The sequence below is a fragment of the Streptomyces sp. a15 genome (assembly GCF_059026085.1).
This window is the reverse complement of the sequence record NZ_JBWLKM010000054.1, coordinates 1-57,671: the sequence shown is the minus strand read 5'-3', so window position 1 is coordinate 57,671 and position 57,671 is coordinate 1. Positions and strand designations below refer to the sequence as shown.

The 57,671-nt window shown below is 70.4% G+C and carries 45 protein-coding genes and 3 pseudogenes (1 of these 48 running past the window's edge); 24 read left to right on the top strand and 24 right to left on the bottom strand.

The features are described from left to right. Positions 1-289, top strand: partial view of an NADP-dependent oxidoreductase gene (locus tag AC5P09_RS36295; protein WP_493877963.1) — the 3' portion only. The gene continues 632 nt to the left of window position 1, outside the view; only the last 289 of its 921 coding nucleotides appear in the window; its start codon lies off the left edge, out of view; the stop codon is at positions 287-289. A gap of 144 nt (positions 290-433) precedes the next feature. Here the strand turns inward: AC5P09_RS36295 and AC5P09_RS36290 are convergent, their stop codons facing one another. The 4 genes from AC5P09_RS36290 to AC5P09_RS36275 form a co-directional block, all read right to left on the bottom strand. Beyond that, positions 434-865 (bottom strand): tetratricopeptide repeat protein, encoded by a 432-nt coding sequence (locus AC5P09_RS36290; RefSeq protein WP_493877962.1) that lies wholly within the window; start codon positions 863-865, stop codon positions 434-436. A gap of 47 nt (positions 866-912) precedes the next feature. Then, positions 913-1,536 (bottom strand): FMN reductase, encoded by a 624-nt coding sequence (locus AC5P09_RS36285; protein ID WP_493877961.1) that lies wholly within the window; start codon positions 1,534-1,536, stop codon positions 913-915. A gap of 22 nt (positions 1,537-1,558) precedes the next feature. Beyond that, entirely contained in the window at positions 1,559-2,665 is a 1,107-nt protein-coding gene (locus tag AC5P09_RS36280) for an LLM class flavin-dependent oxidoreductase (protein ID WP_493877960.1), read from the bottom strand. 78 nt (positions 2,666-2,743) lie between these two features. Then, the gene (locus AC5P09_RS36275; protein ID WP_493877959.1) at positions 2,744-3,208 is read right to left on the bottom strand and encodes a MarR family winged helix-turn-helix transcriptional regulator; all 465 of its coding nucleotides are present in this window, start codon (positions 3,206-3,208) and stop codon (positions 2,744-2,746) included. A gap of 371 nt (positions 3,209-3,579) precedes the next feature. Between AC5P09_RS36275 and AC5P09_RS36270 the strand changes: the two genes are divergently transcribed. Continuing rightward, positions 3,580-3,903 carry a hypothetical protein gene (locus AC5P09_RS36270; protein WP_493877958.1) on the top strand — a complete coding sequence of 108 codons (324 nt, stop codon included), beginning with the start codon at positions 3,580-3,582 and terminating at the stop codon, positions 3,901-3,903. A 74-nt stretch (positions 3,904-3,977) separates the two neighbouring features. Here the strand turns inward: AC5P09_RS36270 and AC5P09_RS36265 are convergent, their stop codons facing one another. Both AC5P09_RS36265 and AC5P09_RS36260 read right to left on the bottom strand, forming a co-directional pair. Then, positions 3,978-4,733, bottom strand: coding sequence for a class I SAM-dependent methyltransferase (locus tag AC5P09_RS36265; RefSeq protein ID WP_067023809.1), 756 nt, complete (start codon positions 4,731-4,733; stop codon positions 3,978-3,980). A 158-nt stretch (positions 4,734-4,891) separates the two neighbouring features. Continuing rightward, positions 4,892-5,963: pseudogene (locus AC5P09_RS36260) on the bottom strand (IS630 family transposase). Between the two features lie 147 nt (positions 5,964-6,110). Here AC5P09_RS36260 and AC5P09_RS36255 point away from each other — a divergent pair. From AC5P09_RS36255 to AC5P09_RS36245, 3 genes are all read left to right on the top strand, one after another. After that, positions 6,111-6,665, top strand: a complete 555-nt coding sequence (locus AC5P09_RS36255) for a hypothetical protein (RefSeq protein ID WP_493877957.1) — start codon at positions 6,111-6,113, stop codon at positions 6,663-6,665. A 125-nt stretch (positions 6,666-6,790) separates the two neighbouring features. After that, positions 6,791-7,957 (top strand): tyrosine-type recombinase/integrase, encoded by a 1,167-nt coding sequence (locus AC5P09_RS36250; protein WP_493877956.1) that lies wholly within the window; start codon positions 6,791-6,793, stop codon positions 7,955-7,957. Then, positions 7,957-10,314 (top strand): tyrosine-type recombinase/integrase, encoded by a 2,358-nt coding sequence (locus AC5P09_RS36245; RefSeq protein ID WP_493877955.1) that lies wholly within the window; start codon positions 7,957-7,959, stop codon positions 10,312-10,314. The genes AC5P09_RS36250 and AC5P09_RS36245 overlap by 1 nt, the downstream gene beginning before the upstream one ends. Positions 10,315-10,377: 63 nt before the next feature. Here the strand turns inward: AC5P09_RS36245 and AC5P09_RS36240 are convergent, their stop codons facing one another. Then, entirely contained in the window at positions 10,378-10,923 is a 546-nt protein-coding gene (locus tag AC5P09_RS36240; protein ID WP_493877954.1) for a GrpB family protein, read from the bottom strand. Between the two features lie 69 nt (positions 10,924-10,992). Between AC5P09_RS36240 and AC5P09_RS36235 the strand changes: the two genes are divergently transcribed. The 4 genes from AC5P09_RS36235 (at position 10,993) to AC5P09_RS36220 (ending at position 14,051) form a co-directional block, all read left to right on the top strand. Next, positions 10,993-12,186 carry a Mu transposase domain-containing protein gene (locus AC5P09_RS36235; RefSeq protein ID WP_493877953.1) on the top strand — a complete coding sequence of 398 codons (1,194 nt, stop codon included), beginning with the start codon at positions 10,993-10,995 and terminating at the stop codon, positions 12,184-12,186. After that, positions 12,183-12,956: an IS21-like element helper ATPase IstB gene (gene istB, locus AC5P09_RS36230; RefSeq protein ID WP_493877952.1), complete on the top strand. Its 774-nt coding sequence runs from the start codon at positions 12,183-12,185 to the stop codon at positions 12,954-12,956. Before AC5P09_RS36235 ends, istB begins: the two co-directional genes overlap by 4 nt. A gap of 127 nt (positions 12,957-13,083) precedes the next feature. Then, complete coding sequence (locus AC5P09_RS36225; protein WP_493877951.1) at positions 13,084-13,359, top strand: hypothetical protein; 276 nt, start codon at positions 13,084-13,086, stop codon at positions 13,357-13,359. Further along, positions 13,341-14,051, top strand: coding sequence for a porin PorA family protein (locus tag AC5P09_RS36220; protein ID WP_493877950.1), 711 nt, complete (start codon positions 13,341-13,343; stop codon positions 14,049-14,051). Before AC5P09_RS36225 ends, AC5P09_RS36220 begins: the two co-directional genes overlap by 19 nt. A gap of 66 nt (positions 14,052-14,117) precedes the next feature. On the opposite strand, the pseudogene AC5P09_RS36215 reads toward AC5P09_RS36220, so the two are convergent. From AC5P09_RS36215 to AC5P09_RS36205, 3 genes and pseudogenes are all read right to left on the bottom strand, one after another. After that, a pseudogene (locus AC5P09_RS36215) lies at positions 14,118-14,453 on the bottom strand (winged helix-turn-helix transcriptional regulator); the annotation flags it as partial. Positions 14,454-14,624: 171 nt separating this feature from the next. Beyond that, the gene (locus AC5P09_RS36210) at positions 14,625-15,005 is read right to left on the bottom strand and encodes a MarR family winged helix-turn-helix transcriptional regulator (RefSeq protein WP_493877971.1); all 381 of its coding nucleotides are present in this window, start codon (positions 15,003-15,005) and stop codon (positions 14,625-14,627) included. A 243-nt stretch (positions 15,006-15,248) separates the two neighbouring features. Further along, positions 15,249-15,722 carry a MarR family winged helix-turn-helix transcriptional regulator gene (locus tag AC5P09_RS36205; protein ID WP_493877949.1) on the bottom strand — a complete coding sequence of 158 codons (474 nt, stop codon included), beginning with the start codon at positions 15,720-15,722 and terminating at the stop codon, positions 15,249-15,251. Positions 15,723-15,823: 101 nt separating this feature from the next. On the opposite strand from AC5P09_RS36205, the gene AC5P09_RS36200 reads away from it, so the two are divergent. From AC5P09_RS36200 to AC5P09_RS36165, 8 genes are all read left to right on the top strand, one after another. After that, the gene (locus AC5P09_RS36200) at positions 15,824-16,873 is read left to right on the top strand and encodes an LLM class flavin-dependent oxidoreductase (protein WP_493877948.1); all 1,050 of its coding nucleotides are present in this window, start codon (positions 15,824-15,826) and stop codon (positions 16,871-16,873) included. Continuing rightward, positions 16,866-17,897, top strand: a complete 1,032-nt coding sequence (locus AC5P09_RS36195) for an LLM class flavin-dependent oxidoreductase (RefSeq protein WP_493877947.1) — start codon at positions 16,866-16,868, stop codon at positions 17,895-17,897. Before AC5P09_RS36200 ends, AC5P09_RS36195 begins: the two co-directional genes overlap by 8 nt. 19 nt (positions 17,898-17,916) lie before the next feature. Beyond that, positions 17,917-18,633 (top strand): NADPH-dependent F420 reductase, encoded by a 717-nt coding sequence (locus AC5P09_RS36190; RefSeq protein WP_493877946.1) that lies wholly within the window; start codon positions 17,917-17,919, stop codon positions 18,631-18,633. Between the two features lie 57 nt (positions 18,634-18,690). Continuing rightward, positions 18,691-19,569, top strand: coding sequence for a D-2-hydroxyacid dehydrogenase family protein (locus AC5P09_RS36185; RefSeq protein WP_493877945.1), 879 nt, complete (start codon positions 18,691-18,693; stop codon positions 19,567-19,569). A gap of 419 nt (positions 19,570-19,988) precedes the next feature. Beyond that, complete coding sequence (locus tag AC5P09_RS36180; RefSeq protein WP_493877970.1) at positions 19,989-20,393, top strand: DoxX family protein; 405 nt, start codon at positions 19,989-19,991, stop codon at positions 20,391-20,393. 26 nt (positions 20,394-20,419) lie between these two features. Next, positions 20,420-21,391 carry a pirin family protein gene (locus tag AC5P09_RS36175; RefSeq protein ID WP_493877944.1) on the top strand — a complete coding sequence of 324 codons (972 nt, stop codon included), beginning with the start codon at positions 20,420-20,422 and terminating at the stop codon, positions 21,389-21,391. Positions 21,392-21,440: 49 nt separating this feature from the next. After that, the gene (locus tag AC5P09_RS36170) at positions 21,441-22,079 is read left to right on the top strand and encodes an NADPH-dependent FMN reductase (protein ID WP_493877969.1); all 639 of its coding nucleotides are present in this window, start codon (positions 21,441-21,443) and stop codon (positions 22,077-22,079) included. A gap of 72 nt (positions 22,080-22,151) precedes the next feature. Next, positions 22,152-23,435 carry a cytochrome P450 gene (locus tag AC5P09_RS36165; RefSeq protein ID WP_493877943.1) on the top strand — a complete coding sequence of 428 codons (1,284 nt, stop codon included), beginning with the start codon at positions 22,152-22,154 and terminating at the stop codon, positions 23,433-23,435. Positions 23,436-23,839: 404 nt separating this feature from the next. On the opposite strand, the gene AC5P09_RS36160 is transcribed toward AC5P09_RS36165, so the two are convergent. Both AC5P09_RS36160 and AC5P09_RS36155 read right to left on the bottom strand, forming a co-directional pair. Continuing rightward, positions 23,840-24,637 (bottom strand): lipase family protein, encoded by a 798-nt coding sequence (locus tag AC5P09_RS36160; protein WP_493877942.1) that lies wholly within the window; start codon positions 24,635-24,637, stop codon positions 23,840-23,842. A 639-nt stretch (positions 24,638-25,276) separates the two neighbouring features. Beyond that, complete coding sequence (locus AC5P09_RS36155; protein ID WP_493877941.1) at positions 25,277-26,119, bottom strand: CocE/NonD family hydrolase; 843 nt, start codon at positions 26,117-26,119, stop codon at positions 25,277-25,279. A gap of 451 nt (positions 26,120-26,570) precedes the next feature. Between AC5P09_RS36155 and AC5P09_RS36150 the strand changes: the two genes are divergently transcribed. Next, positions 26,571-26,744 carry a transposase gene (locus AC5P09_RS36150; protein WP_493877940.1) on the top strand — a complete coding sequence of 58 codons (174 nt, stop codon included), beginning with the start codon at positions 26,571-26,573 and terminating at the stop codon, positions 26,742-26,744. Positions 26,745-26,874: 130 nt separating this feature from the next. Here the strand turns inward: AC5P09_RS36150 and AC5P09_RS36145 are convergent, their stop codons facing one another. Continuing rightward, the gene (locus AC5P09_RS36145) at positions 26,875-28,065 is read right to left on the bottom strand and encodes a sensor histidine kinase (RefSeq protein WP_493877939.1); all 1,191 of its coding nucleotides are present in this window, start codon (positions 28,063-28,065) and stop codon (positions 26,875-26,877) included. Next, positions 28,046-28,699, bottom strand: coding sequence for a response regulator transcription factor (locus AC5P09_RS36140; protein WP_493877938.1), 654 nt, complete (start codon positions 28,697-28,699; stop codon positions 28,046-28,048). The genes AC5P09_RS36145 and AC5P09_RS36140 overlap by 20 nt, the downstream gene beginning before the upstream one ends. 111 nt (positions 28,700-28,810) lie before the next feature. Between AC5P09_RS36140 and AC5P09_RS36135 the strand changes: the two genes are divergently transcribed. The 4 genes from AC5P09_RS36135 to AC5P09_RS36120 are packed head-to-tail and all read left to right on the top strand — an operon-like array spanning position 28,811 to position 32,641. Further along, a complete protein-coding gene (locus AC5P09_RS36135) occupies positions 28,811-29,380 on the top strand; it encodes a hypothetical protein (protein WP_493877937.1) in 570 nt (189 codons plus the stop codon). Continuing rightward, on the top strand, positions 29,377-30,708 hold the full coding sequence (locus AC5P09_RS36130; RefSeq protein WP_493877936.1) for a peptidoglycan-binding protein: 1,332 nt from the start codon (positions 29,377-29,379) through the stop codon (positions 30,706-30,708). Before AC5P09_RS36135 ends, AC5P09_RS36130 begins: the two co-directional genes overlap by 4 nt. Next, positions 30,705-31,421 carry an ABC transporter ATP-binding protein gene (locus AC5P09_RS36125; protein ID WP_493877935.1) on the top strand — a complete coding sequence of 239 codons (717 nt, stop codon included), beginning with the start codon at positions 30,705-30,707 and terminating at the stop codon, positions 31,419-31,421. The genes AC5P09_RS36130 and AC5P09_RS36125 overlap by 4 nt, the downstream gene beginning before the upstream one ends. Before the next feature lie 47 nt (positions 31,422-31,468). Continuing rightward, positions 31,469-32,641 carry an ABC transporter permease gene (locus AC5P09_RS36120; RefSeq protein WP_493877934.1) on the top strand — a complete coding sequence of 391 codons (1,173 nt, stop codon included), beginning with the start codon at positions 31,469-31,471 and terminating at the stop codon, positions 32,639-32,641. Positions 32,642-32,777: 136 nt separating this feature from the next. On the opposite strand, the gene AC5P09_RS36115 is transcribed toward AC5P09_RS36120, so the two are convergent. Together AC5P09_RS36115 and AC5P09_RS36110 are read right to left on the bottom strand one after the other, a co-directional pair. Continuing rightward, entirely contained in the window at positions 32,778-33,986 is a 1,209-nt protein-coding gene (locus AC5P09_RS36115; protein WP_493877933.1) for a prephenate dehydrogenase, read from the bottom strand. Beyond that, the gene (locus AC5P09_RS36110) at positions 33,983-35,314 is read right to left on the bottom strand and encodes an aminotransferase-like domain-containing protein (protein ID WP_493877932.1); all 1,332 of its coding nucleotides are present in this window, start codon (positions 35,312-35,314) and stop codon (positions 33,983-33,985) included. The genes AC5P09_RS36115 and AC5P09_RS36110 overlap by 4 nt, the downstream gene beginning before the upstream one ends. Before the next feature lie 189 nt (positions 35,315-35,503). On the opposite strand from AC5P09_RS36110, the gene hppD reads away from it, so the two are divergent. After that, positions 35,504-36,583 carry a 4-hydroxyphenylpyruvate dioxygenase gene (gene hppD / locus AC5P09_RS36105; RefSeq protein WP_493877931.1) on the top strand — a complete coding sequence of 360 codons (1,080 nt, stop codon included), beginning with the start codon at positions 35,504-35,506 and terminating at the stop codon, positions 36,581-36,583. Beyond that, positions 36,570-37,718 carry an alpha-hydroxy acid oxidase gene (locus tag AC5P09_RS36100; protein ID WP_493877930.1) on the top strand — a complete coding sequence of 383 codons (1,149 nt, stop codon included), beginning with the start codon at positions 36,570-36,572 and terminating at the stop codon, positions 37,716-37,718. The genes hppD and AC5P09_RS36100 overlap by 14 nt, the downstream gene beginning before the upstream one ends. 241 nt (positions 37,719-37,959) lie before the next feature. Here the strand turns inward: AC5P09_RS36100 and AC5P09_RS36095 are convergent, their stop codons facing one another. The 8 genes and pseudogenes from AC5P09_RS36095 to AC5P09_RS36060 all read right to left on the bottom strand — a co-directional run bounded on the left by AC5P09_RS36095 (position 37,960) and on the right by AC5P09_RS36060 (position 57,601). Next, the gene (locus AC5P09_RS36095) at positions 37,960-38,193 is read right to left on the bottom strand and encodes a ferredoxin (protein ID WP_493877929.1); all 234 of its coding nucleotides are present in this window, start codon (positions 38,191-38,193) and stop codon (positions 37,960-37,962) included. Positions 38,194-38,218: 25 nt separating this feature from the next. Continuing rightward, a complete protein-coding gene (locus tag AC5P09_RS36090; protein WP_493877928.1) occupies positions 38,219-39,502 on the bottom strand; it encodes a cytochrome P450 in 1,284 nt (427 codons plus the stop codon). 14 nt (positions 39,503-39,516) lie between these two features. Further along, positions 39,517-40,710: a cytochrome P450 gene (locus AC5P09_RS36085; RefSeq protein ID WP_493877927.1), complete on the bottom strand. Its 1,194-nt coding sequence runs from the start codon at positions 40,708-40,710 to the stop codon at positions 39,517-39,519. Between the two features lie 18 nt (positions 40,711-40,728). Continuing rightward, the gene (locus AC5P09_RS36080; protein ID WP_493877968.1) at positions 40,729-42,213 is read right to left on the bottom strand and encodes a tryptophan 7-halogenase; all 1,485 of its coding nucleotides are present in this window, start codon (positions 42,211-42,213) and stop codon (positions 40,729-40,731) included. Between the two features lie 37 nt (positions 42,214-42,250). Continuing rightward, entirely contained in the window at positions 42,251-43,528 is a 1,278-nt protein-coding gene (locus AC5P09_RS36075) for a cation:proton antiporter (protein WP_493877926.1), read from the bottom strand. A gap of 28 nt (positions 43,529-43,556) precedes the next feature. Further along, positions 43,557-43,778 carry an MbtH family protein gene (locus AC5P09_RS36070; protein ID WP_493877925.1) on the bottom strand — a complete coding sequence of 74 codons (222 nt, stop codon included), beginning with the start codon at positions 43,776-43,778 and terminating at the stop codon, positions 43,557-43,559. A 115-nt stretch (positions 43,779-43,893) separates the two neighbouring features. After that, positions 43,894-50,349, bottom strand: a pseudogene (locus AC5P09_RS36065) (amino acid adenylation domain-containing protein); the annotation flags it as partial. Between the two features lie 67 nt (positions 50,350-50,416). Beyond that, positions 50,417-57,601 (bottom strand): amino acid adenylation domain-containing protein, encoded by a 7,185-nt coding sequence (locus tag AC5P09_RS36060; RefSeq protein WP_493877924.1) that lies wholly within the window; start codon positions 57,599-57,601, stop codon positions 50,417-50,419. Positions 57,602-57,671: the final 70 nt, after the last annotated feature.

Sequence of the window (57,671 nt, the reverse complement as noted above, 5' to 3'; positions counted from 1 at the left end):
CGACGCCTCCGGCCGCGGCGAGATCCCGGACTCGATCCGGCTCGCCGGAGGGCCGGACCGTGTCCTCACCCTCGTTGCCTTCGACGCCGCCGGGACAGGCATCCAGATCCACACCAACGGCGCGGACGGCAACGGCGCCCAGGCGCTGCGCGAGATCCTGGCCCTCATCAAGGAGGGACGCCTGCACGTTCCGGTTTCACGTACCTACGGCCTCACGGAAGCGGCCGCCGCGCTCGACGAAAGCCGTACCGGCCACGCGACTGGCAAGCTCGTCATTCTGCCCGGGTAAGGCCAGAGCACGGCCTCCGGTCGCCTCCGTCGCCCACGGCCCGCGCAATTCGGATGCACCTCGGACCGAAGGGATGACGAACGCCCGGGCGGCGGGCACCGGTTGACCGGTGCCCGCCGCCTTCTCATTCACGGCCCGCGCCGCTCAGGCGTCGTCCGGGAACTCGCCGGAGAAGGCGGCGGCCATGCGCACCCAGGGCTGCGCCTCGTCGTGGCGCCCCTGGCGTTGCAGGGTGCGGCCCAGCATCAGGTGGGCGTAGTGCTCCACGGGATCGCGGTCGATGATCTTGCGCAACTGCTCCTCGGCGCGCCGCAGTTGTGCCGAGTGGTAGTAGGCACGCGCCAGCAGCAGCCGAGGCCCGGTCTGCTCCGGGACCTCCTCGACGACGACGGCCAGCAGCCGTGCGGCGCCGATGTAGTCCTTGGCCTCGAAGAGCAGCCGGGCGCGTTCCCAGCGTTCGAGGGTCGTCTCCTCGTGCGGGCCCCCGGCGCCGTTGTCGAACAGGTGCAGGGCACTTGCCCAACGGTCGGGCGCGACGCCGTCGGTCGCCGGGTAGTCGTTGAAGTTGTCAGTCATCGGTCCTCGGTCCTCCCTTCCGGCTACGGCGTGCTCAGCACGCGTCTTCACGCGGACTTGAGTGCGGCCAGCTGTTGTTCGAACGGCACGATGGTCTCGGGGGTCGCGGCAACGGCCGGGCGGCCGGCCATGAGCCCCGCCAGTTCACCGCCGGCCCGGCCGATCCGGGCGGCGAGACCGTCGCTGCGCCCGTCCCCGGCCATGCCCCAGTCCTCGGACGCCCCGTACACGGCGGTGGGTACGACGATCGCGCGCAGGTACGCGAAGAGCGGACGCAGCGCATGCTCCAGGACGAGCGAGTGCCGGGAGCTGCCGCCGGTGGCCGCGATCAGTACGGGCTTGCCGACAAGCGCGGTGTTGTCCAGCACGTCGAAGAACGACTTGAACAGACCGCTGTACGAGGCGGAGAAGACCGGCGTGACGGCGATGACGCCATCGGCCCCTTCCACGGCCTCCAGCACTCCGCGCACGGCGGGCCCCGGAAAGCCGTTGACCAGGTTGTGGGCGATGTCCGTGGCGAGGTCGCGCAGTTCGACCACCTGGACGTCCACCTCGCGCCCCGCGTCCGCAAGGTTCTGACGGGTGGCGTCGGCGAGCCGGTCCGCGAGGAGCCGGGTGGAGGAGGGCAGGCTCAGCCCGGCCGAGACGGCCACCAGCTTCAGGGGCTTCATGGTCAAGTCCTTTCGGTCGGTCTCAGGCCGCCGGTTCGGCGGTCGCCGCGCGCTCTGTGTCTCGCGCGGCGAGCAGGGAGGCGTGGGTGGGGGCTTCGGGCACGTCGGCCGGCCGGTTCCTGGCGAACTCCTTGCGGAGCACCGGTACGACCTCCTGGCCGAGCATCTCGATCTGCTCCAGCGCGGTCTCCAGCGGGACTCCGCCGCCGTCCACGATGAACAGCTGGCGCTGGTAGTCACCGGCGTACTCGCGGAAGGTGAGTGTCTTCTCGATGACCTGCTCGGGGGTGCCGACGGTCAGCGGGGTCTGCTCCATGTACTCCTCCATGGAGAGCCCGCCGCCCATCACCGGCGATTGGTCGAAGCGGGGCCGGAACTCGCGTATGGCGTCCTGGGAGTTGCGGCGCATGTAGACGTGGCCGCCGAGGCCGACAATGGCCTGCTCGGGGGTGCCGTGACCGTAGTGCGCGTACCGCTCCCGGTACAGGTCGATCATCTGCTTGGTGTGTTCCTTGGGCCAGAAGATGTTGTTGTGGAAGAAGCCGTCGCCGTAGTAGGCGGCCTGTTCGGCTATCTCCGGGGAACGGATGGAGCCGTGCCAGACGAACGGCGGTACGTCGTCCAGGGGCCGCGGCGTGGAGGTGAAGCCCTGCAGCGGCGTGCGGAACTTCCCCTCCCAGTCGACGACGTCCTCGCGCCACAGCCTGCGCAGCAGGGCGTAGTTCTCGACGGCGAGGTTGATGCCCTGCCGGATGTCCTTGCCGAACCACGGATAGACCGGGCCGGTGTTGCCACGGCCCATCATCAGGTCGACGCGGCCGTCGGCCAGGTGCTGAAGCATCGCGTAGTCCTCGGCGATCTTCACCGGGTCGTTGGTGGTGATCAGGGTGGTCGCCGTAGACAGGATGATCCGCTCGGTGCGTGCGGCGATCCAGCCCAGCATCGTGGTCGGCGACGACGGCACGAACGGCCGGTTGTGGTGCTCGCCGGTGGCGAAGACGTCCAGCCCGACCTCTTCGGCCTTCTGTGCGATGGTGACCATCGCCTTGATCCGCTCGTGCTCGGTCGGGGTGCGACCCGTGGTCGGGTCGGTGGCCACATCACCGATGGTGAAGATACCGAACTGCATTGCCTTCAGCCTTTCCAAAGAGGTTGACATATCAACTACGACTCTACAACGAGTCCCCACACACCTCTATTCCGACCCCTAGGTCTGCTCCTCGATGCGCTCGACCACCCGGTTAGCCACACCGGCGTACAGGCGAAGCTCCTCCGGCGTCAGGAGGTCGATGAACAGTCGGCGGACGGCCTCCACGTGGCGGGGCGCGGCCGTCCCGATCGTTTCCAGGCCCGTCGGGGTGATGACCACGAAAGCGCCGCGCCTGTCCTCAGGACACTCCCGCCGGACTACCAGTCCACGCTTCGCCATACGGGAGATCTGATGAGACATCCTGCTCTTCTCCCACTCCAAGCACTTCGCGAGATCCACGTGGCGCTTGCGGCCACCCGGGGCCTCACTGAGGTCGACGAGCACCGAGAAGTCGGCGGCGGACAGATTGGATTCCGACTGCAGGTAGCGGCTCAGCCGGCCGCCGAGCTTCTCCTGCATGCGAATGAAGCTGCGCCAGGCGTCCTGCTCCTCGGGGGTGAGCCATTGGGGTTGCTGAGTCATACAACGAGTGTAGCCGGTGGTTGATTCATCACCTACCCTCCGGGATGTGACCTCGCCGACCCGGAGTTCCGCCTCCACGGTCCAGTTCGGTTCCGAGTCCTGCCCCTCGCAGGGCATCAGGCGTCACAGGGTCGGTCATGTCGGCGAACTCGTCACCCCGGTGAGGTCTACTGGGCAGGTGACAGCGTGACCGGTGAGCCGCAGCGGCTATCAGCCGGCGTTCCTCGTGGTTCTGTCGGTAGTTGGTGACGTCAGTTGTTCGTGAAAGCTGACGGCACCAGGTGATGGCCCAGAAAGATGTTCGCGAATTCTGACGTCACCATCAGGGTTGCGGTGTCAAGCTGGATGTGCTCAGTAAAGGAGCACCCCCGATGCCGCCTGGCCAGTCGAAGGTCGAGTTGTACGCCGCGCTGCGGCGCGACTCCCGCGATGGCATGTCGAACCGGGCGTTGCAGTGCAAGTACGGCGTCACCTGGAGCACGGTCAACAAGGCCCTGACCTCGGCTTGGCCGCAGCCACGCACGACAACCGCTTCGGCGCGGCCGTCGAAGCTGGATCCGTTCACGCTGCTGATCGACGAGATCCTGCTCATTGATCTGGACGCGACCAGGAAACAGCACCACACCGTCACACCGGATCTACCGCCGTCTGATCGACGAGCACTCCTCGTCCGAGGCGTTGCGTTGACCACTTGAACCCGCACCGATGAGAGGGCGCAAGCGTCCTGCGAGCAACCGCGCGGTCCGGCCAGGGACTGAGAGTCCGGTGTTTATACCTTGCTCGCGACCACCATGTAGTTCTCGGCCTCAAGATCGAACGTGCTCAGTTCCGTTTGGAGTCCGACCCGGTGCAGCTCGACTTCGAGTTCCTCGTACCGGTAGGGCCAGCAGGACAGCAGTTCCGAGCGGACAAGAACCAACCCGGTCGCATCAACTTGCGCGATCGCAATCTCGATGTGGTGCTCCTCCTCCCAATGCGGCGCAATCTCCCAGCGGTAGACCACGACGGCATCGCGACCGTTCCGGCGGACGAGTCGGTCACTGATCTCCAGCCGGGAACCTCTGGCCCTCACGAGTTCCCAAGTGCGGGATGTGAGTACCAAGCGCCCGCCGGGGCGCAGAAGCCGTGACATCGACTCCAGAGCAGCACCCCTGCCTGTCGCGCCCGCGGCATGGTGAAGCGAGTTGCCAACGCAGAACACCATGTCGAACGTGTTGTCCTGGAAATGGTCGGGCAACTCTTCCCAGTTCGCCCGTACGGCCCGGACGGATGCCCCGAACTCCTCAGACAACTCTGCAGTCCGACGAACCATCGCCTCGCTGGCGTCAGTTGCGACAACCTGCATGCCACGACCGGCGAGGCCAACCGCCAACTGTCCGGTTCCGCACGAACAGTCGAGGACGTGAGCGTTCGACGGCAGGAGATTGAGGACGTCGTCGAACGACGCAGCGAACTCGGCTGGAGGCAACTTTGCATCCGAGATGAGCCATTCGTACACCTCGGCAAGCACGTCATAGCCTGTCACAACCACTACCTCCGTCACGCGGCAGACTCACGGTAGGACGTCAGTCCATCAGCGGAGCAAGCCGGGCACCAATGGTTTTCGCAAGGATGGCTCTGACGGTGTTTGTGGGTTGTCAGTTGTCCGTCTGAGTGGATGTCACCGGCTGGTTACTGAGGTTGTCAGGGTGGGGTCGGTGGTGCGAGGGTCAGGCCGGTGGCGGTGAGGCAGCCGTCGATCAGGTGTGGCCGGAGCTGGATCCTGCGTAACTCCCGGCGGAGGACATGGTCGAGGTCACCAGGTGTGCCGAAGGCGGTGTTGGCCATGGCCCGGCGTACCAGTGACCAGACGGCCTCGACGGGGTTCAGGTCGGGTGCGTATGGCGGGAGGCGGACGGTGCTGAGCCAGTCGTGCTCGGCCTCGTACCGTTTCAGCCCGGCCGCCAGGTGGGTGTTGAGATTGTCCCAGACGACCACGATGGGGCCGCTGAGCTGGATGTGTGCACGGACGAGCAGGTCGCGGTAGTCCTGCCAGGAGAAGCTCTTGCGTGCGCCTGTGAGGAGCAGGTGGTTGCGGGGCCGGTGGATGAGACGGCTTTTCACGCCCGGCTTGTAGCAGCACAGGGCGGCGACCGAGGTCCTGCGGCGGGAGCGGCCTCTCACTCGGATGACGGGGGTGTGTCCGCGCCGGCCCCAGGTGCGGGCGCGAGGCGGCGTCATGGAGAATCCGGACTCGTCCTCGAAGACGATCCAGGCCCCGTGGGCCGCCGCGAGGCTTTTACCCTCGGCCACACCTCCTTCTTCCACAGTTCGACGGCGTGCTCATCGCGTTCGAGTGCTCTGCGGGCGGGCGCCTGCCATGACCAGCCGTGCCGTTTCAACAGCCGCCACACCGTCGCCACCGACAGGCTCAGCCTCAGACGCCGGCGGATCACCGTCTGGACCCGGGCCACAGTCCACCGCTCGTCGTCGAAGCCGTGCGCTGACGGACCTTTGCCGAGTTCCTCCTCGAGCACGGCGAACTGGGCATCGGTGACGGTCGGAGAGTTGGCCGGGCCCGCAGAACGCAGGGCCTTCATGCCGCCTTCGCGCCAGGCACGGCGCCAGCGTTCCACCGACCGCACACTCACCCGCAGGTCCTTCGCGATCACCGCGGTCTTCTCGCCCGCCGCGAACCTCTCACCGGCCCGGAGCCGGATCTTCTCCCGAAACGCCCGACGCTCAGCGGTCAGGCCCCACCCTCCGGATAACGCATACCACCGGCATACCGCAGGGATCATGAACCGTCACTCCCCGACGACAACCCGAAAACCTCAGTAGCTGGGAAGTTGTTCGTGAGAAGTAGTGTCACTCGCGGGGTTGCGGTGGCAAGGTGAATGTGCTCAGTGAAGGAGCACCGCCGATGCCGCCTGGTCAGTCGAAGGTCGAGTTGTATGCCGCGCTGCGGCGTGACGCTCGCGAGGGCATGTCGAACCGGGCGCTGGAGCGCAAGTACCGGGTGGGCTGGCGGACTGTTCAGAAGGCGCTGAGTTCGGCGTGGCCGCAACCTCGGGAACCGTACGCGCCTCGCCGTTCCAAGCTGGATCCGTTCAAGCCGGTGATCGACCAGATGCTGCTGGCTGATCTGGATGCGCCGAGGAAGCAGCGTCACACGGTGGTCCGGATCTATCGCCGGTTGATCAACGAGCACGCGATGGACGACGTGTCCTACCAGGTCGTGCGCGCCTACGTCGCCAAGCGGAAGCCGGAGATTCGGGTCGAGGCCGGCCGTGGCCCGGCGCAGGTGTTCATCGAGCAGTCGCACCTGGCCGGCGCCGAAGCCGAGGTCGACTTCGGCGAGGTCGCGGTCCGTTTGCGGGGCGAGCTGGTGAAGTGCCATTTGTTCTGCCTGCGGTTGTCGTTCTCCGGGAAGGCGGTGCACCGACCCGTTGACCGCACTATCGGCGTGTCTTGCTAGTTGGCGTGGTGAGGGCGAGGAGTCTCCGTTCGGGACGTTCCCGATGAGACGGAGACGCGATGGACCACGAAGCGGCAATACCCGAGCACGACATGTCCGGTCTGGTGGTGGCGCGGGTCGGCAGTGTGGAGGCGACCACCGGCGCGACGCTGCCCTGGGTGGTGCTCGATGGTGCAGGGCGGCCGATCGCACCGGTCAGCGGGTACCTTCGGGAACTGCTGGCCTGTGGTAACACCCCAGCCTCCTGCCGGTCCTACGCCTTTGACCTGCTGCGCTGGTTCCGGTTCCTGGCCGCGGCGGACGTTGACTGGAGCCGCGCGAAGCGTGTGGACGTACGCGACTTCGTTCTGTGGCTGCGGACGTGCCACAACCCCGCGCGGGACCGGCGGCGCCCGGACGCACCCACGCCCGGATCCCTGAACGCACGCACCGGCAAGCCGTACCTGAAGACGGGCTATGCCCCGGCGACGATCAACCACGCAGTGTCGGTGCTGGCGGCGTTCTACGACCATCATCTGCAGACCGGTCAGGGGCCGCTGGTCTCGCCGGTGCCGCCGCAGTCGCGCAACGGGCGTCGGCTGGAGGCGCATCACAATCCGCTGGAGCCGTTCCGGCTGCACCGCCGGGGCGCCTACCGGCAAAAGCAGGCCGACCGCGAGCCCCGCGCGGTTCCCGATGATGTCGTCGAGGACCTGTTCCACTCGCTGGGCTGCCACCGGGACCGGGCACTGTTCTCCATGTTCCTGTCCAGCGGCGCGCGAGCCGCCGAGATGCTGGGCATGACGATCAGTGACGTCCACCCGGGCGAGGGCCGGATCTACGTGCAGACCAAGGGCCTGGGCGGAGCCAAAGAGGCGTGCCCCGCCTCCCCGGAAGCCTTCGCCTGGCTGGCGCTCTACCTCGGCGAGCTGGCCCAGGACGGCCACCGGCCCGCTCCCGAGGAGGCGGTGTGGTGGACCCTTCGCGGCCCGACGCGTCCGTTGACTTACACCGCGCTTCGGGCGGTGCTCAACCGGATCAACGCCCGAATCGGGGCGAACATCACGCTGCATGACCTGCGCCACACCCTGTGTCTGCGCTTGATCGACGACCCGGGCATCACCCTTGTTGACGCCCAGCAGGTGATGCGCCACCGGCGGATCACCACGACGAGCGGCTACCTGCGGCCGAGGATCGACGAGGTCATCACCAAGGTCCACGAGCACTACACACGCCCCAAGCAGCCACCGCAGCCGCTCACCGGCTGGACCTACGACCCGGACGACCTCGCCGACGTGTTCGGCAACAACTGATGGCCGCCCGGCACGGCCGCACTGCGCGCACACCGATCAGCCCCCGCGACCCCGCCACGCTCTCCGGAACCCGGCTGCCGGAGCCAAGGCCAGCGGCCACCGCCGACGGGCGCGCGAGTACGCCACGCGACGAACTCGCGCGGCTGGCCGGGGATCTCCTCGACCAGCCGACTTCCCGTGATGTGTGGCGGCAGCAGCTCTCGCTGACCCGGGTGCTCGACTGGCTGGAGGGATTCCCCGCTGACACCTGGCAGGACCGATGGCTGCTGAGCGGTTCCGACGACCAGGGCTCGGCCTGGGGGCCGCAGGGCCTGAGCGCCGGAATGCGCTCGCGATTCACCACGGGTCTGGGCATCCTGATCGTCCTTCAGGTGGTCCGGCCGACCTACGGGTGGCTGTTCGGCAGTCGGCTGCTGGGTGTCTACGACGCCTACCGGCGCCACAACCAGACCCCCCTGTTCACCGAGCTTCGGGAGCGTGCCGGCGGACGCGAGGGCTGCGACGAGCACGCGAGCGAGGCCCTGAACGTGCTGACCCGCATGAGCATCGTGACCGGCAAGGACCTGCTGGACTTCGACCTGGAGGACCTGACCGAGTACGCCCGGGTTCGTCGGGCGACCGGCCGCACGGTGGCGTCGCTGCCGTTTGCCTACGAGATCCTGCACGCTGTCGGCGGCCTGAAGGACTCACCACCGACGCTGCGGCAGGCCCAGGCTCGCGGTCAGCTCACCCCTGCCGAGTTGGTCGACCGCCACCCGATCGTCAACCGTGCGGTCCGTGACGTGCTCGTGCACTACGTCGCCGAGCGGTCCGCCGTCCTGGACTATGGCTCCCTGGTCAACCAGGCTCAGATGCTGGCCGACCTGTTCTGGGGCGACCTGGAACGCCACCATCCAGGAATCTCCTCGCTGAACCTGCTCGACGAGGTGGCCCAGGAATGGAAGCAACGTGTCCGGGTCCTGCCCGACGGCCGTCCCCGCCACACTTCCCACGGCGTGTTCCTGGCCGTGCGCTCCTTCTACCTGGACCTGTTGCAGTGGTCGATGGAAGACCCGGCCCGCTGGGCGCAATGGGCCGCGCCCTGCCCGATCAGCGAAGCCGACATCCGCGGCTACCTCAAGGAGACGCGGCACCGGAAAGCGCGGATGCAGCAGCGCACCCGCACCCTGGTCCCCGTCCTCCCGCAGCTCCTCCGCGCCGCCGAGGGCCGGCTGCACCGCGCAACGCTCCTCCTGGAGGCGGCCCGATCCGCGAAGCCGGGCGAGGAATTCACCATCGAGGACCGGCGGTATCGACGCACCGGCCGGGAGCGCAGCCACTGGCGGCCCACCGCGCTGTTCATCACCCCGACCGACGAGCCCGGCCCGCGGTTTGACGCCGAATGCGAGGAGAGCAACGCCTTCTGGACCTGGGCCGGCATCGAGGTCCTGCGCCGCACCGGGGCCAGGATCGAGGAACTGCTGGAGCTCACCCACCTGAGCCTGCGCCAGTACCAGGCGCCCACCGGCGAGACGGTGCCGCTGCTGCAGATCAGCCCGTCCAAGACCGACCGCGAACGCGTCATCCCCGCCGACCCGGACCTGGTCGCGGTGCTCGCCCGGATCATCCGCCGCATCAAAGGCACAGGCGAGCGGGTGCCGCTGCTGAACCGGTACGACGGTTACGAGCGGGTCTTCGGCCCGCCGCTGCCGCATCTGTTCCAGTGCCCCTCCCAGCACCGGCTGCAGGTCATCTCCGCCAACCGCATCCGCGAGCTTCTCACCGATCTCGCCCTGCGGTCCGGCATCGTCGATGTCGACGGGACACCGCTCAGGTTCACGCCCCACGACTTCCGCAGAATCTTCTCCACGGAGACCGTCAACGGCGGCCTGCCGATCCACATCGCCGCGAAGCTACTGGGCCACCTCGATCTCAACACGACTCAGTCATACGTCGCGGTCTATCCCGAGGAGGTCATCCGTCACTACCGGCAGTTCGTCGACCAGCGCCGGACCCACCGCCCCAGCGAGGAGTACCGCGAGCCGAGTGACACCGAGTGGCAGGAATTCCGCGACCACTTCAGCCACCGCAAGGTTGCCCTCGGCACCTGCGACTGCCCCTACGGAACCCCCTGCCAGCATGAAAACGCCTGCGTCAGATGCCCCATGCTCCGCCTGGACCTGGCTCAAGAACCCCGTCTGCTGGAGATCGAGACCAACACCCGGAAGCGTCTGGGAGAAGCCCAACGCATGCAGTGGCTCGGCGAAGTCGCTGGCCTGCAAGAGAGTCTTCGGCACATCGCCACCAAGAAACAGCAGGCCGAACGCTTACGGACCCAAGCCGGTCATGGTGAGGCTGGAGCCGGAGCCCTTGGCTAGGTGTGAGGCCCCACCTGGGGAATTCTATGATCGCTCACAATGACCAATTGGGCCGATGGTCGCCTACTCCGGCAGCCGCTCCGCCGGCGGCGGTTCGACGCCGACATCGTGCAGGACCCGCTCGACGAAGTCGAGCTTGGCGTTGGTATAGCCGTTCCGACTACTCCGATGCCGCACCACCAGCTGGGCCTTCAGCTCTCCGTACTCACTGCGCAGGTCCGCATCCGCCCGCAGTGCATCACGGAAGGCGGTCAGTGCCTGAGCTTGCGGGTGGTCGCGCTCGATCACATGGAGATGGTGGGTCCGAGCCTCCGGCTGCGGACGGAGGAACCACAGCCGATAGTGGCTGCACGGATCATCCTCCCAGAACAGCCAACCCTCCGACGACAGCGGCCCAACGGCCTGCTGCACATCCTCGAGTGACCTCACCGGAGCCAGTATGTCGATGACGGGCTTCGCCCGCAGACCAGGCACCGAGGTGGAGCCGATGTGCTCGACTTCTCCTGCCAGCCAGGGACTCATAGCGGCTGTGACCCGGGCTTGCTGCTCAACAAATAGATCGGGCCATGCCGGGTCATAGTCGACGATTTCCATGAGTTGATCAGCCACGCGCTCACCCTACAAGCCGAGTCCGCCATGCAACCGGAGTCCCGCACGGCAATGATCCCTCAGCTTGGCATGGTGCAGAGAAGGGTGTTCGCCTCCGGCGGTCAGGAGGCGTTCTTCGAGGGCCACGAGCACGCTTTCAGAGTGCTGGGCGGCGTGCCGTTCGGCAAGATCCGGTATGACAACCTGAAGGCCGCGGTCGCGTCGGTGCTCGGCTTCACGCGGCGCCGGGTCGAGACCGACCGGTGGACCGCATTTCGGTCCCACTACGGCATCGAGCCGTTCTACTGCACGCCGGGAATCGAGGGCGCCCACGAGAAAGGCGGCGTCGAGGGCCAGATCGGCTGGTTTCGCCGCAACCACTTCGTTCCCGTCCCCGAGATCAACTCGCTGGCGCACTTGAACATGCTGATCGACGAGTGGGATCTGGCCGACGAGGCCCGGCGGATCGGGACCCGTCCCCGCACGATCGGCGAGCTGTTCGCCGTCGAACGGCCGTCGTTGAAGCCGTTGCCCGTCGAGACGTTCGAGACCGGCCGCTGGTTCACCCCACGGGTCGACCGGTTCTCCCAGATCACCGTCCGCACCAACCGTTACTCGGTCCCGACCCGGTTCATCGGCCGCCAGGTCCGGGTCTTGCTGCACGCCTCCGAGCTCGTGGTGTTCGACGGCCGCACCGAGATCGCCCAGCACGAACGGCTGCTGACCAAGGGCGGATCACGGCTCGAGCTCGATCACCATCTCGAAGCGCTGCTGCGCAAACCGGGCGCGCTGCCCGGCGCCACGGTCCTCGAACAGGCCCGGGCCGCGGGCCAGTTCACCCCGATCCACGAAGACTGGTGGACAGCCGCCTGCAACGCCCACGGCGACACCGCCGGCACCCGCGCTCTGATCGAGGTTCTGCTGCTGCACCGGCACATGCAGCACGACCACGTCGTCGCCGGCCTGGCCGCCGCGCTCCAGGTCGGAGCGCTCACCGCGGACGCGGCCGCGCTGGAAGCCCGCCGCATCGCCGACAACGACGAACCGACCTCGGCCAAGCCACGACGCCGAGCCACTACCGAGGCAGACCGGGCCGTCGCAGCGACCGTCACCTCGCTGACCCAGCGGCGCCTGGCGCAACTACCCAAAGACACCCGCCCCATGCCTGACGTGTCGATCTACGACCAGCTGCTTCCCAGCCGGCGAGCCGCCGTGGCCGCCGCTGGGCGCGCGCCGGCCCCGAGACCTACCCAGAAGCCGAGCAGGAAGAAGCCGCCGCCATGAGCCCTCGCCGCCGGATGAGTGAACAAGCCGCCGAAGCCGCCGTCGACCAGGCATGCCGGGTCCTGCGACTGCCCACGATCCACAACCAGTTTCCCGACCTGGCGGCCAAGGCCGGCAACGACCAGATGTCCTACCTGGTGTTCCTGGCCGAACTGCTGCTGGCCGAGTGCGACGACCGCGCCAGGCGCCGCTCCGAACGCCGGATCAAGGCCGCCCAGTTCCCCCGGGAGAAATCGCTGCGCGAGTTCGACTTCGATGCCAATCCGAACATCGACTCCGCCGTCGTCGGCTCGCTGGCCACCTGCGAGTGGGTGAAGAAGGGCCTGCCGCTCTGCCTGATCGGTGACTCCGGCACCGGCAAGTCTCACCTGCTCATCGCGCTCGGCACCGAAGCCGCGATGGCAGGTTTCCGGGTGAAATACACCCTGGCATCGAAGCTGGCCAACGAGCTGGTCGAGGCCGCCGACGAGAAGATCCTGACCGAGACCATCGCCCGCTACGGCCGCGTCGACCTGCTCTGCATCGACGAACTCGGCTACATGCAACTCGACCGCCGCGGCGCCGAACTCCTCTTCCAGGTCCTCACCGAACGCGAGGAGAAGAACTCCGTCGCCATCGCCTCCAACGACTCCTTCGCCGGCTGGGGCAAGACCTTCACCGACCCCAGACTCTGCGCCGCCATCGTCGACCGGCTCACCTTCGGCGGCAACATCCTCGAGACCGGCACCGAGTCCTACCGCCTCGCTCACAGCCGCGAACTCGCCCGCTAAGCCATCCCCACACCATCCGGACTGCCGTCAGAATTCACCAACATCCAGCCGGCCCGAGGCCACGAACCGCCGTCAACTTTCACGGCCAAACGACGTCAGCATTCACGGTCAAAGCCATCCTCGGTCGGTGAAGCTTGTCCACGCCGTACTTACGCGCGCGCTCCACGAACTGCCGCGGTGCCCGCTGGATGTGCTCGGTGAGAACGTCGACGGCGGTGTCGGCATCGCGGGCGAGTGCAAGTTCCTTCAGTTGCCGGTGTTCTGCGGCGATGCCGCCTTATTGTTGATCCACGTCGTGAAGACCAAGGGCGACACAGCCATGGTCGCCGACGACATCACCGTTCGGGTCGGCGAGACCGAGATACCGAGTTCCTACAAGTACGCGTGGACCGCGGCAGCCTGAAAGCCACCGACGCGCCGGCCGGCTGGGGCCGCGTCGAACCGGCCGAGGGTCTGACCGTGTCCTTTCCGATCGAGCCCGAGGCCAACGACAGTTACCGGTACTACGACCCCCTGACGCAGTCCACGGCGCGGGTGTTCTTCAAGGGCAAGGGGCATGTGCACGGGCGCGACGTCAACCGCTACACGGTCACCGTCTCGGGAGCGCTGAAGAACCGGGCCACGCTCGCCACCCTGCCGCCCGCCCTGCCCAAGGCGCTCGCCACGTCGCTCCTGCCGCAGTTGCCCCCCGCCTCCGCCGCGGCGATCGGTCGTGACGCGGCCACCCTGCCGGAGCCGATCCCGCTGTCCTACACGGCCGACACCACGGCCGACAGCGCAGTGGACCAGGACAGCGGCTTCGTGATCGACGCGACATTCAAGCAGCAGGTGACGGCCAACGTGACGGTCGGCAAGGCGCTGACCCCGCTCCTGCCGGTGTTCGCCCTGAACATAGCCAGCCTTCCGGCCAGCCAGAAGGACGCTGCCGACAAGGCGAACTCCCTCGGGAACCTACTCCTGGTGCTCAAGATCATCGCACCCCTGACACTGGTCGTCTTGGGGCTGCTGCTGCTCACAGTCGCCGTGCTGCGCCGACGGCGCCCGGCCGCCCCGGACACCGTGGCGATGGAGCCCGCGGAAACGATGGCCGACTGAGAAGCCGGCCAGGCAAGCACTGACTGAGCGGTCCCGGGAGCAGTGAGGCCCGCCTCCGGGACCGCTTCAGACGATCCGCTCCGGGGGTGACGTGCCCCTGGTAGCGGCGCAGACGAGTACGTTCCTCCACGCTGTGGCCGCACGGTTTGTACTCCAGCACCGTGCCGGGCCGCCGTCGGAAGGCAGCCACCGGCCGCACCACATGACCATCGAGAGGTAGGTCGGGTAGAGCACGGGGCCCTTCCCGGTGAACACGTACTCGTGCCGCGGCGAACTGGTCCGGTAGGTGCGCCGTGTGAGCACGCCGAGCTCGATCAGCCGGCCGAGCCGCTGGGAGAGGATGCTTTCCGCGATTCCCAGGTCGGTGTGGAAGTCGTCGAACCGCTGAACGCCGTTAAGGCTGGAGCGGAGGACCCAGCGAGGTCCACCGGTCGCCGATGACCTGGAGAGTGCGGGCGATCGAGCACCGTCGACGGCGTTCCAGCAGGGAGAGCTCGGGTGTGCGGACCCGTGACCGCGCGGCGGCCGGAGGAACCTGCTGGTCCGCTGAGTGACCGCGCCCTCGTGTCCAGGTCAGGACGCGTCCTCGTCCAGTTTCGCAACCACTCGCTCGGAAATCTGTCCCAGCGTTCGCAGCTCCGCCGGAGTGACGTGGTCGAGGAACAACGCACGCACGGCCTCCACATGGAGCGGAGCCGCCGCCTCGATCGCCGCACGTCCCTGCTCCGTGATCACCACGAACGCACCGCGCCCGTCCTCGAGGCACTCCTCCCGCACCACCAACGCCCGCCCGGCCATCCGCGCGATGTGATGGGACATCCGGCTCTTCTCCCACTCCAGTGTCCGGGCCAGATCCTGATAACGCTGCCGTCCCTCCGGCACGTCCGTCAGATTGACCAACACCGCGAAGTCGGCAGCCGACAGGTTCGACTCGGACTGCAACAAGCGTGACAGATTGGGCCAGCAGCAACGCGATGTCCTCGCGAGCCGCCCGGTCCCCGAGGTCGGAGCCCTCCGCCTCGTCCAGCGGAACACCGGGTTGCAGCGAGCGGCGATGTTGTCCCTCAGCCGGCGCAGGCCAGCGTCGACGTCGGGGTCCCCACAATGCATCAGGCCTTGGTCTACGGGGCGGACCGCACGACGACTGGCGCCGGATGACCACATTCAGTCTGACTGCCCAGTCGGCCAGCGGGCCCGTCAAGGCTCGCGCCGCTCCTCGATACAGGCCCGGAGCGTCGCCGCGAGTTGGTCGGCCGCGGCGAGTTGGGCCGGAGTGAGGGGACCGATGAACAGCTCCCGGACGGCACGCAGGTGGGGAAGCGATGCACGCCGGAACGCTCCAGCGCCTTCGGAGGTGAGTATCACTTCGGCGCCTCGACTGTCGGTGGCGCACTCTTCGCGCCGGATGAGCGCGCGGCGTTCCATGCGGCCGAGGTGATGCGAGAGGCGGCTGCGCTGCCAGCCGATGACCACGGCAAGCTCTGAGGAGCGCAGCCGCCCCCCTGCCGCCTCCCGCAGCGCGAGGAGCACGGCGTAGTCGCCCGGCGACAGGGAGGACTCGCTCTGCAGTCGTGACGTGAGCTCTGCGCGGAGCGCCTCCGTCGTCTCGATGAAGTCGCGCCAGATCCGCAGCTCTTCCGTGGTGGGCAGTGCCTTGCGTCGCTCTTCCATGTGGTTCCCCTCTCTGGTTGACACGTCAATTAAATTGGGCGACGATTGACGTGTCAACCACAGGTGGCGCCCGGCCACCTACTAGCTCGGCAGGAGGGCCCATGACGGCCACAGGTTTCGAACTGGGACTGAACTCGTTCGGAGAGGTTGCGACCGACGGCGACCGCCTGCTGAGCGACGCCGAGACCGTTCGACTGCTCATCCAGGAGGCCCGTCTCGCGGAGGATGTGGGGATCGACGTGTTCAGCGTCGGCGAGCACTACCGCCGCGGCCACAACGACAGCGCCACCCCCGTACTGCTCGGCGCGATCGCCACAGCGACGGAACGCATCCGGCTCGGCACCTCCGTGACCGTACTGAGTACGAACGATCCGGTGCGGCTGTACCACGAGTTCTCCACCCTGGACGCCGTCTCGAACGGGCGTGCCCAGCTCGTGCTCGGGCGGGCATCGGCCACTGATTCGTTCCCGCTGTTCGGCTATGACCTCGCGGACTACGAGGAGCTGTTCGAGGAGAAGCTCGACCTGTTCATGCGTCTCCAGCAGGAGGGGACGGTGACCTGGTCGGGGAAGTTCCGTCCGCCGCTCGTCGAGCAAGAGCTGCATCCCCGCATGCCGCCTGGTGGCATCCCCACCTGGATCGGTGTGGGCGGCAGCCCGAACTCCGTGGTCCGCGCGGCCCGCCACAGCCTGCCGCTCATGCTGGCCATCATCGGCGGACGCCCCCAACGCTTCACCCCCCTCGTCGAGCTCTACCACCGCTCCCTCGACCAGCTCGGACACCCCCGCCAACCAGTCGCCCAGCACTCGCTCGGCCTCATAGCGGACACCGACGAGGAGGCGATCGAGACCTGGTGGCGGTACTGGCAGCCGGTCGTGACCCGGCTCGCCGAGGAACGCGGGTTCTACAAGCCGACCCGCGAACGCTACGAGGCGGAGATCGAGACGGGCGCGCTCTTCGTCGGCTCCCCCGAGACCGTCGCCCGCAAGATCGCCACGATGGCCCGCGACCTGCATCTCAACCGCTTCGACCTCAAGTACGACGTCATGCACCTCCCCCGTGAAGCCCGTGCCCGCACGATCGAGCTGCTGGGCCGCGAAGTCGCCCCGCGGGTGAAGCAACTGCTCATGAAGGAGCCCACCCATGTCTGATCTCGTCTTCGGCCTGGACACGTTCGGCGATGTACCTGAGGACGACTCCGGCACCCCCGTCTCCGACGCGCGGGCCATCCGGCAGGTCGTCGAGGAGGCCGTCCTCGCCGAGGAGACCGGCGTCGACGTCCTCGCCCTCGGTGAGCACCACCGCCCCGAGTTCGCCATCTCGACTCCGGAGACCGTCCTCGCGGGCATCGCCACCCGTACCAGTCGTATCCGCCTGTCTTCCGGCGTGACTGTGCTGAGCTCCGATGATCCGGTCCGCGTGTTCCAGCGGTTCTCGACCGTGGACGCACTCTCCAACGGACGGGCCGAGGTCATCCTCGGGCGCGGTTCCTTCACCGAGTCGTTCCCCTTGTTCGGATACGACATGAGCGACTACGACGTGCTGTTCGAGGAGAAGATCGAGCTCTTCGCGAAGCTGCTCGAGGAGAAGCCCGTCACCTGGAGCGGTACCAAGCGGGCTCCGCTCCAGAATGCCGACGTCTTCCCCAAGACCGAGTCCGGACACCTGAGCACGTGGGTCGGCGTCGGCGGTTCACCTCAGTCGGTCATCCGCACCGCGCACTACGGGTTCCCGCTCATGATCGCCATCATCGGCGGCAGTCCGGAACGCTTCGCGCCCTACGTCGACCTCTACCAGCGCGCCACCGACAAGTTCGGGACGACCGCCCACCCCGTCGGGATGCACTCGCCGGGCTTCATCGCCGACACCGACGAGGAGGCCCGCAAGCTGCACTGGCCGCACTACAAGGTCATCCGTGACCGCATAGGCGCGCTGCGCGGCTGGCCGCCGGTCCGCAAGGAGGAGTACCAGGCGGAGATCGAGCACGGCTCCCTCTACGTGGGCTCGCCCGAGACGGTCGCCCGCAAGATGGCCCGCGCCATCCAGGCACTCGGCGTCGGCCGGTTCGACCTCATCTACACCACGGGGGCACAGCCGATCAGCGCCCGCCTACGCGCCGTAGAGCTGTACGGCACCAAGGTGCTCCCCATGGTCCGCGACATCCTCGCCGGCTGACACCGTGAACGGAGAAGAGATGAACAGCACGGACGTGCGCACGATCGGCATCCTCGGTGCGGGAAAGGTCGGCACCGTGCTCGCACGACTGGCCCTGACAGCCGGCTACCGCGTGCTCATCGCCGGATCGGGCGACCCAGACAAGATCGCTCTCACCATCGAAGTCCTCACCCCGGGCGCGGTCGCGGTCACCGCGGAGGAGGCCGCGACCAAGGCAGACGTCGTCATCCTGGCCCTCCCTCTCGGCAAGTACCGCAGCATTCCCGCCGAAGCACTGCGGGGCAAGCTGGTCATCGACGCCATGAACTACTGGTGGGAGGTCGACGGCATCCGCGACGACCTCACCGATCCACGCACCTCGTCCAGCGAGATCGTGCAGGAATTCCTGTTCGGAGCGCGCGTGGTCAAAGCGTTCAACCACATGGGCTACCACGACCTCCAAGACGAGGCCAGGACTGCGGGAACACCCGGCCGCAAGGCGATCGCGATCGCCGGTGCCGATCCGGACGACCTCGCCACCGTCGCGCGCCTCGTGAACTCTTTCGGCTTCGACCCCATCACGGCGGGCCCCCTTGCCGAGGGAGTCCGACTCGAACCGGGCACCGAGCCCTTCGGCGCCAACGTCGGCGCCGAGGAGCTGCGCGCCATGCTCAACCGCTTCACGACTTCGGAACGCGGACGAACCATCATCAGCGCACGAATCACTGCCGCACCGTCAGCCGCGCGCGCGGACTAGTGCCGCGCGCCTGCTTCCCGGTCTCACCACCTCACTGCGCCGCATCCAGGAGCCGAAGTGAATAATCTGCGCATCGCAGTGCTGGACGACTATCAGCACGTTGCCAGGAAGTATGCCGAATGGGACTCTCTCCGAGCCCACGTGGAGGTGTTCCACGGGGCTTTCCCGGACGCTGACACGGTCGTCTCTCAGCTGGCCGATTTCGATGTGGTGGTGGCGATGCGGGAGCGCACGCGTTTCCCTGCCGAGGTGCTGCGCGGACTCAAACGGCTCAGGTTGCTCGTCACCACAGCTCCGGTAAACGCCGCCATCGACGTCCCGGCCGCCAACGCACAGGGCATCGTGGTCTGCGGCACCGGATATCCCGACGCCTCCTCCACGTCGGAGCTCACCTGGGCACTTATCCTCGCCGCGGTCAGAAACCTGCCCGCCGAAACGCGGTACGTACGCGAGGGCGGATGGCAGATGAGCGTGGGCACCATGCTGGAGGGGAAGGTGCTCGGCCTACTGGGCCTCGGTCGGCTCGGTTCCCGAGTGGCCAAGGTGGGCCAGGCGTTCGGCATGGAGACCATCGCCTGGAGCCAGAACCTCGCCGCAGAGAAGGCGGCGGAACACGGTGTGGCCGCGGTGAGCAAGCAGGAGCTGTTCTCCAGGTCCGACGTACTGTCCGTTCATCTGTTGCTCAGCGACCGCAGCCGCGGCCTCGTCGGGGCGACCGAGCTTTCGTCCATGAAGCCGACCGCCCTGCTGGTCAACACCTCCCGGGGTCCCATCGTCGACGAAGGCGCGTTGGTGCGCGTTCTGCAGGAGCGGAAGATCGGCGGAGCGGCACTCGACGTGTTCGATGCCGAGCCCCTTCCGCAGGACCACCCACTCCGGAGGCTGGACAACGTCGTCGTCACCCCGCACATCGGCTATGTGACGGAAGGCAATTAGCGGGTCTTCTACCAAGAGGCCGTCGAGAACATCGCCGCATTCGTTGCCGGCAAGCCGATCCGGGTGATCGAGTGACTCGTGCCGCTGTGTCGCGTCACCATTCCCGCACGGGTCCTCTGGGGCGAGGAGGACGGCGTCACGCCGACCGAGTAGGGGCGCGGCTGCCGGACCATCACCAAGGCCGGGCACATCCCTCATGTTGATCAGCCTCCGCTCACCCTGGGCGCGACTCACGGTCCACTGAAGCTCACGGTGCCGAGCCCGGAGCATGTCGCGCTTCCGGCGCCCATGGGCAAGTCGTCGTGCCTGTCTCCGCCGACCACCCTTCCCTCCCTCATTTACTTGATGCATCACCCGTTCGCCCCTTATGGTGGCTGATGCATCAACTAAATCCGCCGCGGGCTCCCCCAGACGGGCCGCTGCTCCTACCTCAAGAGGTATCCATCAACGTCGCCCTGTGGGCTGTCGCAGCTCTGCTTGCTCTGGTCTTCCTTGGCGCCGGCGCCATGAAGCTCTCCAAGTCGAAGGAACAACTCCTCGCCTCGGGACCTTCCATGGCCTGGGCCGAGGACTTCTCGCCCGGACTGATCAAGACCATCGGTCTCCTGGAGGTTCTGGCCGCGATCGGGCTGATTCTGCCCGCGGCCGTGGACATCGCCCCGGTCTTCGTTCCCCTGGCCGCGACCGGCCTGGCGCTGGTCATGACCGGCGCCGCGATCACGCACGGCCGACGCGGGGAGTACCAGTCGATCGTCGTGAACGTGGTCCTGCTCGCCCTGGCCGTCTCCGTGGCCTGGGGCCGCTTCGGTCCGCACTCCTTCTGACAGCAGCAAAGAGAGCGGAGAAACACATGCCTGCGATCACCGTGGACGACGTCCTGGTCCTGCCGCGCCTGCCGGAGCTGGAGCCGGCCGGCACCGTCTACCGGCCCGTCCGCCGCCTGACCACCGCGCAGCACGGCTTCGAGGGTGAGGGCTTCCCAGTGCGCCGCGCCTTCGCCGGGGTGCCGTTGCCCGAACTGGATCCCTTCGTGCACATGGACCACCTGGGCGTCGTCGAGCAGGCGCCGGGCGAGGCCCAGGGCACCCCCTGGCATCCGCACCGCGGCTTCGAGACCGTCACCTACCTCATCGACGGCGCCGTGGAGCACCAGGACTCCAACGGCGGCGGCGGGCAGATCACGGACGGCGACACCCAGTGGATGACCGCGGGCGCCGGCATCCTGCACATCGAGAAGCCGCCGGAGCATTTGGTCAGGAGCGGCGGTGTGTTCCACGGTGTGCAGCTGTGGGTCAACCTGCCCCGGGCCAAGAAGATGAGCCCGCCCCGCTACCAGGACATCCGCGGCAAGCACACCGGACTGGTCACCACCCCCGACGGCGGCGCGCTGATCCGCGTGATCGCCGGGAACATCGCCGGCCACACCGGCCCGGGCGTGACCCACACCCCGATCACCGTCGCCCACCTCACCGTCGAACCCGGCGCCCAGGTCGACCTGCCCTGGGACCCCGCCTACAACGCGCTGGTCTACGCCCTGGCCGGCCAGGGAACGGTCGGCGGCGAGGCCCGCCCGATCCAGGAGGGCCGGCTCGCCGTCTTCGGAGCGGGTGACGCGCTGCGTCTGACCGCCGACCGTGTCCAGGAGTCCCGCTCCCCCAAGCTGGAGCTCTTCGTGCTGGGCGGCCTTCCTATCCGCGAACCCGTCGTCCAGTACGGCCCGTTCGTGATGAACACCCCCGAAGAGGTCCAGCAGGCCTTCGAGGACTACCAGGCGGGCCGTCTCGGCGTCATCCCCGCCCAGCACCTCCCGCACACCTCCTGAATCTGCGCTCAGGACAGCCCACCGCGCAACACACTCAGGGAAAAGTTCCATCACCAGGATCGGCATCATCCTCGGCAGCACCCGCCACAACCGCAACGGCGAGCAGGTGGCCAAGTGGGTCTACGACATCGCCTCCCGCCGCACCGACGCCGAGTTCGAGCTCGTCGACCTGCGCGACTACCCGCTGCCACACCTGGACGAGCCGCTGCCCCCGACGATGGGCCAGTACCAGAACGACCACACCAAGAAGTGGGCAGAGAGAATAGCCTCGTTCGACGGCTTCGTCTTTGTCACCCCCGAGTACAACCACAGCACCTCCGGCGTGCTCAAGAACGCCATCGACTACCTCTACAACGAGTGGAACAACAAGGCGGCCGGTTTCGTGTCGTACGGCGGCGTCGGCGGCGCCCGCGCCGTCGAACATCTGCGGCTGGTCGTCGGTGAGCTGCAGATGGCCGACGTACGCCAGCAGGTAGCGCTGTCCCTGATGACCGAGTTCGAGAACTTCAGCGTCCTCAAGCCCGGCGACTACAACGTCCAGGCCGTCGGCCCACTGCTCGACCAGGTCGTCGCCTGGAGCGGAGCCCTGGCACCGCTGCGCACCCCCCGCCGCCTGAACCACACATCTTCCCGACGCCGGGCCCGATGCCACCACCGGGCCTGGCATCCCATTTCCCGCTCTGCATGACCTGATGTGACCCTCCAGTGATGCCGCGCACATACGTGAGAGGGCCGCGCAACCACGTGTTAGCGTCCGGCCGTGAATTCCCCGGCTCTGGACGCGTCCGCACCCGGTGCGGACGACGCGGGCGATCCGCTCGGGCTGCTCGATCTCTTCGGCGACGCCTTTGTTCGCAACCCCTACCCTTCACTGGACGCACTGCGCGTGCAGACACCGGTACATCACGATCACGCCACCGGGCTCTGGTTGGTCAGCCGCCACCGGGACATACGCCAGGTGCTGCTCGACCCGGACGCCTTCCGTCCGGACAACGCCCAGAACGCCATCACCCCGCTGCCGGTCGACGTGCTGCGGGTATTCGCCCGGGCCGGCTTCAACCTCCCACCGGCGCTGGCCAACAACGGCACCCCGAGCCATCCCGGACTGCGCCGGGTGGTCACCCGGTTCTTCAACGCCCGGCGCGTCGCGGCCGCCGTACCGGTGATCGAGCGCATCGCCGACGAACTGCTCGCCGCGGCAAGGGAACGGATCGACACCTCGGGCGGCGGCGACCTGTTCACGTCCTTCGCCCAGGCCCTCCCGTGCCGTGTTCTGATGGAGCTCCTGGGCATCGACGGCGTCTCCCCGGCCACGCTGATCCGCTGGAGCGACGCCTCGCTGGAGCTGTTCTGGGGCCGGCCGACCCCGCAGCGCCAGCGGGAACTGGCGACGCTCGTGGTCGAGTTCCACCAGTGGCTGACCCGGACCATGACCAACGGCACGGCCTCGCCCGACTCCTTCGTCGGAGGCCTGGCGGACCATCGTCTGCCTGACGGCAAGCCGCTCGACGTGGGGATGGCGGTCGCGGCATGCTTCTTTGTCTTCGTCGCCGGGCAGTCCACCACCGGGCAGCTCATCGCTACCGTGCTGCGCCGGGCCCTGGCCGAGCCAGGTGTGTGGTCCCGCGTCGCCCATGAGGAGGGCCTGGCCCAGGCGTGGGTGGAGGAGGTACTGCGGCGTGAGCCGCCGGTGACCACTTGGCGAAGGGTCACCGCGCGCCCGGTCGAACTGGGTGGGGCGGACCTGCCCGCGGGTGCGCAGCTGCTTCTGATGCTCATGGGCAGCGGATCGGACCCGGAGGTCTTCACCTCTCCGGAGCGAATGTGCCCGCACCGGGCCAACGTCCGGCAGCACCTGGCTTTCGGTGCGGGCCGCCACCGCTGCCCGGGCGCGTCCCTGGCGCGGACGGAGGCGGCCGTGGCACTCCGGGCAGCCGCTCGCCACCTGCCACGGGTGCAGCTTGCGGTAGGAGAGGCGGGCGCCCCGATGCTCGGCCTGCTGTCCTTCCGGGCACCCATGCGGGTAGCAGTGGAACAGCCATAGTGGTGCCGCCGCAGCCGCGCCAGCCGCCAGTACCTCAGCCGCCTCGCCCGACGGCCATGCCGCCCACCCAGACCTGACAATACGTTCCGCGGCCGCAGCCCAGGGCACAGGAGACGGTCGGCACTACGCCGGCGGCGATGGCAGGCATCGAGGGGTGTCCGGCCACAGCAGCACGAGGTCGGCGCACTTGCCCGGGGTGATGGAGCCGATCCGGTTTGCCATGCCTCGCGCCTCCGCGAGAACCTCGAAACCAGCCTCCGCGAATTGGGCCGCAGACCTCGGGTAAGCGGCTCGTCTACGTTCTCGCTGCCCACTGCGGCTGATCGCACGGCTTCTCCGGGCGAGCGCGCCCCTTCTCGAGATCGCCTCCAGGCACCCTGAGGGCTCGTGTCCGCTCGCCGTTGTCAGCCCAGGCCCACTTCGTGGCAGCCCGTGGGGGTGGGTCCGCCGGTCAGCCGGTCGACGAGCCACTGCACACCACGCGGGTGTCCGAGGACGCCGGCGGAGAGGTGTTCGGCCCCGGTGAGCGCATCGAACTGCACGGACTGTCCGCGTGCGCACCAGTCGTGGTAGAGCTTGGAGCCCTGGCTGAATGGAACGACCGTGTCCGACGTGCCGTGGTAGACGTAGGCCGGGGCGCCGGGCTTCCTCGTGCCGAGCCTGGACGCCGCGAAGCGTTTCTGCCACTGGGGGTCGGCGAGGACGTCGGGCTGGGTGACGTCGCCGGTGGTGAGGGTGCCGAACGTCAGGAAGTCCTCGAAGCCGCAGCTGTTCTCGACGCGCTCGACGGCCCGCTCACCCTCGGGCGTGAGCCGGGAGGCGAGCTTGAGTTCCGGATTCGCGTGATCGAGACCGACGAGTGCGGCCAAGGCGAAGCCGGCGCCCGCGGTGGGATTGCCGTTGAGGTGGTTGATCTCGGTCAGCATGTCGGCGGGGACCCCGCCCGCGAGCACACCCTTGAGCCTGAGCTCGGGGGCGTAGTCGCGCTGGAGTTCGGCGGCCCAGCCCGCCCCTTGACCGCCCTGCGAGTAACCCGAGATCCCGACCGGCGACTGCTCGGACACGCCCGAGCCCTCGATGCGCTGAGCGGCGCGCAGCGCGTCCAGCACCGCGTACCCCTCGGGGCGCCCGACGAGATACGACGGCAGGCCGGGCGTGCCCTGACCCTCGTAGTCCGTGACGACCACGGAGACGCCGTGCACGAGGAGCTCCTCGTATTCCGGCAACGAGTATTCCGGGCTTGCGGGGTTCGCCTCCAGCAGGTCCGCCTGCCTGGAGGGCGCGCACTTCGGCGAGTCCCCGCGTCCCGGGCGCCTCCCCCACGAGGGGGTTGTCGTCGCCCGGGCCCTGGTCGAGCGGGGTGAGCAGAAGGCCCGTGACCGCGATCCGTCCGCCCTGGTTGTCTGTCGACAGGTACATGATCTGCTGGACGCGGGCGTCCGGAACGGACGACGTCAGGACGTCCCGGGTGCGGATGACGTCGCCCGGCTTACCGGGCGGCAGGGGAGACGGCGGCGAGTAGAACGCGTCCGCGCTCTCCTGGTCCTGGTTCTGGTTCCGGCAGTTGTCCTCGTCCTCGTCTGTGTTCGTATACGTCGTAGAGACATCGGCTCGCCCTTGTCCGTGCGGGTGGTTTGTGCGGACCGTGGCAATCCGCCGACCGTATCGACGGCAGCGCACTCCGCAGCCCGGGTCTGAACGTCGGCGTCGAACGTGCCTGCTCCGCCCTCGAGGTCGGCACCCGTGCAGAAACCGTGGCCCGCACCCGTCGTCAGCACGACGCGCACGTCGTCGTCAGCATCGGCCACTTCGAAGGCGGCCAAGAGCTCACGGGCCATCCTTCACGACGGGACGACCGGGAGGACGATGCGGGAGGGCCGTGCGGCGTCGTGCGCGATCTCCTGGCGGGCCGGGCGCAAGTCCTTTCCGCTGTCGAGGGGTTCGCCGGTGTTGAGGCTGCGGTCCCAGCGGGGGAAGTTGCTGGAGGTGACGTGGACGCGCAGGCAGTGGCCGGCGCGGAACACGTAGCTGGTGGACCATAGGTCGACGGCGTGTTCGGTGAACTCGCCCGGCGTGGTGTCCGCCCGCACGATCCCGTCGACGACGTTGACGGACACGCCCTTGGGGTCGACGTCGCAAAGGCGGACCACCCAGTCCGTCGTCGGGGCGTCGGTCGCGGCGTGGACGAAGGCGCGGACGCGCCCGCTGACCTCCAGGTCGTCGGCCGGGGGCTCGGTGGTGTAAACGAGGACGTCCGGCCGGGCCTCCACCCGGGCCTGGTCGAGCGGACCCGCCGTGAACTCACTGGACATCAGCAGCGCGCCGCCCGTCGTGGGCACTGGGTCGGCCGGGTCGTGGACGTACGTGTCGCTGCCCTCGTCATCCGGGGAGTCGAAGGTGAGCCCGCCGTCGGCGCGCAGGAACAGGTCCGTGTCGACGGCGCGGGCCAACGGGCACTCCTGCTCCTCGCGCCACTGGTTCGTCCCCATGACAAAGAGCAGCACGGGGGGCAGCTCCGGCCCCGACGAGGCGGCGTCCGGGGTGAGCCACTGCCGGAACCACGCGCTCTGGACGTCGGTGAGTGTGCCGCGGAAGCCCAGGAGGTCGGCGCTCGATGCCATCCCGAAGTACTGCAGCTCCAGCGCCGGATCCGCCGCTACAACGCGGACACCGACGGGCCACACGGAGACATCGTGGCTCTGGCCCTCGACACCTGGCTTCGGGCGCAGGGCTATCCGCCAGACCTCACCTCGCCACAGACCGACGGGTATCGCTCGCGCTGATTTGCACAGGGTCACACACTGATCGATGCGGGACCAGAGGCATGTCTCGGACCATCATCAGCACCACATAGGCAGTTCCAGGCCCACCCACCGGGCCGCCAAGTCGATGACCTTCGCCTCCTGCACCTGTTCGACAGCCCTCGCATCGTATGCCGCGTCAACTCGCCGCCTCGCCCTGCTCCCACGGTGTCAGAACCGCCACGTCGAGGCCACAGAGGCCTCTACGATGTCGGTTCAGCCCGACGGTCTTCTGGAGCACCATGCGCCTCGCACACATCAGAACCGACAACTAGCCACCGATCGCGTATCGAGCCGGAAGTGAGCGACGGTCGCCTCACCTTGGCCCGGACTTATGCCAGTCCAGGGAAGGGCTCCATGTGGGTGGTCAAGAGGGTGCCCAGTGATCATCGCGGAGACAAGCGGCGACGTGGCTCGGTTCACCTCCGCCAGACACCTCGCCGCCTCGGCCGGGGTCTGCCCCGGCCACCAAAGGAGCCCTCGGCCTGGCCGCCTTCGGAGCCGGTGAGAACCAACAACACCTACCTGCAGGCCCGTTACAAGCGGCTGACCGCCCGGCGCGGCCCGCTCAGGACCCTGGTCACCGTCGAGCACTCGATCATCACCGCGGTCTGGCACATGCTCACCGACAACGTCCATCAGGGCACGAGCATCTCGTGCGGTTCGTCGATGCGGCGGGGGAAGGCGACGGTGATGTCGAGTCCGCCCTCCGGTCCCTGCTCGGTGATGATCCGGGCCCGGTGGGCGCTGGCGATCGCCGCGACGATCGACAGCCCGAGGCCGTGGCCGTCGGCGCGCGCGGAGCGGTGGCCGAGCCGCTGGAAGGGCTGGTACAGCGAGGGGATGGCCTCCCGCGGGACCACCGGTCCGCTGTTCACGACTCGCACGGTGGGCACCCCGCCCTCAAGACCGGTGGTCACCCGGATCCAGCCGTCGTGATGGGTGTAGCGCTGGGCGTTGCCGACCAAGTTGGTCAGCAGCCGTTCCACGAGGCTGGTGCTGCCCTCGGTCGCGGCGGGGGCGAGCGTGACGTCCAGGGTGACGTCCTCGGGGCGGGTGGGCGCGAGGTTGTCGAGCACGTCGGTGACGACCTCGGCGAGGTCCAGCGGCTCGGTCCGGAAGACCCCGCTCTGGCTGCTCGCCAGGGTCAGCAGCGCGTCGATCAGCTGGTTCTGGTCCTCGCCGATGGCCAGGGTCCGCTCGCACACCGCCCGCAGAGCCTTCACGTCCGGGTCCGGCTTGCTGAGCGCGACCTCGATGACCGTACGTTGCAGGGTCAGCGGGGTGCGCAGTTCGTGCGAGGCGTTGGCGACGAACCGTCTCTGTGCGTCGAAGGCGGCGTCCAGGCGGGCGAGCAGCCCGTCGAAGGTGTCGCCGAGGTTCTTCAGTTCGTCGTCGGCGGGGCCGGGCATCGCGAGCCGCTCGTGCAGATTGTGCGCCGAGATGCGCCGGGCCCGTTCCGTCATCACGCGTACGGGCCGCAGCACTCGCCCTGCCATCAGCCAGCCCAGCCCACCGGAGACACCGGTCATGACGCCGAGCGCGATCCCGGATCGGGTGAGCAGCGTGCGCTGTGCCTCCTGACGCTGGCGGTCGGCGACGTACGAGATCTGGCCCGAGATCTCCTGCACCGCCGGGTTGCGCGAGGCGTCCAAGGTGGTGATCTTGGTGCCTTTGGAGGCGGGGCTCTGCACGACCAGGAGGTAGGTGACCGCGAGCAGCGTGGCGCCGGAGACGAGGAACAGCGTCCCGTAGAGGAGGGTGAGCCGGAGCCGGGCCGACCAGCGGATGCGGAACCGGCCGGCGGGCTCAGATGCGGTAGCCGACATGCGGCACCGTCTCGATCACGGGCGGGTCGCCGAGCTTGCGGCGCAGCCGGCTGATGGTCACCTTCACGGTGTTGGTGAACGGGTCGGTGGCGTCGTCCCAGGCCCGTTCGAGCAGTTCCTCCGCGGACACCACCGCGCCCCGCGCGGCCAGCAGCAGCTCCAGTACGGCCATCTCCTTGGGCGACAGGTCGAGTTGGCGTCCGCCGCGCCAGGCGGTGTGCTCGGCGGGCGACAGCGACAGATCGTCGTGGGTGAGCACCGGGGGCACGGCGGGGTGCGCGCGCCGAGCGAGGGCTCGGATCCGCGCCACCAGCTCGGCGAAGGCGAACGGCTTGGTCAGGTAGTCGTCGGCGCCCAGGCTCAGTCCGTCGACCCGGTCGGCGACGGTGGAGGAGGCCGTGAGCATGAGGATGCGGGCCCCGCAGCCGTGCTTGATCAGCGCACGGCAGACCTCGTCGCCGTGCATCACCGGCAGGTCCCGGTCGAGCACGATCACGTGGTAGTCGTACACCGTGGCCTGCTCCAGCGCCTGTTGGCCGTCCAGCGCCAGGTCGATGGCCATGCCTTCCTGCCGCAGTCCGGCGGCGATCGTCTCGGCGAGTTCGAGATGGTCGTCGACAATCAGCACTCTCATGCTGGTCAGGATGCCTTGGGTGGCATAACAGGGGAATAACGCGTGGGGAGGATGACAGCGGTGGACGCGGTGTTCCCCGCGTGTAACCGCGCCCGGCGTACAACTCCGAACATGTTCTCCACACACCGTCGCGCCCTGATCGGGCGCGCGCTTCTTCCCGTATCCCTGCTCCTCACGGGCGCGCTGATCAGCGGCTGTTCCGATGAGTCCAACGCGGCCTCCGGCGATGAGCCGAGCTCGAGCTCCTCCGGGTCGGCGAACAGCTCGTTCGACCAGGCTCTGGAATTCGCCGAGTGCATGCGCGCGGAGGGCGTGCCCGAATTCCCCGACCCGCAGCAGGCCGACGGCGGTGTCCGCATGGATGCGGGCGGCGTCGACACCAACTCACCCGAGTTCCAGGGCGCCATGGAGGCCTGTCGCGACAAGGCCCCGCAGGCCGAGGGCCAGGGCCAGGGCGGTGAGCCGCTCGATCCGACGAAGGTCGCCGCCTGGGCGGAGTGCATCCGCGAGAACGGCGTGCCGAACTTCCCGGATCCCGAGATCAACGGCGGCCAGATGGCTCTCGACTTCGCCGGCGCCGGCCTGAGCATGGGCGACCCCGCCTTCCAGAAGGCCCGTTCCGCGTGCCAGGACAAGTGGCCCGGCGGCAGCATGATGATTCAGGGCGGCGGAGGCCAGTGACCACGCAGGACGAGACGGAACACCTACCGGCCGTCGTGGAGCCCGGTGGTTCCCCGGCGGTTTCGGACGACGCGGAGCGGACACCGGACGTCGCCGAGAAGGCGGCACAGCCGGCGGAGACCGAGGAGGCGGCGGAGACCGAGAAGGCCGGCCGCCCACCGGAGGACCGGCGCAGGAGCCGCATCCGCCGCAGGGCCCTCACCCTGGTGATCGCCATCGCCGTGGCCGCCGCTGCGGGCCTCGCCGCCACCGGCACGTTCAGCGGTGACGACGGGCCGACGGCGCAGGCTGCCCCCGACGGGCCGGCCGCGACGACGACGGTCCGGCAGATGACGCTTACTAGCACCGAGACCGTGGACGGCACCCTGGGCCACGGCGAGCCGACCGTCGTCACCGACGGCTCCGCCACCGCCCCGTCCGGGCAGGCGGGGCAGAACGGGCAGGGCGGCGACAGCCAGGCCGCCGCCGACGGCGAGTTCGTCACCTGGGTGCCCGGCGAGGGCGACACGCTCGAACGCGGCGACACCGTCTACCGGGTCAACGAGCGCAAGGTTCCCCTGTTGTACGGGTCCATCCCCTTCTACCGCACGCTGGAGTCCGGCAGCGAGGGCACCGACGTGCGGATGCTGGAGCGCAATCTCGCCGATCTGGGTTATGACGGCTTCGAGGTGAACGACGAGTACACCTCGGCCACCGCCCAGGCGGTCCAGGAGTGGCAGGACGACCTCAACGCCGAGGAGACCGGGACCGTAGGGCCCGGGGACGCCGTGGTCGCGTCGGGGGCTCGGCGGGTCACGGAGCTGAAGACCTCGCCCGGCGCGGTGGCCGGCGGCGAGGTGCTGACCTGGACGGGCACCGAGCGGATCGTCTCCATGGACCTGGACCCGCAGCACGAGGCCCTGGTGAAGGAGGGCTCCAAGGCCACGGTCCGGCTCCCGGACGGCAGCACCGTGGTGGGCGAGGTCACCGACATCGGCACCCCGGGCAACGGCTCGGCCGGCTCCGGGACCGGAGCCGGCGCCGAGAGCCAGGGCGCGGACGAAGCCACCCTTCCGGTCCAGCTGAAGATCAAGGACCAGAAGAAGCTGGGCCGCTACCAGGCCGCGTCCGTCGACGTGATCCTGGAGGCCGACAGCCGCCGGGACGTGCTCGCGGTGCCGGTCAACGCGCTCATGGCTCGGCCGGGCGGCGGCTACACCCTGGAGACGCCGACCACCGGTGGCGGCAGCGAGATGGTCCCGGTGGAGTTGGGGATGTTCGCCAACGGCCTGGTCGAAGTGAAGGGCTCGGGCATCAAGGAAGGCATGACCGTGGGGGTGCCCAAGTGACGGCTCCCGTGGTCGAGTTGACGGGCGTCTCCCAGCGGTACGGGGAGGTCGTCGCGCTGGCCGACGCGAATCTGGTGATCGGGCGCGGTGAACTGGTCGCGATCGTGGGGCCGTCCGGGTCCGGGAAGTCGACCATGCTCAACATCATGGGCACGCTGAGCCGCCCTACCTCCGGGCAGGTCCGGGTCGACGGCCACGCCGTCGAGGAGCTGAGCGACCGCGAGCTGTCGGCGCTGCGCGCCGGCACGATCGGCTTCGTGTTCCAGCAGTTCCATCTGACCTCCGGTATCCCGGTGCTGGACAGCGTGGCCGACGGGCTGCTGTACAGCGGAACTCCGCGCGCCAAGCGGCGTCGGCTCGCCGAGGCGGCGCTGCGCCGGGTGGGTCTGGGGCACCGCCTGTACCACGAGCCGCACCAGCTCTCCGGCGGTGAGAAGCAGCGGGTCGCGATCGCCCGTGCGGTGCTCGGCGATCCGCCACTGCTGCTGGCCGACGAGCCGACCGGCGCGCTCGACTCCCGGTCCGGCGCGACCGTGCTGGAGCTGCTGCACGAGCTGAACGAGGCCGGCACCACGGTCGTCGTCATCACGCACGACCGGGATGTCGCCGCGTCCCTGCCGCGCGAGGTACGGCTCAAGGACGGGCGGATCCAGCACGACTCGGCCATCGCCGGCCAGGAGCTGGCGGCCCTCACGTCCGGAGCGGAGCGGTGAAGGGGTTCGTGCGGCGCGCAACCGGCCCTCGCCCTCAACCGGCCCGGATGAGCCCCGCCGACGTCCTGCGAGTGGGCGGGTACGGGCTGCGCGCCCGGCCCATGCGGGTCTTCCTGTCCGCGCTCGGCATCGCCATCGGCATCGCGGCGATGGTGGGCGTGGTGGGCATCTCCACGTCCAGCACGGAGGACCTGGACCGGCGGCTGAGCGCTCTGGGCACCAATCTGCTGTCCGTCACACCGGGGCCGTCGCTCAGCGGCGACGCCTCTCATCTGCCGAGCGAGTCGGTCCAGATGGTGGGCAACATCCCGGACGTGGAGTCGGTGACGGCGCTCGGCAAGGTCGACGCCAAGGTCTACCGCAACGACCACATCCCCGAGGCCGAGACCAGCGGAATCGCCGTCAACGCGGCGAAGACCAACCTGCCCGAGACGACCGGCGCGAAGCTGACCGACGGCCGCTGGCTGAACGCGGCCAACGACCGCTACCCGTCCGTCGTTCTCGGCCCCCGCGCCGCCGAACAGCTCGGTGTGCACCGGGCCGGAGCCGACATCCAGGTGTGGCTCGGCGACCGCTGGTTCACCGTGATCGGACTGCTCGCGCCCAACGAGCTGACCCCGGAACTGGACACCCAGGCGCTGGTCGGCTGGCCCTACGCGGAGGAGAACCTGGGTTTCGACGGCTACCCGACGGTGATCCACCTGCGGGCCGTGGAGGAGCACGTCTCCGACGTGCAGGCCATCCTCGGGGCCACCGCCAACCCGGAGAAGCCCGACGAGGTGGCCGTCTCCCGGCCCTCCGACGCGCTCGCCGCGAAGGAGGCCACGGACGACACCCTGAGCGGACTGCTCCTCGGACTCGGCGCGGTGGCGCTGCTGGTCGGCGGCGTCGGTGTGGCCAACACCATGGTCATCTCCGTGCTGGAGCGCCGCCCCGAGATCGGTCTGCGCCGCTCACTGGGGGCCACGCGCGGCCAGATCCGCAACCAGTTTCTGTGCGAGTCGCAGCTGCTGTCCCTGCTCGGCGGCATTGGCGGGGTGGCAGTGGGGATCGCGGTGACCATCGGCTATGCCTCGTATCAGGGCTGGCCGTCGGTCGTTCCGGTCTGGGCCATGGCCGGCGGCATCGGCTCGACGTTGCTCATCGGCGCGCTGGCGGGCTTCTATCCGGCGGTGCGCGCGGCCCGGCTGCCTCCGACGGAGGCGCTGGCCACACCCTGATCACCGGTGGCCCTCGACATCCCCCGCGAGGGCACGGTGCCGGGTCCGGACCTGACCGGACCCGTACCCTCCCCGGCCCCTCGGCCGGGGAGGGTTCTGGATGTATCGCGGGGAGGCCGCCGAGAACGGCTTGCGGTCACACGGGGTTGCCGACGAGAGCGGGTCCGGTCTCGACCCGTACGTCGTCCTCGCCCAGGACGTCGCCGGGCACACGGCCTTCCGGTACGCCGACCTCGCGCCCGCCGTCCTCGTGGACCACGTCCCACCCCGCGGCGGCCAGCTTCTCCCCCAGGGTGTCCGCCTCGGTCGGGTCGAGCTCGAACCGGATGACCAGGGGTCCGTCCGGGCCGTGGGGGGCGACCGGCGCGGCGACCGTGTCGGGGCCGGCGCCGAATCCGGCCGCGGCGTCGAGGAGCCGGGCGAGTTCGCCGGGACGTTCAGCGATGGTGACGTCGACACGGGCGGTGTCTGCGGCGAGCGGCCCGGATGCCGGGGCGGGCAGCGCCTCCAGCGCGGCGATGCCGCGTTCCAGCAGGCCGGTGAGGTTCCGCAGGCTCTGCGCCCGGTTCCGCGGATCCCGCGCCGACAGGTCCCTCACCGCCGTGAGCAGTTCGGTGAGGTCGCCCTGGAGGGCGGTGAGGACGCCGGCGACCTCGGCGGCGTTGCTCTCGATGATGTCGGTCCACAGCCGGGCCTCGCCGCGGGCGATCCGGGTGGCGTCCCGGAAGCCCTGGCCGACGAGGAGCGCGGTGACCGGCGACCGGCCGTCGAGCCGTGCGGCGACCAGGCTGGCCATGACGTGCGGGGCGTGGGAGGTGAGCGCCACCGTCTCGTCGTGGGCCGCGCTCTGCATGACCGTGGGCACGCCTCCGCACAGGGCGATCAGGTCCAGGGCCCGGTCGAAGGCGGGCTTGGAGGTGAGCCGGGAGGGGGTGAGCACCCACACCCGGCCGCGGAAGAGATCGGGGCGCGCGGCGAGCGGCCCCGAGCGCTCACGGCCGGCCAGCGGGTGGCCGCCGACGAAGTGCGTGGGCCGCGGGGCGCGGGCCAGCACGTCGCGCTCCGGGCCGGCCTTGACGCTGGCCACGTCCGTGTAACTCCGCGCCAGGCCCCGTGCCTGTTGTTCCGAGAGCACGTCGGCGACCTTGCTCGGGGGTACGGCGAGCACCGCGAGGTCCACCGGTTCCGCGGGCGGCTGTGCGGTGCCGGCGCCGAGCAACTCGGCGGTGCGCACCGCGGACGGGTCGGAGTCGAGGAGGTGGACGGTGACGCCGCGCTGGGCGGCGGCGAGCGCCACCGAGGTGCCGATCAGTCCGGTGCCGACGACGGCCAGGGAGCGGATCACGAGACCGCCCCGGTGCCGACGCCGGCCGTGGTGGTGCCGGGCAGGCGTGAGGTGACGGCGGCGGCCAGCCGGTCGAGCCCTTCCTCGATCCGCTCCGGCGTCAAGGTGCTGATCGACAGCCGCAGTTGGCTGGACTCGGTGCCCGCTCCGAAGAAGTGGTGCATGGGCGTGAACAGCACGCCGTGCTCGCGCCCCGCGTACTCCAGAAACGCGTCGTCCACGGTGAACGGCACGGTGACGACGACGAAGAACCCGCCGTCGGGCTCGTTCCAGGTCACCCCGTCGCAGTCCCGGAACCGCTTGGCGAGCCCTTCCAGAACCTGGGTCAGATTGCCGTGGTACACGGCGGTTTCCCTGGCGTTGGCGGCCACCAGGCTGAAGTCGTTGGCGATCAGCTTGCCGCCGATGACGGCCTGGGCGATCGGTGAGGTGTTCACCGTCAGCATGCTCTTGATCTTCGACAGCTCGTCGGCGAGCAGTCCGTCGCCCACCGGCTGGTCGGCGACCGCGAATCCGACCCGCGCGCCCGCGACGCCGCTCTTGGCGAAGGAGCCCAGGTAGACGACCCGGCCCTCGGTGTCGAGCGACTTCAGCGTGGGCGGGCGCCGGTCCGGGGTGTGGTGGAACAGTCCGTAGGGGTTGTCCTCCAGCAGCAAGAGCCGCTCCGACGCGGCGATCTCCAGCAAACGGTGGCGGTCGGCGACGGTCATGCTGACGCCGATCGGGTTGGCGAAGTCCGGCGTGACGTAGCAGGCGCGCACGCGGCGGCCGGCGTCACGCGCGGCGCGCAGCAGGCACACCAACTCCCCCAGGTCCAGGCCGTGTTCCCCGGAGGGCACCGGCAGCACCGGTAGATCGGTGAGCAGGGCGGCACCGGTGAGACCGACGTAGGTGGGAGACGGGGCGAGCAGCGCGTCCCGGTCGTCGGCTCGCAGGGCGCGCAGCACCAGGAACAGCGCCTCCTGGAAGCCGACCGTGACGACGATGGAACGCGGGTCCGCGTCGATGCCCTCGTCGACGGCGAGGTTGCGGGCGATCAGCTCGGCGATGACGCCCTTGGTGTCGCCGTACTGGAAAAGGGTGCGGGAGACCTGGTGTTCCGTCATTCCCCGGTCACTTCGCAGATAGCCCGTGAACACCTTCAGGTATTCGTGGAGCTGATCGGTGTCGAAGAATCCCTCGTAGGGCCGGCCGGCCGCGAACGATATTGCCTCCGGATAACTTCCGGAAATATTGTTCAGCAGATTCATCGACTCCATGGACGCAGCGGTGAGCGAGGCGTGCAGCGGCTCCGAACTCAATTCCGCAAGTTTTTCCCTGATCTGCATGGGGGTCAGTATCACGTACTTTGCCAGCTGCGACAACGCCGCTTCTTTGACACTCGCGAGGCGGCCCTGACCAGCGTCTTCTGATGCGCGACTTTGACAAGTGCGGTATTCGTGAATCGAGTTGTACGGTTGTGCCGCAAATCCCGATCCTTCTTCGACCCAGGGACCGTCATGAATGATCGAGCGAGCATGAATCAGCCCATCAGTCACTACACGATCGACTATGTCGAGTTGTATGCGGAAGACCTTGAGGAAGCGGCCCGGGGCTGGCAGGACGCATACGGTTTTTCAGTGGCCGGCGAGAGCACATCCGCCGATCATCACAGCCTCGCGCTCCGGCACGGTGGGATCACCCTGGTCCTGACGACCCCGCTGAGCGACCGGCACCCCGCGTCCGCGTATCTCCCGGCGCACGGCGACGGCGTCGCCGACATCGCCCTGCGCACCAAGGACGCGGGCGCCGCGTTCGCCTCCGCCGTGGCCGCGGGTGCCCGTGCGCTGCGCCGGCCGGAGCGGCACTCCGGGGACGGGCCGCGCGCGACGGCGCTCATCGGCAGCTTCGGGGACGTCGTCCACACACTGGTGGAGCGCGAGCCCGGAGCGCCGGGCGGCCTCCCGGCGGGGTTCACACCCGTCGCCGGTGAACAGCCCTCCTGGGCCGGCGAGGTGGGGCTGCTGGAGATCGACCACTTCGCGGTCTGCCTTCCCGCCGGAGACCTCGACACAACCGTGCGGTTCTACCGCAACGCCCTCGGCTTCAGCAAGATCTTCGAGGAGCGGATCGTCGTCGGCACGCAGGCCATGGAGTCGAAGGTCGTACAGAGCCCGAACAGCGCGGTGACCCTCACTCTCATCGAACCCGACACCAAGGCCGAGCCGGGGCAGATCGACGACTTCCTGAAGAACCACGACGGGGCCGGCATCCAGCACATCGCCTTCTCCAGCGACAACGCCGTGCGCTCGGTCCGTGCGCTGCGCGACCGCGGCGTCCGCTTCCTGAAGACGCCGGGCGCCTACTACGACCTGCTCGACGGCCGTATCGAGCCGGCGACGCACACCATCGACACGCTGCGCGAGGCGCAGTTGCTCGCGGACGAGGACCACGGCGGTCAGCTGTTCCAGATCTTCACCTCCTCCACGCACCCCAAGCGCACGCTGTTCTTCGAGATCATCGAGCGGCAGGGCGCGGGCACGTTCGGCAGCGCCAACATCAAGGCGCTGTACGAGGCGGTGGAGCTGGAGAAGTCCGGCGGGCATGGCCTTCGGTGACAGCGGCCGGGGCGCGGCGGCGGTCCCGCTCGACATGGACGACGTCGAGCGGAGCGCCGCCGCGGCCCTGCCGCACGACGTGTGGGACTTCATCGCCGGAGGCAGCGGCCGGGAGCTGTCGCTCGCGGCCAACCGGGCGGCGTTCGACGGTGTGTTCGTGCGCCCCCGGATCCTCAACGACGTGTCCACGTGCGGCACTGGCGCGACGCTGCTCGGGCGGGCGGTGCGGATGCCGGTCGCGGTCGGGCCGGTGGCGTACCACCGACTGGTCCATCCCGAGGGCGAGTTGGCGACCGCCCGGGCCGCGAAGGCGGCGGATGTGCCGTTCACCGTGGCCACGCTGAGCAGTGTGCCGGTGGAGGAGGTCACGGCGGTCGGCGGCTCGGTGTGGTTCCAGCTGTACTGGCTGCGTGACACCGAGCGCACGCTGGATCTGGTCCGCAGGGCGGAGGCCGCCGGCTGCGAGGCGATCGTGCTCACCGTCGACGTGCCGTGGATGGGCCGCCGGCTGCGTGATGTCCGCAATGCATTCGCTCTGCCGGACCACGTACGCGCGGTCCATCTGGGCGGCGGGCCCTCCACGGCACAGCGGGCCGGCGCCGGAGCGTCGGCGGTGGCCGTGCACACGGCGGAGACCTTCTCCCGGTCCCTGACCTGGTCGTCCGTGGAGCGACTGCGCACGTGCACCCGGCTGCCGATCGTGCTCAAGGGTGTTCTGGCCCCCGAGGACGCGCGGCGCGCGGTGGAGCACGGTGTCGACGCCCTGGTGGTCTCCAACCACGGTGGCCGCCAACTGGACGGCGCGATGACCGCCGTGGACGCGCTGCCCGACGTGGTGGAATCCGTCGGCGGCGCCTGCGAGATCCTCCTGGACGGCGGGGTGCGCAGCGGCACGGACGTGCTCAAGGCCCTCGCTCTCGGCGCGTCGGGCGTGCTGGTGGGCCGCCCCCCGGTCTGGGGTCTGGCGGCCGGCGGCGAGGACGGCGTCCGGTACGTGCTGGAACTCCTGGCCGGCGAACTGACGGACGCGTTGGGGCTGGCTGGGTGCACGGGGGTCGCCGAAGCACGAAGGCTGCAGACGCTGGTGGCGCCGGGCGGCGGGAGCCGGCGGAACACCGGCTCCCACAGCGTGTAGCCCGTGGCGCGTGGCGAGCGTGCCCGGCACCCGCCGGGCACCCACCGCGCACCACCGGCGCCGGTACCGCCAAGAGGTCGTACGAGAGGCGCACGAGAAATCGGTGGCACAGGGCGGCCGTCCGCATCAAGGGAGTGCGCCGACATCTGACACACCGACACGGCGGTGCCCGGCACCATGTGTGTGCCGGGCACCGCCGTGCTGCTGCACGCCCCCCTCTGCCGACCCGCGCGTCGGCGGCTCAACGACGGGTCTCGGGAGCCTCGTCCGCCGGCGCCGGTTCCTGGTCGTGCACCGTGATGGCACGTCCCGGGCAGCGCCAGACGACCGACCGCACGGCCGCGGCGAGTTCCACGGCCGGTGCGGCGTTGTTGACGACGCCCATGCCCTCGTCGTCCTGGTCGAAGACCTGGGGCGCGAACATCGCGCAGACGCCGCCGCTCACACACCTGTCGCGGTCGATCCGGATCTCCATCGGTCTGCCGTCTCCTTTCCGCCGGTCACCAGGCGACCGGCAGCCGGTGCACCCCGTGGGCGAGCGCACGGTTGTAGAAGCGCACCTCCTCGGCGGGCACGGCGAGCCGCAGGTGGGGGAAACGCCGCCACAGCGCCTTGTAGGCGATACGCAGCTCGGTGCGGGCCAGCGCGGCGCCCAGGCAGTGGTGCACCCCGTGCCCGAACGCGACATGGGCGACCGGCTCGCGGGCGAGGTCGAGCCGGTCCGGTCCGTCGGTGAGGGCCGGGTCGCGGTTGGCCATGGTGAGCGAGCAGATGACGGTCTCACCCGCCCTGATCACCTGGTCGCCGATCTGCACGTCGTGCACGGCGGTGCGCGGGGTGGGCGCGTTCGCCACCGACATGTAGCGGATCAGCTCGTCCAGGGCCCGGTCGGAGGCGAGCCGGCCACCGTCGCCCTTGCCCGGGCCCTTGCCCGGACCCTTGCCCGGACCGGAGACCCTGCCCCCGCCGTCGCGTTCGCCGAGCAGCAGCGGCAGCTGGTCCGGGTTCTCCAGCATCGCCAGGACACCGAGGCCGATCATGCCCTCGATGTTGTCGATGCCGGCGAGGATCAGCAGCACGCACACGCCGCGCATCTCGTCGTCGGTGAAGTGGTCGCCGTGCTCGCGTACCAGTGCGCCGATGAACCCGTCGTCGGGATCCTCGCGCTGCCGCGCCACCATCGACACCAGGTAGCGCGAGAACGCGGCGCCGTCGGCCGCCCGCACCTTGCGGCTGCGGGAGAAGTCCAGATGCCGGTGGCAGTGGCGCAGGAACTCGGGCCGGTCGTCGCGCGGCACGCCGATCAGCTCGCACAGCACCTCACCCGGCATGGGCTGGGCGAACAGCGGCATCAGATCGGCGCCCGGCCCGGCGGCCTCGACGGTGTCCAGGTGCTCCTCGACGATCACCTCGATGTTCGACTCCAGCCGGCGCAGCCGCCGGACGGTGAACTCGGGGGTGAGCATCTGACGCAGCCGGGTGTGCTCCGGCGGGTCGTAGTCCATCAGATGCCCCACCAGCTCTGGGGGACGCCAGTTCGGTCCATCGGCGCCCCACCGGCGGCGGGTACTGAAGTTGGTGTGATCGCCCAGGATCCGGCGTACCTCGGCGTAGCCGGTGGCGAGCCAGACCCATTCGTCGGACTCGTTCGGGCCGATGACGTACCGGCTCAGGGGAGCCGCGGTACGCAGGTCGTCCGCCGGGTCGAACCGGGTGCGCCGGGTGTAGAGCAGTTCGGGGTACGCCTGTGCCTGGGGCGGTTGCTGTCGGGTCTGCTGCGGCATGTTCCGTTGTCCTCCTACCAGGCCACCGGCAGCGCGTCCACGGAGTAGTTCCGCGAGGACGGCATCCGGAACCTGATCTCCTCGTGCGGGACGGCGAGCCGCAGGTCCGGGAAGCGCCGCAGCAACGCCAGGTAGGCGGTGCGCAGTTGCATCCGGGCCAGCGGGGCGCCGAGGCAGTGGTGCACGCCGTGGCCGAACGCCATGTGCGGCGCCGGTTCACGGGTGATGTCGAAGCCGTCCTTGGCGTCGCCGCCGGGTGCGGTGACGCGGTTCGCCGCGAAGGCGGAGCAGATGACCCGCTCCCCCTTCGGCACCACCTGTCCGCCGAGCGGCACGTCCTCAAGCGCGGTACGCGGCGAGAGGGTGGGGATCACCGAGACGTAGCGCAGCAGTTCCTCCACCGCGCGGTCGATCAGCCCAGGCTCCCTCCGCAGCCTGGCCATCTGTTCGGGGTGCTCGAGGAGCGCGAGCGTGCCGAGCCCCAGCATGCTGGCGACGTTCTCGATGCCGGCGGAGGTCAGTGACGCGGCCAGGCCCTCCAGTTCCTCGTCGGTGATCTCGTCGCCGTACTCGCGGACCAGCATGCCCAGCAGGTCGTCGCCGGGGTCGCGGCGCCGGCGTGCGGTGAGCTGCTGGAAGTAGGCGCGGAAGGCCCGGCCGGCCGCCATCTGGCGGGCCCGGCCACGGCCGTCGTCGCGGGTGATGTCGAGTTGCCGGGACAGCTCCGCCCGGTCGTCCTGCGGGACGCCCAGCAGTTCGCATGCGGTCTGTCCCGGAATCTGCCAGGCGAAGTGGTACATGAGGTCGGCCGGCGCCCCCACCTGTTCCATCGCGTCGAGGCACTCCTCGACAACGGCGTCGATCCGCGGCTGGAGCCGCCTGAGGCGCCGCATGGTGAACTCGGGGTTGAGCATCTTGCGCAGCCGGGTGTGCTCCGGCGGGTCGTAGTGCAGGAGGTTGCCGATGTTCTGGAGCCGGCGGGACTGCGCCTCGGTGTCGGCGGGCGGGAGCATGGTGAACCGGTGATGGTCGCTGAGCACCTCGCGGGACTCGTCGCTGCCGGTGACCAGCCAGCCCACGACCTGGCTGGAGGGCCCGCCGTGCAGTTCGGTGCGCAGCACCGGGCACTCGGCGCGCAGCGCGACCAGCTCCGGGACCGGGTCGAACCGGTCCCGGCGGCTGTACACGGGGACGTCACGGGAGGCCATGGCCGTCTCTCGCCTCCCTCAGCCGGTCGTGGCCGGCAGCCAGTACAGGCCGTCCGCGGAGCAGACCAGACCGCCGGGGAACATGGGCGCCTCGGGCTCGGCGTCCTCGCCGAGCAGCGCCCGCATCTGCACCTGGCCCGCCTCCTGCATGGCGTTGCGCACCACGGAGGAGCTGAACAGCGGCACGGAACTGCCGTCCTCGCTGACGGCGAGCTTCTCCACGGCGGTGGCGAACTCGTCGGACTTGTCCGCCAGCCGCTCGCTCAGCGCCCCCGCGTTCACCAGGCCCTGCTCGCCGGAGGAGACACCGCCGATCAGCTCGACGAACGCCTGGAGTTCCGTCTCACTGTTCGCGGTGACCTTCTTGGCCTGCCAGAAGTAGGAGTTCTCGTCCCGGTGCATCTCGTAGAAGGAGACGAGGAACTCGTAGAAGACGCCGTACTCGCGCCGGTAGCGGGCCTCGAACTCCCGCATCGCGGCGTCCTCGTCGACCTTGCCCTCCAGAACGCTGTTGAGGGAGCGGGCGGCGAGCAGCGAGCTGTAGGTGGCCAGGTGCACGCCGGAGGAGAAGACCGGGTCGACGAAGCAGGCGGAGTCACCGACGAGCATCATGCCGGGCCGGGTGAAGGTGGTGTGGTGGTACGAGTAGTCCTTGCGGACCCGGATCTCGCCGTACTGGCCCTCGGTGACGCGGGTGGCGTCGGAGAGGTAGTCGGCGATCATCGGGCACTCGTCGATCAGCGCCCGCAGCGCCTTCTCCGGGTCGCCCTGGATCTTCTCGGCCATCTCCCGCCGTACGACGGCGCCGACGCTGGTCAGGGTGTCGCTGAGCGGGATGTACCAGAACCAGCCGCTCTCGAAGGCCACGCAGAGGATGTTGAAGCGGTTGGGCTCGGGCATCCGCTTGCCGTTCTCGAAGTAGCCGAAGAGGGCGAGGCTGCGGAAGAACTCGGAGTATTCGCGGGTGCCACCGACCTTGTTGTACAGCCGGCTCTTGTTGCCGGAGGCGTCGACGACGTACTGGGCGCGTATCTCGCGCTCGTTGCCGTCGGGGTCGGTGTAGGTGAGGCCGCGGACCCGCTCGCCGTCCTCGATGACCTCGCGCACCGAGCAGCCCTCGCGGACGTCGGCACCCTGCTTGCGGGCGTTCTTCAGCAGGATGTCGTCGAACTTGGACCGCTCGACCTGGTAGGCCACGGAGGTCGGGCCCGCCATACGGGGCGAGACGGAGAAGGCGAAGGTCCAGGGCTCGGGCCGGGCGCCCCAGCGGAAGGTGCCGCCGCGCTTGAGCGGGAAGCCCGCCTTGGCGAGGTCGTCCGCGGCGCCGGAGAGCCGGCACACGCCGTGAATGGTGGACGGCAGCAGCGATTCACCGATCTGGTAGCGAGGGAAGTTCTCCTTTTCGAGTACGACGACCCGGTGTCCTTGTTTGGCGACGAGTGCGGCGAGGGTGGAACCGGCGGGTCCGCCGCCGACGACGGCCACGTCGAATTCTTCGGTCACTGCTGCCACAGCCAACTCCCTGTCGGTGTCTGCTTTCTCATTGAGCCTGAATTCGTCCGGCGAGTTCGTCAACCCGTCCAATTCCCTTGGCCGGACGCTCTTTTCGGTCGATCAAGGTCAGCAACGGCCCGGTCATGAAGGTGGTGACAAGAGCCATGAGGACGAGCACCGTGAAAAGTCCGGGGCCTATCACCCCCGCTTCGAGCGCCACGTTGAGCACGATCAGTTCGGTGAGGCCGCGGGTGTTCACCAGCGCGGCCACCCGCGCCGACTGACGGGGGTCGAGTCCGGTGAACCGGCACGCCGCGTACGCCGGGCCGAGCTTGCCGACGACGGCGATGCCCAGGATCAGCGCCAACAGCACCAGCCCGTCGGCGTCGAGCGTGCCGACGTCGAACTTCAGCCCGGTGGTGACGAAGAACAGCGGCAGGAGCAGCCCCGCGGTCTGCTCCATAGGCTGCAGCACCTCGGCGTCGGGGACCTCGTTGCGGCGAGGCATGATCAGCCCCGCGAGGAAGCCGCCGAACACCGGGTGCAGCCCCAGCTCGGACGTCACCCAGGCGCTGCCCAGGGCGAGCCCGAGTGCCAACGGAACCGGGCTGAGCAGCCATGACTCCGAGCGCCGCAGCAGCCGGTCGAGCAAGGGCCGCACGACGAGGAACATGACCGCGCCGAACAGCACGATCAGCGCCAGCGCCGTCAGCCACGACGGCCCCGAGGAGTGCCCGGTGCCGGCGAACGCGGCGGCCAGCACCAGCCAGGCGGCCACGTCCATGAGCCCGGCCGCGGTGGTGGCCACAGTGCCGGTGGGCGTGCCCGCCATGCCGCGCTCACGGACGATCGCCACCAGCACCGGCAGTGCGGTCACCGAGCAGGCCACCGCCATGAACAGCACGAAGGTCCGCCCGCCGGCGTCCGGTTGGACCGCGGTGAACGCCCCGTCGAGGAGGCTCACCGCGCCGGTGCTGAGCCCGGCCGGGACCAGCACCGACAGCACGGCCACCGCGAGCACGGACCGGCCACCGCTGCGCAGGTGCCGGTAGTTGATCTCGTATCCGGCCAGGAACATGAAGATCACGACGGCGACCTGGGAGAGCACCGCCAGAAACGGCAGTACCTCCGGCGGGAAGAGCGTCTTCGTCGGATCGCCCGGCAACCGGCCGAGCAGGGTGGGGCCGAGGGCGATACCCGCCGCGATCTGCCCGATCACGGTCGGCTGTCCCAGTCGGCGAGCCAGCGCGCCCAGCAGCCAGGAGGCGACGACGATGAGCGCGACGTCCCCGATGACCACAGCGGTCACCTGTTCGGTGTCCACCCGTCTCCTTCCGTCCGTGTGCCGCCGTTCAGGCCGTTGCGGCGCCCTCTGTCCGGGCGATGAGGCTCTTGGGCCGCATGTCGGTCCAGTGCTGCTCGACGAATTCCAGGCATTCCGCCCGGCTCGCCTCGCCGAACGCGGTGCTCCAGCCCTGCGGAACCTCCGCGAACACCGGCCAGAGCGAGTGCTGGCCCTCGTCGTTGACGAGCACGAGGAAGGTGCCGTTCTCGTTGTCGAAAGGGTTCGTCATGGTGTCATCCGCCTTCTGTTCCGGTGTTGTTCTCGGTGCGGTCGAATGTCGGGTTCTGTGGATTTCTCGGGTGCCGTCGGTCTTTCGGGCGCGGCCTGTTTCCAGTCGCGGTCGGTCATTCGGAAACGGTGGGTTTTTCGGAGGCCGTGAGTTTTTCGGTGAGGATGCGGCCCACCGGCGGAAGGTTTGCGGGGTGGAGCATCCGGTAGTGGTCGACCGGGATCTCGTGGGCCTCGACGGTGCCGCCGGTCAACGGCTCCCAGCCGGCCTTGGCCCGGGAGGCGGGCAGTTCCTCCGGGCGGTCGTGGGCGGCGATGAACAGCAGGACGTCACCGCCGAAGCGCCGTGGGGTGTGGCCGGGCGCGAACCGGGCCATGTTGCCCAGCACCTGCTGCATCCGCGACAGCACCCGGTCGCCCAGATTGCCGCGCGCGTCGACACCCGCCGACACCTCGATCTCCTGCTCCATCAGTGTCGACTCCTGCTGCTCGCGGGAGGTCCCGCGGTCCCGGGAGACCGACTTCCCGGCGCTGCTGGGGTAGGCGTCGAGCAGCGCGAGCAGTTCCACCTCCTCGCCCAGTTCCTCCAACCGGCTGGCCATCGCCTGGGCGATCATGCCGCCGAAGGACCAGCCGAGCAGGTGGTAGGGGCCTTCGGGCTGAACCGTGCGGATCTCGTCGACGTAGTCGGCGGCCATCCCCTCGATGCTGCGCGGCAGTTCCTCGGGCCCGGCGAGCCCGCGTGCCTGTACGCCGTAGACCGGCAGGTCGGCCGGCAGATACGGCACCAGCGCCGCGTACGACCAGCTCAGGCCCATGCTCGGGTGCAGGCAGAACAGCGGCGGCCGGCTGCCCTCGGGACGCAGCGGCAGCAGTACGCCCAGTTCGCCGTCGGCCCGGCCCACCGGCCTGGCGGCCTGCGAGACGCGCCGGTCGCGCAGCGACAACACGCCCTCGCCGTCGCGCCTGGCCCGCTTGCCGGTCCGCAGCATCCGGCCGCCGGGCCGGTACGGGTCGGCGACGAACCGCTCGGCGCTCGGCGCGGGCCTTTCCGCGTATCCCCGTGCGAGTGTGCCGCCCGCCACGTACAGATCCCCCTCAACACCGGTGGGTACCGGGCGCAGCCGGTCGTCCAGGACGTAGGCGAGGGTGTGCGGGAGGGGCCGTCCCGCCGGGAGTCCGGAGGCGGGCGGGTGCTCGCCGGGGCCGAGCCGTGCCTCCAGCCAGGCGCCGCCGGTCTCGGGCAGGGCGTGGCCGGTGACACGGGTGGTGGCCGCGGGGATCCGGTGTGGCTCCTCGTCGACGACGAGGATCTCCGTGTACGGCGCTGAGTCCGTGGCCTGTTCGGCGAGCAGGGCGCCGGTGGTGACCAGGAGGCCGGCGCCCTGCCGGTCGGCGGAGGGCGTGCCGAAGCGCACGGTGCCGCCGGCGCTCAGGGTGGCGAGCAGCGGGGTGATCAGGGACGCGCCCGGGACGCGGGTGTCCAGCAGGGTCACCCCGGACACGGGCGAGGTGAGCGCGCGGTGCGCGACGCGGGCGGCGAGCGTGCGGTGCTCGACGACCGCGTGGGAGCCGTCCCCGGCCGGTGCGGGGAGCAGCAGGGCGGGGTGACCGGGGAGGGCGGGCCGCGGGGCGGCGTCCCCGGCGGGGGTGTCGTCGGCGTCGGTGAGCAGTACGGGGGTGCCCTGCGCCGACGCCCAGGAGCCGGCGCCGGCCGCGGTGGTGACCACGCCGGCGGGACGGACCTCCCCCAGGGCCCGCTCCGAGCCGGAGACCAGCCGGAGCGCGGCACCGGACCGCAGCACTGCGAGAATCGCGCCGACCAGTCCGGCGCCCGCGGGCCGGTCCACGACGACGGTGTCCTCGGCGCCGATCCCGCGCACCGCGAGCCGCCGCGCCAGTGTCCGCGCCGCCGCGTCCAGTTCGGCGTACGTGACGGGTCCGGACTCGTCCGCCACCGCGACCGCGTCGGGCGTGGCGACTGCCTGCGCGGCCAGCGCCTCGACGACCGTCGTCTCGGGCGGCTCGGTGCCGGCCCGGTCGCCGAGCTCCGGGGCCGCCCGCCGCTCGGTGTCGTCCAGCAGCAGGTCGACGTCGCCGACCCGCAGGTCCGGATCGTCGGCGACCTGTTCCAGGACCCGGACCAGGCGCGCGGCCAGTGTGACCGCGGTGTCCCGGTCGAACAGGTCGGTGGCGTACCGCAGTTCGCCCGTCAGGCCACCGGGGGCGCCGTCGAAGTCCTCGGTCTGGTCGAAGCGGAGGGACAGGTCGAACTCCATGGCGTCGGTGCCGAGGTCGACGGGGCTGGTGCTCAGACCCGGCAGCTGCCAGGCGTCCCACGGGTCCTCGCCCTCGTCGCGGACGTCGAGGGCGATCTGGAAGACGGGGTGACGGTCGGGTGTGGGCGGCAGGCCGAGGGCCTCCAGCAGTCGGGCGAAGGGCACGTCCTGGCGGCGTCGGGCCTCGCGGCCCGCGGCGTGCGCCCGGCCGAGCAGTTCGGCGAAGGTGGGGTCGCCGGAGAGGTCCGTGCGCAGCGCGAGGGGCCGCTCGAAGGCGCCGATCAGTCCTTCCAGCTCGACCTCGTCGTCACTGCGCGGCAGCACGGTGCCGACGGTGACGTCGTCGGTCGCGCCGAGCCTGCCGAGCAGCAGCGCGAGCGCCGCCTGGACCACGGTGAACGCGGAGGCCCCCGACGGTTGGGCCGCCGCGGTGAGCCGGGCGTGTGTCTCGGCACCCAGCCGGACCGGCACGGACCCTGCCCGGCGGGTGGGCAGCACCGGACGGGCGCGGTCCGCGGGCAACTCCAGGGCCTCCGGGGGGCCTTCCAGGGCGCCGCGCCAGTATTGGATCTCGTCCCAGGCCAGGGCCTCGCGGTCCTGCTCACCGCTCAGCAGTTCTCGCTCCCACAGCGCGTAGTCGGCGAACTGCAGCGGCAGCGGCGCCCGTTCGGGGGCGCGGCCCCGGCGCCGGGCACCGTAGGCCGCGGCCAGGTCGCGCATCAGCACACCGGTCGACTGCGCATCCGCGGCGATGCGGTGCACGAGCAGGTGCAGGACGTGGTCGGTGTCGGAGAGGGCGAACAGCGTGTGGGTCCAGGGCACTTCGCGGGTGAGGTCGAAGCTGTGGGCCGTCGCCCGCCCCAGCAGTGCGGGCAGTTCCTCCTCGCGGGCCTCGGCGAGCCGCAACGCGGGCCGCCCGGCCTCCGGTTCCAGCACCTGTTGGCGCACCGAGCGGCCCGCGCCGGGGAAGGTGGTGCGCAGGATCTCGTGCCGGTCGGAGACATCGCCCAGCGCCGCCGTCAGCGCGTCCCGGTCGAGGGCGCCACGCACCCGCAGCGCGAGCGCGTGGTGCGCGGGCGCGTGGTGCGCGGGCGCGTGGTGCGCGGGCGCGTGGTGCGCGGGCGCGGCCTCGCCGTCGCCGGCGAGCCGGTCCAGCAGCCAGGTGCGCAGTTGGCCCGCGGTCACGGGCAGCGGGTCCGGACGGTCCTCGACGGGCCGGAGCACGGGCCGGACCTTGGTGGCGAGCGCCCGTGCCACACCGGCCGGGGTGGGCGCCGAGAACAGTTGCCGGATGGGCAGGTCGACGCCGAGTTCCTCACGGATCCGGCGGGCGAGGCGCATGCCGAGGCCGGAATCGCCGCCGAGCTCGAAGAAGTTGTCCTCGGCGCCGACCTCGTCGAGGACAAGAACCTCGGCGAAGAGGGTGCACATGAGCTGCTCGGTCTCGCTCTCCGGGGCGCGTCCGGCGGCCCGGGAGAGGAAGTCGGGGGCGGGCAGCGCCTTGCGGTCGACCTTGCCGTTGGCGGTCACGGGCAGCGTCACCATGGCCATCACCAGCGCCGGGACCATGTACTCCGGCAGCACCTCGGCGACCTGCTCCCGGACGTGTTCGGGGTCGAGGTCCTGCCCGTCGGCGACCACGTAGCCGATCAGCCGCTTCTCACCGGGGCCGTCGTCCCGGACGGCGACGACGGCCTGCCGGACGCCGGGCTGCGCGGCGAGCGCGGCCTCCACCTCGGCCGGTTCCACCCGGAAGCCACGGATCTTGACCTGGGCGTCGGCCCGGCCGACGAAGACGAGTTCGCCGTCGTCCGTCCAGCGCACCAGGTCTCCGGTGCGGTACATCCGCCGCCCGTCCGCGTACGGGTCGGCCACGAACCGCTCGGCGGTCAGGGCGGACCGCCCGGCGTATCCGTGCGCCACCCCCTCACCCGCGATGTACAGCTCGCCGGGCACCCCGACCGGCACGGGCTGGAGGAAGGCGTCCAGGACGTGGACCCGGCGGTTGGCCAGCGGCCGTCCGATCGGCAGCGGGCCGGCGTCGGGCGAGCCGGGTTCGACGAGGTGCCAGGTGGCGCACAGCGTGGTCTCGGTCGGCCCGTACAGATGCCGGATCCGCAGCTCGGGGCAGACCTGCCGCACCCGTCGCACGGCCTGCGGCGGTACGACGTCGCCGCCGGTGAGCACCTCGCGCAGCCCGGTGAAGCACTCCGGCGCCTCCTCGGCGAGCACCCGGAAGGTGCCCGCGGTCAGGTGCAGAGTGGTCACCCCGGCCGCCACCTCCTCGGCGATCCGCAGGGCGTCGGTCACGCCCGGCTCCGCCACCACGACACGGGCCCCGGACACCAGCGGCACCCAGATCTCGAACAGCGAGGCGTCGAAGGAGTGCGGGGCGTGCAGCAGCACCGCGTCGTACGGGTGCACGCCCCAGCCCGCGTCCCCGGCGAGCGCGGCAACCGCGCCGTGCGGCACGGCCACGCCCTTGGGTGTCCCGGTCGAGCCGGAGGTGTACATCACGTACGCGACGTCGTCCGCGGTCACCGGCATCGACGACGGCTGGTCCCCGTCGGCGGCCAGGTCGTCGAGTACGAGCGGCGACACCGGGGTGTCCGCGGGCACGGCGGAACGGGTGGAGCGGGTGCACAGCACGGCGGCAGGCACGCAGTCCTTCAGCAGGAACGTGATCCGCTCGGCCGGGTTGGTCACGTCGACGGGCACGTACGCGGCGCCCGCTCGCCAGATCGCGAGCAGCGCGGTCAGCAGTTCGGCCGAGCGCTCCATGAGGACGGCGACCCGGTCGCCGCGCCCCACGCCGTGCCGCGCCAGGTGGCCCGCCAACCGGGCCGCGGCGGCGTCGAGTTCGGCATACGTCAGGATCCGCTTGCCGTCGACGACGGCGACCGCGTCGGGAGTGCGGGCCGCCTGTGCGGCGAACAGCGCGGGAACCGAACTGCCGGGCACGGCCGCCTCGGTGGCGTTCCACTCGCGCAGCACACGCTCCCGCTCCGGCCCGCCGACCGCGGCGAGCCGCCCGATGGGCACCCGCGGGTCGGCGACGAGTTGTTCCAGCACCCGGATCAGCCGGCCCAGCACCGCCTCGGCGGTGCCGCGGTCGAACAGCTCAAGCTGGTGGTCGAGTTTGACGTGCAGCCGGTCATCACCGGGGGCGACGACCAGCGTGAACGGGTAGTGGGCAGTGTCGCGGGCGAGCTTCGCCGGGCGCATGGACAGGCCCTGTGAGCCGGGCTTGCCGGGTGCGTGCGGGAAGTTCTCGTAGACGACGAGCGTGTCGAAGACCGCGCCGGGGCCGCCGAGGCGCTGCACCTCGGGCAGTCCGAGGTGCTGGTGGGCGATCAGCCCGGCCTGACGCTCCTGGAGGGCGGTCAGCATCTCTACGGCGGGCTGCCGCCCGTCCAGGGGCACCCGCACGGGCAGGGTGTTGATCAGCAGCCCCACCATGGACTCGACGCCGGGCAGTTCGGCGGGCCGGCCGGAGACGGTGGCGCCGAACACTACGTCGGTGCGCCCGGCGAGCTGCGCCAGCACGACCGCCCAGGCGCCCTGCACGACCGTGTTGAGGGTCAGTCCGTGTCCGCGCGCCAGACTCACCAGGCCCGCGGTCAGCTCCTCGGAGAGGTCGGTGAGGACGAAACCGGAGTCGGGCAGGCGGGTGAGGTCGGCGGGCGCGACCAGGGTGGGGTCGTCCAGCCCCGCCAGCTCGGCCCGCCACGCGTCCCGCGCCCGCTGCTTGTCCTGCCGGTTCAGCCAGGCGAGATAGTCACGGTAGGAGGCCGTGGGCGGCAGCCCGGACACGTCGCCGCCGGCCGCGTACAGGGCGGACAGTTCGCTCATCACGACCGGCATCGACCAGCCGTCCATCAGCACGTGGTGGCTGGTGACGACCATCCAGTGCCGGTCCTCGGCGAGTTTGACCAGCGCGATCCGCAGCAGCGGGGCCGCCGCCAGGTCGAACCGCCGGCCCAGCTCCTCGCCGGCCACCCGGTCGGCGGCGGCGGTCGCCTCCTCCTCCGGCAGTGCGCTGACGTCCTCCGCACGCCACGGCAGGGTCACCTCCCGGGCGATGACCTGCACCATCTGGGCGCCGCTGACATGGCGGAAGCAGGCCCGCAGCGCAGCGTGCCGGGTCACCAGCGCCTCCCAGGAGGAGCGCAGCCGGGCGGCGTCCACGGGTCCGTCGAGCGCGAGCACGGCCTGCACGGTGTACACGTCGGGGCCGCCGCGGTCGTCCAGGGCGGCGTGAAAGAGCAGACCCTCCTGGAGCGGGGACAGCGGCCACACGTCTTCGACAAGGGATCGGGGCATCGCGTTACTCCTCACAAAGGCTTGCGGTCGTGTGCTGTCACCTGTCGTCGGCGAGTCCCGCCTCCAGCTCCTCGATCTGGCTCTGTGCGAGGTCCAGGAGGGAGAAGTCGGAGGGGGTGTGGCCGCCGGCGGCGGGGTCGTCGGTGTGGGCGGCGAGGCCGCCGAGCAGCTCGTGCCAGGCTCGGCCGAGCCGTTCGAGCGCGCCGTGGCCGAGAGCGTCGGCCCGGCCGCGGAGTTCGAGGGTCAGTTGGGGTCCGTTCGGCGTGTGCCGCAGCTCGGCGGTGGCGTGCACCGCGTGGGCCGGGGCTCGTGTGGCGGTGGACCGGGCGACGGGCTGCCACGGCTCTGCGAGGTCCGAGGCGTGGCCGTGGTAGCCGAACGCCAGCGTGGGCGGGGAGAGGGCGGCGAGCCGGGGCGCGGTGTCGGGGTTGAGGTGGCGCAGCAGCCCGTACCCCAGGCCGTCGCCCGGCACCGCCCGCGCCTGCTCCTTCACCGTCTTCAGCAGTTCCCCGGCCGCCGCGCCACCGGCCCGTGCCGAGCCGAGGTCGAGTCCGGCGAGATCGACGTGGACGGGGACGTGGTGCGCGAAGCGGCCGACCGTACGGGACGGATCGACCCCGCCGACGGGCTGCCTGCCGGAGATCTCCAGGTCCACCAGCGCACCGGAGGCGGTGCCCTCCTCCACGACGGCGCCCACGAGGGCGGCGAGGACCGCTTCGGACGGCTCGCAGTGGAAGGTCTTCGGGGTGCGGTCGGTGAGAACGGCCGTGACGTCCGGCGTCAACGACCAGGTGGCGCGGGCCTCGGCACCGGCGGCAGTGACCCCCTCGCCGGACCGCAACAGCGCCGCCCAGCCGTCCAGTTCCTCGATCCGCCCCGCCTGCGTCGCCTGCTCGGCGAGCAGGCGTGCCCAGCGCCGGTACGACGTGCTCTCCGGTTCCAGCACGGGTTCCTGTCCGGCGGCCGCGGCCTCGTACGCCGTCCGCAGGTCGGACACCAGGATCCGCCACGACTCCTCGTCCACGACCAGCTCATGGACGACGAGCACCAGCCGGCTCTCCCGGCCCGCGTCCGCCCACACCACGCGCACCAGCACGCCCTGGGCCGGGTCGAGCCGGGACGCGGCGCGCGCCACGGCGTCGTCGAGCCGTCCTGAGGCGTCGACCCGGTCGATCAGCGCGGCCGCGTCCGGCCCTGTCGGCTCGCCCACGACCAGCCCCGAACCGGCGCCTTCGTCGCCGATACGGCAGCGCAGCATCGCGTGGGTGTCGAGCACGGCCGGCAGCGCGCGGGCCAGGGCCGCCTGGTCAAGGCCGGCCGGGACGGTGAGGGCCATCCACTGGGCGGGCACGGTCCCATCGGCCGGCACGGCCCGCATGGCCGCCGTCCACGGCACCTCGCCGGTCGCCGCCTCCTCGGCGGCAGCCGCCTCGGCGAGCAGGGCGAGCCGTTCGGGCGTCTTCTCGACGAAGACCTGCCGGGGAGTGAGCACGACCCCCTCGCGGCGGGCCCGCGAGGCGAGCTGCATGGACGTGATCGAGTCACCGCCGAGCGCGAAGAAGCTGTCGTCGGCGCCCACCCGCTCAAGCCCCAGCACCTCCGCGAACAGGCGGCACAGCAGCGCCTCGGCGGGAGTACGGGGATCCCGTCCGCCCGCGCGGCCGGCGAAGTCGGGAGCGGGCAGCGCACGCCGGTCCAGCTTGCCGTTGGGGGTGAGCGGCAGCCGGTCCATCGGCACGAAGGCGGTCGGGACCATGTAGGCGGGCAGCCGCTGCTCGACGTACTCGCGCACTTCGGCCAGCAGGGCGCCGGTGCCGCGGCCGGCGGCGGGGTCGTTGGTGACGGCCGGCGGCGGCACCGGGGCGGGTGTGTACAGGTCCACCACGGACGCGGACGCCGTGAGTCCGGAGCGCACGAACAGAACGTCCAGCTCGTCCGGCGCGGTCGCCGACCAGGTGACGCCCACCCAGTAGCCGAACCGCTCGCCGAGGTCGTACAGCTCCTCGACGCTCGGGCCGGGCACGGTCTCCTCGGACGCGGGCGGGACTCCCTCGTCGAGGGCGCGGGCCAGCGCGACCTCATGCGCCACACGGGAGTTGGACACGCCGGTCAGCCGCAGCCGGTCGGGGTGCGCGGATTCCAGGTGGTGGGCCAGTGCGGCGAGGTCGCCGGTCTCGGCCCAGGTCAGCCGGGGTGCGTCGGCGACGGTCAGGGTGCTCGCGCCCGTCTTGCGCAGCACCACGTCGTAGCGGTGCCGGCTCAGCTCGTTGTGGTGCCGGGCCCGCTTGACCCGGATGTCGGCACCCGCCGCGTCGGGAAGGTCGGTGCCGAGCGCGGCGAAGAACTCGGGGTCGACCAGAAGCTCCTTCTCGATGGTGAGGTTCTGTTCCACTGCCCGGCGCAGCGTGGAGAGGTCCTGGTCGGCGGCGCGCGCGGTCTCGACGGCGGTCGCGAACGGCCGCAGCAGCCGGTGATTGCGCACATCGCCGACGAACACCGCACCACCGGGCACGACCAGCCGCAGCGCCCAGTCGAGCACGCCCCGCAGATAATGCGCGTCGGGGAAGTACTGCACCACGGAGTTGAGCACGACGGTGTCGAAATGCCCCTCGGGCAACCCGTCGGTCTCGTCCGCGGCCTGCACCCGCAGCCGCACCTTCGCGGCCAGCTCCGGATCCCGCTCGACATGGCGGCGCAGCTCCTCGACGACCGGCGCGGAGAAGTCCGTGCCCCAGTACTCCTCACAGTCCTTGGCCAGTCGGGACAGCAGCAGTCCGGTTCCGACGCCGATCTCCAGCACGCGGCGGGGCCGCAGCGCGCGGATCCGCTCCACGGTCCGTTCCCGCCACTCCCGCATCTCGGCGAGCGGGATGGGCTGTTGGTCGTAACTGCTGTTCCACCCGGCGAAGTTCTCGCCGAACTCGGCGTCGGTTGGTTCGGCGTGCACGGAGTCGTACAGCACCTGCCACTCGCCGACCTGGTCGCGCGCGATCCGCTCGTCACGGCTGCGGTCGGCGGCGTCGGGCACGACGTATCCGATCAGTTTCCGCTCACCGGGTGTGTCCTCGCGGGCGACGACCGCCGCCTGCGCCACGCCGGGGTGCTCGGCGAGCACGGCCTCGATCTCGCCCGGCTCGACGCGGTGCCCGCGCACCTTGACCTGCGCGTCCACGCGCCCGGCGAAGACCAGCAGCCCGTCAGGGGTCCAGTAGGCCAGGTCGCCGGTGCGGTACATCCGCTCGCCGGGTGCGAACGGGTCGGCCGGGAACCGGGCGGCGGTCAGCCCGGCCCGTCCCAGATAACCGCGCGCCAGGCCGGCGCCCGCGACGTACAACTCGCCGGTGACACCGGGGGGAACCGGCCGCAGGAAGGGGTCGAGGACGTACGTCCGCCCGTTGGCGATGGGCCTGCCGATCGGGACGACGTCCGCTCCCGGGGCCAGCGGCGGACTCATCGACGCGCACACGGTGGTCTCGGTCGGGCCGTACGCGTTGATCATCCGGCGGCTGCCGGCCCAGCGGTCGGCCAGGGCGGGCGGGCACGCCTCACCGGCGACCACCAGCGTCCGCAGGCCGTCGGGGAGTTCGTCCGCGGTGGCCAGCGCGCTCGGCGGCACGGTGACGTGGGTGACGTCCCAGTGGCGCAGCGCCTGAGCCAGCGACACCTGCGGGGGCAGGGTCTCGGCGGGCGCGACGATCGCGGCGGCGCCGGACAGCAACGCCATCAGCAGCTCGGAGATGGCCGCGTCGAAGCCGAGGGAGGCCAGTTGCAGGACGCGCGCGTCCGGTCCGACGGCGAAGCGGTCGATCTGCGCGGCGGCCAGGTTCCCGAGACCGGCGTGCGGGACCACGACCCCCTTCGGGGCGCCGGTGGAGCCGGAGGTGTAGACGACGTACGCGGCCTGCTCCGGCGGCACCGGCACCGCGTCGAGCGGTTGCGCGGGCAGGGCCGTGTCGTCGAGGTCGTCGAGGACGACGATCCGGCCCGGGTAGTCGGCGGGCACGGCGGTCCGGGTCCGTGTGGTGCACAGGAGGACCGGGGGTGCCGCGTCGCAGAGCAGATACGCGATCCGGTCGGAGGGGTGCGAGGGGTCGACGGGTACGAAGGTGCCGCCGGCCCGCGAGACGCCGAGCAGCGCCACGACCATCTCCACCGAGCGCGGCACCAGCAGCGCCACCCGTGTCTCGGCGGCCACGCCGAGGTCACGGACATGGCGCGCCAACCGCCCGGAGGCCCGCTCCAGCTCGGCGTAGGTCACCTCGCGGTCGGCACCGACGACGGCCGTCGCCTGCGGTGTGCGGGCCGCCTGGGCCGCGAAGAGGTCCGGGAGCGAGGCCCGGGTCCGGTTGGGTGTGGCGGTGTCGTTCCACTCCCCCAGTACCAGGGCCCGTTCCGCGGCCCCGGTCACCTCCAGCCGCCCCACCGGGACGGACGGCTCGGTCACCACCTGCTCCAGCACCCGTACCAGGGCGGCGAGCAGTTCCTGAGCGTCGGCGCGCTCGAAGGCGTCGGGCCGGTAGACGAGGTCTCCGCGCACCCGTTCGTTCTCCAGGACCGCGACGAGGGTGAGCGGGTAGTGACCCGCGTCCTGTGGCGTACCGGCGGGGCGGATGGACAGCGCGTCCGGGTCGTCGGAACCGAGCGGCGGGCGCGGATAGTTCTCGTAGACGACGAGGGTGTCGAAGGTGGCGGCGGGCCCGGCCAGCCGCTGGATCTCGGTGAGCCCCAGGTGCTGGTGGGACATCAGCGCCACCTGCCGCTCCTGGAGGTCCGTGAGCATCTCCAGCACCGGCTGCGCGCCGTCGAGACCGACCCGCACCGGCAGGGTGTTGATGAACAGGCCGATCATCGACTCGACACCCGGCAGTTCGGTGGGGCGCCCGGCGACCGTGGTGCCGAACACCACGTCGGTGCGGCCGGTGAGCCGGGCCAGCAGAATCGCCCAGACGCCCTGGAGCAGGGTGTTGAGGGTCAGGCTCCGCCCGCGGCCGAGAGCGACCAGCTTGCGGCCCAGCTCCTCGTCCAGCTCGTACGTCACGCGCTGCGGCTCGGCGGGTGCGGTGATCCGGTCCGCCGGGATCACGAGCGTCGGTTCGTCCACGGGCGCCAGCTCGGCCCGCCAGGCGGCGCGCGCGGCCTCCTTGTCCTGCCGCGACAGCCACTCCAGGTAGGCGCGGTAGGAGGTGGCGGGCGGCAGGGCACGGGGGTTGCCGCCCGCCTCGTAGAGCCGGGCGACCTCGCTCACCATCACCGGCAGCGACCAGCCGTCGGAGGCGATGTGATGGCTGGTGAACGCCAGCCGGTGCCGCCCCTCGGCGATCCGTACCAGCAGGATGCGCAGCAGCGGCGCGGCGGCGAGATCGAAGCGGTGCTCCTGGTCCTCGGCCGCCAGCCGCTCGAACGCCGTCAGCGCCTCGGCCTCGGGCAGGTCGGAGACATCCTCCGCGCGCCACGGGATCTCGACCTCGCGAGCGACGGTCTGGACGAACCGCCCGGTCTCCAGCTGCCGGAAGCCGGCCCGCAGCGTGGCGTGCCGGGCCGCCACGGCCTGCCAGGAGGCCCGCAGCCGTGCCACGTCCAGCGGGCCGGTCAGCTCCAGCCAGCGCTGTCCCTCGTAGACGTCGGGGCCCTGCTCGTCGTACGCGGCGTGGAAGAGGAGCCCTTCCTGGAGCGGCGAGAGCGGCCATACGTCGGCGAGCGCCGGCACCGCGGCATCGATCTCGGTGACCTCCTGCCGGGTGAGCTCGAGCAGCGGGAAGTCGGACGGGGTGTGACCGCCGGCGGCGGGGTCGGTGACGTGGGAGGCGAGACCGTGCAGCGCCGCCAGCCAGGCCCGCCCGAGCGCCTCGGCGTCGGCGGCGTCCAGTACCTCGCCTGCCCAGCTCAGGCTCAGGGTCAGCTCCGGCCCGTCCGGCGTGTCCCGGACGGCGGCGCCCGCCTCGATCACGTGCTTGACGGGTGTGGCGGGGTCGACGGATCCGCCGATGCCGCCCGTGGCCTGCCAGGGCTCGACACCCGTCCGGGTGGGGGCGGCGGATCGGCCGAGGTAGTTGAAACCGACCTGAGGCACGGGAAGTTCGGCCAGCGCGGGCGCGGTCTGCGGATTGAGATGCCGCAGCAGCTCGAAGCCCAGCCCGTCGCCCGGCAGGGAACGCGCCTGTTCCTTCACGGCTTTCAGCAGCACCCCTGCCGCCGGACCCCCGGCCAGCGCCTCCGCGAGGTCGACTCCGGCGGTGTCCAACCGCACGGGCTTGACGCTGGTGAACCAGCCGACCGTACGGGACAGATCCACGCCGTCGAGCGCCTCACGACCGTGGCCCTCGATGTCGAGGAGCACGGCGGTGCCCGTGCCCTCGGTCCGCTCACGCCAGTGGGCGATGCCGCCGGCGAGGGTCGCCAGCAACACCTCGTGGACGCCGCAGTGGAAGGCGATGGGGGCGCGGTTGACCAAGTCCTGGGCCTGTGCGGGCGACAGGGTCCAGGTGGAGCGGCGCACGGTCGACGCGGTGTCCCGCGCCGGGTCGAGCGGCCGGCTGCCGATCCGGGCGTCGCCCTCGCCGAGCAGCGCGGTCCAGGCGGACAGTTCGGCGGTCCGGGTGTCCTTGCGTGCCTCGGCGGCCAGCTTCTCGGCCCAGGCCCGGAAGGAGATCCCGCCGGGCGCCGGCTCCGGTTCCCGCCCGGCGGCCACGGCCTCGCACGCGGCCCGGAGGTCGGTGAGCAGCACTGGCCAGGACACGGCGTCGACGGCCAGGTGGTGCACGGCCAGCACCAGCCGTCCGGTCTCCCGGCCCGCGTCGATCCACACGGCCTGTGCCATGACGGCGGACAGGGGGTCGAGGCGGGCGACCGCGTCGCGGGCGGCACGGTCGGCAAGCGCGTCAAGGCTCTCGGGGGTGCCGACGGTCGCGTTGATCCGGGTGACCAGCCCGGCGGCGTCCACGCTGCCGCGCTCGGCCACGAACAGCCTGGGTTCGGCCCCGGGCTCGACGCGGGAGCGCAGCATGCCGTGCGCGTCGAGTACGGCACCGAGGCCGGCGGCCAGCGTCTCCTCGCCGAGCGCGGGCGGGGCCGCGACCACCGCCCACTGGGCGAGGCCACCCGTCTCCACGGCACCCGGGGCCCGGTCGCGCAGGGCTCGCATCACCGGTGTCCACGGCACCTCGCCGGCGGAGTCGGCCTCGGAGGCCTCGGCCTCGCCGTTGTCGTCCGCGAGCCGTGCCACGGCGGCGAGGGCGGCCGGGGTCTCGCGTTCGAAGACGTCCTGGGCACTGAAGACGATGCCCTTGCGGTTG

Bases quoted from the DNA above. Each gene is read 5' to 3' on its own strand.
- AC5P09_RS36290 (WP_493877962.1), bottom strand. From the start codon at position 865: ATGACTGACAACTTCAACGACTACCCGGCGACCGACGGCGTCGCGCCC.
- AC5P09_RS36285 (WP_493877961.1), bottom strand. From the start codon at position 1,536: ATGAAGCCCCTGAAGCTGGTGGCCGTCTCGGCCGGGCTGAGCCTGCCC.
- AC5P09_RS36280 (WP_493877960.1), bottom strand. From the start codon at position 2,665: ATGCAGTTCGGTATCTTCACCATCGGTGATGTGGCCACCGACCCGACC.
- AC5P09_RS36275 (WP_493877959.1), bottom strand. From the start codon at position 3,208: ATGACTCAGCAACCCCAATGGCTCACCCCCGAGGAGCAGGACGCCTGG.
- AC5P09_RS36270 (WP_493877958.1), top strand. From the start codon at position 3,580: ATGCCGCCTGGCCAGTCGAAGGTCGAGTTGTACGCCGCGCTGCGGCGC.
- AC5P09_RS36255 (WP_493877957.1), top strand. From the start codon at position 6,111: ATGCCGCCTGGTCAGTCGAAGGTCGAGTTGTATGCCGCGCTGCGGCGT.
- AC5P09_RS36245 (WP_493877955.1), top strand. From the start codon at position 7,957: ATGGCCGCCCGGCACGGCCGCACTGCGCGCACACCGATCAGCCCCCGC.
- AC5P09_RS36235 (WP_493877953.1), top strand. From the start codon at position 10,993: ATGGTGCAGAGAAGGGTGTTCGCCTCCGGCGGTCAGGAGGCGTTCTTC.
- istB (WP_493877952.1), top strand. From the start codon at position 12,183: ATGAGCCCTCGCCGCCGGATGAGTGAACAAGCCGCCGAAGCCGCCGTC.
- AC5P09_RS36205 (WP_493877949.1), bottom strand. From the start codon at position 15,722: ATGGAAGAGCGACGCAAGGCACTGCCCACCACGGAAGAGCTGCGGATC.
- AC5P09_RS36200 (WP_493877948.1), top strand. From the start codon at position 15,824: ATGACGGCCACAGGTTTCGAACTGGGACTGAACTCGTTCGGAGAGGTT.
- AC5P09_RS36195 (WP_493877947.1), top strand. From the start codon at position 16,866: ATGTCTGATCTCGTCTTCGGCCTGGACACGTTCGGCGATGTACCTGAG.
- AC5P09_RS36190 (WP_493877946.1), top strand. From the start codon at position 17,917: ATGAACAGCACGGACGTGCGCACGATCGGCATCCTCGGTGCGGGAAAG.
- AC5P09_RS36175 (WP_493877944.1), top strand. From the start codon at position 20,420: ATGCCTGCGATCACCGTGGACGACGTCCTGGTCCTGCCGCGCCTGCCG.
- AC5P09_RS36150 (WP_493877940.1), top strand. From the start codon at position 26,571: ATGCCAGTCCAGGGAAGGGCTCCATGTGGGTGGTCAAGAGGGTGCCCA.
- AC5P09_RS36145 (WP_493877939.1), bottom strand. From the start codon at position 28,065: ATGTCGGCTACCGCATCTGAGCCCGCCGGCCGGTTCCGCATCCGCTGG.
- AC5P09_RS36140 (WP_493877938.1), bottom strand. From the start codon at position 28,699: ATGAGAGTGCTGATTGTCGACGACCATCTCGAACTCGCCGAGACGATC.
- AC5P09_RS36135 (WP_493877937.1), top strand. From the start codon at position 28,811: ATGTTCTCCACACACCGTCGCGCCCTGATCGGGCGCGCGCTTCTTCCC.
- AC5P09_RS36120 (WP_493877934.1), top strand. From the start codon at position 31,469: ATGAGCCCCGCCGACGTCCTGCGAGTGGGCGGGTACGGGCTGCGCGCC.
- AC5P09_RS36110 (WP_493877932.1), bottom strand. From the start codon at position 35,314: ATGCAGATCAGGGAAAAACTTGCGGAATTGAGTTCGGAGCCGCTGCAC.
- hppD (WP_493877931.1), top strand. From the start codon at position 35,504: ATGAATCAGCCCATCAGTCACTACACGATCGACTATGTCGAGTTGTAT.
- AC5P09_RS36100 (WP_493877930.1), top strand. From the start codon at position 36,570: ATGGCCTTCGGTGACAGCGGCCGGGGCGCGGCGGCGGTCCCGCTCGAC.
- AC5P09_RS36095 (WP_493877929.1), bottom strand. From the start codon at position 38,193: ATGGAGATCCGGATCGACCGCGACAGGTGTGTGAGCGGCGGCGTCTGC.
- AC5P09_RS36090 (WP_493877928.1), bottom strand. From the start codon at position 39,502: ATGCCGCAGCAGACCCGACAGCAACCGCCCCAGGCACAGGCGTACCCC.
- AC5P09_RS36085 (WP_493877927.1), bottom strand. From the start codon at position 40,710: ATGGCCTCCCGTGACGTCCCCGTGTACAGCCGCCGGGACCGGTTCGAC.
- AC5P09_RS36070 (WP_493877925.1), bottom strand. From the start codon at position 43,778: ATGACGAACCCTTTCGACAACGAGAACGGCACCTTCCTCGTGCTCGTC.